Source organism: Eubacterium sp. An3, assembly GCF_002159465.1.
GTDB lineage: Bacteria > Bacillota > Clostridia > Lachnospirales > Lachnospiraceae > Anaerobutyricum > Anaerobutyricum stercoris.
This window is the reverse complement of sequence record NZ_NFIR01000011.1, coordinates 57,672-102,945: the sequence shown is the minus strand read 5'-3', so window position 1 is coordinate 102,945 and position 45,274 is coordinate 57,672. Positions and strand designations below refer to the sequence as shown.

49 protein-coding genes, 9 tRNA genes and 1 pseudogene (1 of these 59 running past the window's edge) are annotated in these 45,274 nt (G+C 48.2%); 4 read left to right on the top strand and 55 right to left on the bottom strand.

The window, feature by feature from the left end:
- Positions 1-448: 448 nt before the first annotated feature.
- On the top strand, positions 449-1,957 hold the full coding sequence (locus B5F87_RS10885; RefSeq protein ID WP_242964405.1) for a leucine-rich repeat protein: 1,509 nt from the start codon (positions 449-451) through the stop codon (positions 1,955-1,957).
- A gap of 188 nt (positions 1,958-2,145) precedes the next feature.
- Here the strand turns inward: B5F87_RS10885 and B5F87_RS10875 are convergent, their stop codons facing one another.
- The 14 genes and pseudogenes from B5F87_RS10875 to B5F87_RS10810 all read right to left on the bottom strand — a co-directional run bounded on the left by B5F87_RS10875 (position 2,146) and on the right by B5F87_RS10810 (position 13,631).
- On the bottom strand, positions 2,146-2,904 hold the full coding sequence (locus tag B5F87_RS10875; protein WP_087280913.1) for a nucleoside phosphorylase: 759 nt from the start codon (positions 2,902-2,904) through the stop codon (positions 2,146-2,148).
- Between the two features lie 28 nt (positions 2,905-2,932).
- Positions 2,933-3,157, bottom strand: a pseudogene (locus B5F87_RS10870) (flavodoxin family protein); the annotation flags it as partial.
- A 174-nt stretch (positions 3,158-3,331) separates the two neighbouring features.
- The gene (locus B5F87_RS10865) at positions 3,332-3,787 is read right to left on the bottom strand and encodes a GNAT family N-acetyltransferase (protein WP_087280911.1); all 456 of its coding nucleotides are present in this window, start codon (positions 3,785-3,787) and stop codon (positions 3,332-3,334) included.
- A 19-nt stretch (positions 3,788-3,806) separates the two neighbouring features.
- Complete coding sequence (locus B5F87_RS10860) at positions 3,807-4,352, bottom strand: GNAT family N-acetyltransferase (protein ID WP_087280909.1); 546 nt, start codon at positions 4,350-4,352, stop codon at positions 3,807-3,809.
- Positions 4,353-4,357: 5 nt separating this feature from the next.
- Positions 4,358-5,680: a hemolysin family protein gene (locus tag B5F87_RS10855; RefSeq protein WP_087280907.1), complete on the bottom strand. Its 1,323-nt coding sequence runs from the start codon at positions 5,678-5,680 to the stop codon at positions 4,358-4,360.
- Between the two features lie 152 nt (positions 5,681-5,832).
- Entirely contained in the window at positions 5,833-6,468 is a 636-nt protein-coding gene (locus B5F87_RS10850; protein ID WP_087280905.1) for an N-acetyltransferase, read from the bottom strand.
- A 40-nt stretch (positions 6,469-6,508) separates the two neighbouring features.
- Positions 6,509-7,300, bottom strand: a complete 792-nt coding sequence (locus B5F87_RS10845; protein WP_087280935.1) for an ElyC/SanA/YdcF family protein — start codon at positions 7,298-7,300, stop codon at positions 6,509-6,511.
- Between the two features lie 85 nt (positions 7,301-7,385).
- Positions 7,386-7,835: a hypothetical protein gene (locus tag B5F87_RS10840; protein ID WP_087280903.1), complete on the bottom strand. Its 450-nt coding sequence runs from the start codon at positions 7,833-7,835 to the stop codon at positions 7,386-7,388.
- Between the two features lie 75 nt (positions 7,836-7,910).
- The gene (locus B5F87_RS10835) at positions 7,911-8,582 is read right to left on the bottom strand and encodes a nitroreductase family protein (RefSeq protein ID WP_087280900.1); all 672 of its coding nucleotides are present in this window, start codon (positions 8,580-8,582) and stop codon (positions 7,911-7,913) included.
- Between the two features lie 90 nt (positions 8,583-8,672).
- Positions 8,673-9,404, bottom strand: a complete 732-nt coding sequence (locus tag B5F87_RS10830; RefSeq protein ID WP_087280898.1) for a YebC/PmpR family DNA-binding transcriptional regulator — start codon at positions 9,402-9,404, stop codon at positions 8,673-8,675.
- A gap of 212 nt (positions 9,405-9,616) precedes the next feature.
- Entirely contained in the window at positions 9,617-10,786 is a 1,170-nt protein-coding gene (locus tag B5F87_RS10825) for an aminotransferase class I/II-fold pyridoxal phosphate-dependent enzyme (RefSeq protein ID WP_087280896.1), read from the bottom strand.
- Positions 10,787-10,837: 51 nt separating this feature from the next.
- Positions 10,838-11,185, bottom strand: coding sequence for a type II toxin-antitoxin system PemK/MazF family toxin (locus B5F87_RS10820; RefSeq protein ID WP_087280894.1), 348 nt, complete (start codon positions 11,183-11,185; stop codon positions 10,838-10,840).
- A 178-nt stretch (positions 11,186-11,363) separates the two neighbouring features.
- Positions 11,364-12,857: an NAD(P)H-hydrate dehydratase gene (locus tag B5F87_RS10815; RefSeq protein ID WP_087280892.1), complete on the bottom strand. Its 1,494-nt coding sequence runs from the start codon at positions 12,855-12,857 to the stop codon at positions 11,364-11,366.
- Between the two features lie 111 nt (positions 12,858-12,968).
- The gene (locus B5F87_RS10810; protein ID WP_087280891.1) at positions 12,969-13,631 is read right to left on the bottom strand and encodes a redox-sensing transcriptional repressor Rex; all 663 of its coding nucleotides are present in this window, start codon (positions 13,629-13,631) and stop codon (positions 12,969-12,971) included.
- A 286-nt stretch (positions 13,632-13,917) separates the two neighbouring features.
- Here B5F87_RS10810 and B5F87_RS10805 point away from each other — a divergent pair, with 286 nt between their 5' ends.
- Positions 13,918-15,846 carry an ABC-F family ATP-binding cassette domain-containing protein gene (locus B5F87_RS10805; protein WP_087280889.1) on the top strand — a complete coding sequence of 643 codons (1,929 nt, stop codon included), beginning with the start codon at positions 13,918-13,920 and terminating at the stop codon, positions 15,844-15,846.
- A 477-nt stretch (positions 15,847-16,323) separates the two neighbouring features.
- Here the strand turns inward: B5F87_RS10805 and plsY are convergent, their stop codons facing one another.
- From plsY to B5F87_RS10685, 24 genes are all read right to left on the bottom strand, one after another.
- A complete protein-coding gene (gene plsY, locus B5F87_RS10800) occupies positions 16,324-16,962 on the bottom strand; it encodes a glycerol-3-phosphate 1-O-acyltransferase PlsY (RefSeq protein ID WP_087280887.1) in 639 nt (212 codons plus the stop codon).
- Positions 16,962-18,284, bottom strand: coding sequence for a ribosome biogenesis GTPase Der (gene der / locus B5F87_RS10795; protein WP_087280885.1), 1,323 nt, complete (start codon positions 18,282-18,284; stop codon positions 16,962-16,964). Before der ends, plsY begins: the two co-directional genes overlap by 1 nt.
- A 43-nt stretch (positions 18,285-18,327) precedes the next feature.
- Positions 18,328-19,641, bottom strand: a complete 1,314-nt coding sequence (locus B5F87_RS10790; protein ID WP_087280883.1) for a DUF512 domain-containing protein — start codon at positions 19,639-19,641, stop codon at positions 18,328-18,330.
- A gap of 19 nt (positions 19,642-19,660) precedes the next feature.
- Entirely contained in the window at positions 19,661-20,512 is an 852-nt protein-coding gene (gene pgeF / locus B5F87_RS10785; protein WP_087280881.1) for a peptidoglycan editing factor PgeF, read from the bottom strand.
- 51 nt (positions 20,513-20,563) lie between these two features.
- The gene (locus B5F87_RS10780; RefSeq protein ID WP_087280879.1) at positions 20,564-20,935 is read right to left on the bottom strand and encodes a YraN family protein; all 372 of its coding nucleotides are present in this window, start codon (positions 20,933-20,935) and stop codon (positions 20,564-20,566) included.
- 61 nt (positions 20,936-20,996) lie between these two features.
- Positions 20,997-21,758 carry a ribonuclease HII gene (locus B5F87_RS10775; RefSeq protein ID WP_087280878.1) on the bottom strand — a complete coding sequence of 254 codons (762 nt, stop codon included), beginning with the start codon at positions 21,756-21,758 and terminating at the stop codon, positions 20,997-20,999.
- 37 nt (positions 21,759-21,795) lie between these two features.
- The gene (gene lepB / locus B5F87_RS10770; protein ID WP_087280876.1) at positions 21,796-22,401 is read right to left on the bottom strand and encodes a signal peptidase I; all 606 of its coding nucleotides are present in this window, start codon (positions 22,399-22,401) and stop codon (positions 21,796-21,798) included.
- 15 nt (positions 22,402-22,416) lie between these two features.
- Positions 22,417-23,277, bottom strand: coding sequence for a ribosome biogenesis GTPase YlqF (ylqF, locus tag B5F87_RS10765; RefSeq protein WP_087280874.1), 861 nt, complete (start codon positions 23,275-23,277; stop codon positions 22,417-22,419).
- 62 nt (positions 23,278-23,339) lie between these two features.
- Positions 23,340-23,885 carry a signal peptidase I gene (lepB, locus tag B5F87_RS10760; protein ID WP_242964403.1) on the bottom strand — a complete coding sequence of 182 codons (546 nt, stop codon included), beginning with the start codon at positions 23,883-23,885 and terminating at the stop codon, positions 23,340-23,342.
- Between the two features lie 65 nt (positions 23,886-23,950).
- Positions 23,951-24,298: a 50S ribosomal protein L19 gene (rplS, locus tag B5F87_RS10755; RefSeq protein WP_087280872.1), complete on the bottom strand. Its 348-nt coding sequence runs from the start codon at positions 24,296-24,298 to the stop codon at positions 23,951-23,953.
- 202 nt (positions 24,299-24,500) lie between these two features.
- A complete protein-coding gene (gene trmD, locus B5F87_RS10750; protein ID WP_087280870.1) occupies positions 24,501-25,241 on the bottom strand; it encodes a tRNA (guanosine(37)-N1)-methyltransferase TrmD in 741 nt (246 codons plus the stop codon).
- Positions 25,241-25,750: a ribosome maturation factor RimM gene (gene rimM, locus B5F87_RS10745; protein WP_087280868.1), complete on the bottom strand. Its 510-nt coding sequence runs from the start codon at positions 25,748-25,750 to the stop codon at positions 25,241-25,243. Before rimM ends, trmD begins: the two co-directional genes overlap by 1 nt.
- A 138-nt stretch (positions 25,751-25,888) precedes the next feature.
- Positions 25,889-26,119: a KH domain-containing protein gene (locus B5F87_RS10740; RefSeq protein WP_087280866.1), complete on the bottom strand. Its 231-nt coding sequence runs from the start codon at positions 26,117-26,119 to the stop codon at positions 25,889-25,891.
- An 18-nt stretch (positions 26,120-26,137) separates the two neighbouring features.
- On the bottom strand, positions 26,138-26,383 hold the full coding sequence (rpsP, locus tag B5F87_RS10735) for a 30S ribosomal protein S16 (protein ID WP_087280864.1): 246 nt from the start codon (positions 26,381-26,383) through the stop codon (positions 26,138-26,140).
- Positions 26,384-26,451: 68 nt separating this feature from the next.
- Entirely contained in the window at positions 26,452-27,807 is a 1,356-nt protein-coding gene (gene ffh, locus B5F87_RS10730) for a signal recognition particle protein (RefSeq protein WP_087280862.1), read from the bottom strand.
- Between the two features lie 29 nt (positions 27,808-27,836).
- Complete coding sequence (gene ylxM / locus B5F87_RS10725) at positions 27,837-28,193, bottom strand: YlxM family DNA-binding protein (RefSeq protein ID WP_087280861.1); 357 nt, start codon at positions 28,191-28,193, stop codon at positions 27,837-27,839.
- Positions 28,194-28,451: 258 nt separating this feature from the next.
- Entirely contained in the window at positions 28,452-28,994 is a 543-nt protein-coding gene (gene rbr / locus B5F87_RS10720; protein WP_087280859.1) for a rubrerythrin, read from the bottom strand.
- Positions 28,995-29,142: 148 nt separating this feature from the next.
- Positions 29,143-29,364 (bottom strand): hypothetical protein, encoded by a 222-nt coding sequence (locus B5F87_RS10715; protein WP_087280857.1) that lies wholly within the window; start codon positions 29,362-29,364, stop codon positions 29,143-29,145.
- Positions 29,357-30,694: a replication-associated recombination protein A gene (locus B5F87_RS10710; protein WP_087280855.1), complete on the bottom strand. Its 1,338-nt coding sequence runs from the start codon at positions 30,692-30,694 to the stop codon at positions 29,357-29,359. The genes B5F87_RS10715 and B5F87_RS10710 overlap by 8 nt, the downstream gene beginning before the upstream one ends.
- A 67-nt stretch (positions 30,695-30,761) precedes the next feature.
- Positions 30,762-31,391 carry an alpha-ribazole phosphatase gene (gene cobC, locus B5F87_RS10705; RefSeq protein WP_087280853.1) on the bottom strand — a complete coding sequence of 210 codons (630 nt, stop codon included), beginning with the start codon at positions 31,389-31,391 and terminating at the stop codon, positions 30,762-30,764.
- Between the two features lie 78 nt (positions 31,392-31,469).
- Positions 31,470-31,673 (bottom strand): cold shock domain-containing protein, encoded by a 204-nt coding sequence (locus B5F87_RS10700; RefSeq protein WP_343215757.1) that lies wholly within the window; start codon positions 31,671-31,673, stop codon positions 31,470-31,472.
- A gap of 129 nt (positions 31,674-31,802) precedes the next feature.
- Positions 31,803-32,963: a sporulation integral membrane protein YtvI gene (ytvI, locus tag B5F87_RS10695; RefSeq protein ID WP_087280849.1), complete on the bottom strand. Its 1,161-nt coding sequence runs from the start codon at positions 32,961-32,963 to the stop codon at positions 31,803-31,805.
- A 123-nt stretch (positions 32,964-33,086) separates the two neighbouring features.
- Positions 33,087-33,983, bottom strand: a complete 897-nt coding sequence (locus tag B5F87_RS10690) for a DUF5688 family protein (protein WP_087280847.1) — start codon at positions 33,981-33,983, stop codon at positions 33,087-33,089.
- A 189-nt stretch (positions 33,984-34,172) separates the two neighbouring features.
- A complete protein-coding gene (locus B5F87_RS10685) occupies positions 34,173-34,766 on the bottom strand; it encodes a hypothetical protein (RefSeq protein ID WP_087280845.1) in 594 nt (197 codons plus the stop codon).
- Between the two features lie 148 nt (positions 34,767-34,914).
- Here B5F87_RS10685 and B5F87_RS10680 point away from each other — a divergent pair, with 148 nt between their 5' ends.
- Positions 34,915-35,118, top strand: coding sequence for a DUF378 domain-containing protein (locus B5F87_RS10680; protein ID WP_162609371.1), 204 nt, complete (start codon positions 34,915-34,917; stop codon positions 35,116-35,118).
- Positions 35,119-35,234: 116 nt separating this feature from the next.
- Here the strand turns inward: B5F87_RS10680 and B5F87_RS10675 are convergent, their stop codons facing one another.
- From B5F87_RS10675 to B5F87_RS10615, 13 genes are all read right to left on the bottom strand, one after another.
- Positions 35,235-36,245, bottom strand: a complete 1,011-nt coding sequence (locus B5F87_RS10675; RefSeq protein WP_087280842.1) for an acyltransferase family protein — start codon at positions 36,243-36,245, stop codon at positions 35,235-35,237.
- Positions 36,246-36,317: 72 nt separating this feature from the next.
- Positions 36,318-36,398, bottom strand: a tRNA-Leu gene (locus tag B5F87_RS10670).
- 58 nt (positions 36,399-36,456) lie between these two features.
- Positions 36,457-36,527, bottom strand: a tRNA-Gly gene (locus B5F87_RS10665).
- Between the two features lie 6 nt (positions 36,528-36,533).
- A tRNA-Pro gene (locus tag B5F87_RS10660) sits at positions 36,534-36,608 on the bottom strand.
- Between the two features lie 54 nt (positions 36,609-36,662).
- Positions 36,663-36,735: transfer RNA gene (locus tag B5F87_RS10655), tRNA-Lys, on the bottom strand.
- An 87-nt stretch (positions 36,736-36,822) separates the two neighbouring features.
- Positions 36,823-36,894: transfer RNA gene (locus B5F87_RS10650), tRNA-Gln, on the bottom strand.
- Between the two features lie 4 nt (positions 36,895-36,898).
- Positions 36,899-36,972 (bottom strand) — tRNA-His (locus tag B5F87_RS10645).
- A gap of 23 nt (positions 36,973-36,995) precedes the next feature.
- Positions 36,996-37,069 (bottom strand) — tRNA-Arg (locus tag B5F87_RS10640).
- 45 nt (positions 37,070-37,114) lie between these two features.
- A tRNA-Gly gene (locus B5F87_RS10635) sits at positions 37,115-37,185 on the bottom strand.
- A 7-nt stretch (positions 37,186-37,192) separates the two neighbouring features.
- Positions 37,193-37,267 (bottom strand) — tRNA-Pro (locus tag B5F87_RS10630).
- Between the two features lie 277 nt (positions 37,268-37,544).
- Complete coding sequence (locus B5F87_RS10625; RefSeq protein WP_087280840.1) at positions 37,545-37,823, bottom strand: DUF4366 domain-containing protein; 279 nt, start codon at positions 37,821-37,823, stop codon at positions 37,545-37,547.
- 63 nt (positions 37,824-37,886) lie between these two features.
- Entirely contained in the window at positions 37,887-40,112 is a 2,226-nt protein-coding gene (gene pcrA, locus B5F87_RS10620; RefSeq protein ID WP_087280838.1) for a DNA helicase PcrA, read from the bottom strand.
- A 22-nt stretch (positions 40,113-40,134) separates the two neighbouring features.
- Entirely contained in the window at positions 40,135-41,091 is a 957-nt protein-coding gene (locus B5F87_RS10615) for an SPFH domain-containing protein (protein WP_087280836.1), read from the bottom strand.
- A gap of 277 nt (positions 41,092-41,368) precedes the next feature.
- Between B5F87_RS10615 and B5F87_RS10610 the strand changes: the two genes are divergently transcribed.
- Positions 41,369-42,013 (top strand): DUF1836 domain-containing protein, encoded by a 645-nt coding sequence (locus B5F87_RS10610; protein WP_242964401.1) that lies wholly within the window; start codon positions 41,369-41,371, stop codon positions 42,011-42,013.
- 123 nt (positions 42,014-42,136) lie between these two features.
- On the opposite strand, the gene B5F87_RS10605 is transcribed toward B5F87_RS10610, so the two are convergent.
- The 4 genes from B5F87_RS10605 to B5F87_RS10590 all read right to left on the bottom strand — a co-directional run.
- Positions 42,137-42,445: a YerC/YecD family TrpR-related protein gene (locus tag B5F87_RS10605; protein WP_087280834.1), complete on the bottom strand. Its 309-nt coding sequence runs from the start codon at positions 42,443-42,445 to the stop codon at positions 42,137-42,139.
- A gap of 12 nt (positions 42,446-42,457) precedes the next feature.
- Positions 42,458-43,180 carry a phosphatase gene (locus B5F87_RS10600; RefSeq protein WP_087280929.1) on the bottom strand — a complete coding sequence of 241 codons (723 nt, stop codon included), beginning with the start codon at positions 43,178-43,180 and terminating at the stop codon, positions 42,458-42,460.
- A gap of 298 nt (positions 43,181-43,478) precedes the next feature.
- The gene (locus B5F87_RS10595) at positions 43,479-44,426 is read right to left on the bottom strand and encodes an L-lactate dehydrogenase (protein WP_087280832.1); all 948 of its coding nucleotides are present in this window, start codon (positions 44,424-44,426) and stop codon (positions 43,479-43,481) included.
- A gap of 1 nt (position 44,427) precedes the next feature.
- Positions 44,428-45,274, bottom strand: partial view of an FAD-dependent oxidoreductase gene (locus B5F87_RS10590; RefSeq protein WP_087280830.1) — the end only. The gene runs 1,007 nt beyond the window's last position; 847 of the gene's 1,854 nt are visible here — the last part of the coding sequence; its start codon lies off the right edge, out of view — the gene reads right to left on this strand; its stop codon occupies positions 44,428-44,430.

The window sequence follows — 45,274 nt, the reverse complement described above, 5'->3', positions numbered from 1 at the left end:
GGAGGGAAATACCCGGCATATATGCCAGAAATCCCAGCATAATACTACAAAATATGAATTTTTCAAGGTACTATAGGTACAGGGCACAACTAATTATATAGTTTCGACCCCAACATCATCTTATTTGCTTAATCCATTTGCGAAATCTCCAAACCGAACTCTCCCCCCTTCACACCGACAAAATTCATATAAAAATTTTTCAATTAAGGTGAGAGTTTTTTCTTTTTTGTGTACCTATATATATGAAGGACTCATTCCGAGCCAATCAATAGTAGGAAGGAGAAGACAAGGATGTACGTAGAACAATCCGTGCAAAACTGGTCAGGAAGAGTATTCGCCAGAAGCAAGACAAAGAAACCAAACACGAAACGAAACAACAATATACAGACAAGGAGGACAACACATAAAAAAACGATTTACAGCAATAGTACTTAGCCTGTGCCTGATATTGGCGCTGCTGCCGGCCACGGCCTTTGCTCAAACCGCAGCCCCGGAAGAAGAGGCATCGCCGCCTATCACAGTCGGAGGAGTAGACTTAGAAAGCACCGCTGCCAATCCGGTGGCATACGCCATCACGGACGAAAGCGGCAACGTTGCGACTGAGGGTGCCAATGACACGAATTATAACGTCAAATGGGACGGGGAGACTCTGACCCTGCGTAATGCGACTGTGATTGTCCAAGGAAACCTCACCGAATCAAAATATTACGCCATCGAGCGTCAAGCGCCATTTACGCTGAAACTGGAAGGCAGGAATACAGTAAACAACACAGTTGGCGTAGGCATTCTGGCAATGTGTGTTCCAACAATCGATGCATCCGGCAATATCGACCCGGATACTCTAGACGCCCTGACCATCTGCGGGGACGGCAGCCTTGATGTCACAGGCATCACTGAAGGGATAGCTCTCGCAGGTAATCTCATTATAAAAAGCGGCACGGTGACAGCAACAGCCACCACCGCCCAATCGACAAATCCAAGCTTCGGCATCGGCACAATGGAAGTAGGAAACATCTACATTGAGGGCGGCAAAGTGACTGCCATCGGAGGAGCATCTTCCACTTTCAGCGCCGGTTTTTACATCATGGTCATGTCTAACGAAAATACGGGACAGGTTCCCGGTGGTACCGTCCGGATTACCGGCGGTGAGGTGACTGCCGTCGGTGGGGAGATTACAGAAACTGATGAAGAGGAACCAGTTCCGATCTCACCAGGCAGTTTTGGTATCTTTACCATGATTACCTCTGATTCTGACAACGTTTCTCCTACCTTCACCAACGGCGCCATCTCTGTCTCCCCGATGGAAGGTGAGGCCATTGAAGTTCAGGCGGGTGCGGACGCGGACACGGCAACAGCCATCCCCGGTTCTCCGTTTGACAACGGAGACCATGATATCACGGACGCTGTTTCCGATGAGGCATACTTCCACAGCAAGGCATTCACTCCTGCCCCGGAAGAGCCGGAACCGGTTGTTCCAACTGACCCGAAGACGCCATCCTCCCCGGCGGACACTTCTCAGCCTGCACCGGAAGCTGCTCTGCAGCCTGGCAGTACCTATGCCGCAGGCGGGAACACATACCGGGCAGCTTCCGCCGACACCGTCACTGTACAGTCTGTCGCCAATAAGAAGACTGTGAAAATCCCGGCTTACGTCACCGTAAACGGTGTAAAGGCGAAGGTCACCGCCATCGACAAAAACGCCTTCAAAAAGGCGAAGAAAAAACTGACCAAAGTAGTGATTGGCGCCAACGTGACCACCATCGGCAAGAAAGCCTTTGCCGGCTGCAAGAAGCTGAAAAAAATCATCATCAAGAGCAAAAAACTCAGAAGTGTCGGCAAAAAAGCTTTCAAGGGTATCAGCAAAAACGCCGTCATCAAAGTGCCAAAGGCAAAAAAGAAAGCTTACACAAAGCTCCTGAAAAACAAAGGCCAGGCAAGAAGCGTGATCATCCGGTAAAGGGATACTTCGCCACCACTTTCTGCACGGTTCTCTTATGCCTCATAGGATGCGGGCAAAAGAAGACAATCATATCTAAATAATTTTTTTCATAATTAAGAAAAGGGGAAGTCTGTATATTGCACTTCCCCTCTTCTTTTCTATGTATTTTATTTAAATACTGGCACATCCTATATCATCTTTAATTTTTACAGACTCAAAGCAACGTCAATCACCTGTCTCAACATCTTCTGCCTCAGCTCTTTTGTCATCCCCCACTCCCAGGTTTCGTCAGCTTCACTAACAGGATGCCTGTCAGATACCATAGAGACGGATGCGACATGTAATTCCAGATACTTTCCAACACTGTACAAAGCAGATGTCTCCATGTCTACACCAACACAGCCTTTCTGGCGCCATAATGCTTCTTTATAGAAAGTCTGCCTGTATATAGCATCCATCGAAACAATGGGCGCAGTTTTGTGATTCGGAATATAGTCCGTCAATTGCTGAAATAATGCCGTATCCGGCTCGCTGTACTCAATGAACTCATAATAATGCAGCGAAGTTCCCTCTTCCACATAAGCACGATTCGGTATAATGACATCACCCACATGGATGTCTCTGGCAAATCCACCCATCAGTCCCGCGGAAACTACATTCCGGACGCCCAATGCGCGCAGAACCTCCAGAGTATCCGCTGCCATGGGCGCGCCGCGCCCTCCATCCAAAAGACAAATGTCCTTTTCTCCCTGTATCCTCCAGACCGGGCAGGCATTTAAAAATCTTGGAAAACGTTTTGTAATCAGCTCTATCTTATATTGTTCTCTGATATAATCCAGTCCGCTCATATAAAGAAGAACCGCCGTTTCCGGCAACTGAAAATCTTCTGTTCTTCCATGGGCAGATTGTATCTGCTTCTCTCCGGTTAGAACCGGTTTCGTTGTATCTTCTCTATGACGCCACATATCATAGCTCCTTATCCATTCTCATTTTTCATTGCCCAACAATCTGTCTTGCAAATGTCCTGGCTCGTTCTTCTTTATCATCGCTGGCAAATGTAGTTTTGTAACCCAAGTGCCGTTCCGCCAGCATTCCTTCGTAACCAAGTTGTGAGTGTTTACAATATCTTCGGATACTTTCTTCAAAAAGATCCGCTCCTTTTTCCGGGCGATATCCGCAAGTGGCTATGATTGCCACTTTTTTGCCATTCCAGAGTGATTGTATTACCGTGTTTACGCGGGCTCCCCATCAAAATTAAAACTTTCACTTGTCTCCCCCTCTTTTTCTTCTCTGTATATATTTCGTCTTTTAAGACTATTTCAGTTCTTATTTAATAAATTTCGTCTTCCAGCTTCTTTACTTTCTTTTCATAAAACCTTTCTTTCAGGATTATTATAGTTCCTTCTTAAAATAAATCACATCCTCCATGGGATTGTCATAATAAGGCTCACATTCCTGGAATCCGGCCTCCCGGTAGAGGTGGATGGCCGCCTGGAGCGGTTCAATGGTATCGAGTACCATCTCTTTATAGCCGGCACGGCTGGCGTGCTCGACTATCTCCCGGACGAGTGTTCTTCCCAGATGGGCTTCCCGGCATTCCGGCCTGACGTAAAGGCGCTTCATCTCGCAGCGGTCGGCGGAATGTCTGTGATACGCCACCATGCCGACGACCGTATCTCCGTCAAATGCCACCAGCAACTCGCCTTCCGGCGCGGTATATTTTTTCGCCGGGTCCGCCAGCTCTTCCTCCAGATTCTGGAAGGTCAGGTCCCGGCCCAGACGCTTTGTGTATTCTTCGATCAGCCCTTTGATCTGATCAATGTATGGTTTTCCATCTACGATTTTCATTCTGATTCCTGCTCCCCTGTCATTCTGATTTCTGCTCCAGTTTCTCATACCGAGAATGTACTGTATCATAGTTCTGTATTTTCTGCCGCAGTATGATCATATCCACCAGCTGTTTCCCGTCTTCATAGATGGGATGATCGTAATTATCAATAAAAAAATTTTTGATCACATGGAATCTGCGAAAACCGCATTTTTCATAAAAAGGTATCGTCAGAGGGCTGTCTCCGGTGCCCACCTGAAGGATGGAAAAGAAATCTCTGTACATTTCCTTTATAAAATGCAGCATCGCCCTGCCGTATCCTTTTCTCTGGCTTTTCGGCTCTACTGCCAGATTTTTGACTTCCAGCACGCCTTCGCCCTCGTCTGTAACGACGCAGACCGCCTTCACATTTTCTGTTCTATCTTCCTCATCTCTGGCAGCATCGGAAGCTTTTTCATCTTCATCTTCCAGCACATAAAGTGTTCCTCTGTCCAGATATCTGTCGATCATACTTTCCTGTTCGTCCGCCAGTAAAAGAAGAGGAAGATATTTCCTTTTATCTTCCTCAATTAAATAAATCTTCATCCTGTTTATTCTCTTTTCTCCGCTTTGTCGGTGGAATCTGCAGATTTCCCGTGATCGTCCGTATCTTCTCCAAGATTCTCCGGAAGGTATATATGCACACTCTCCACACGATTCTTATCCAGCTTCTCCACCACCAGACGGATACCGTCCTCCGTGCAAACCTCGTCGCCCAGCTCCGGCAGTCTGTTCAGATGCTCGATCAGAAAACCTCCCAACGAATCATAATCTTCGGAATCCAGGTTGGTATGAAGATCGTCATTGACATCGTCAAGGCTGGTGGAACCTTCGATGATATACTCCCTTTCTCCAACCTGACGCACGCGCTCGTCTTCCTGCTCATCATACTCATCATGAATCTCCCCTACAATCTCCTCGAGGATATCCTCAAGCGTGATAAGACCGGCCATATCGCCATACTCGTCCAAAACAATGGCAATATTAAATGTGGATTCGCGCATCTCCACCAGAAGCTCGGAAATACTTTTATATTCATAGGTAAAATGAGGCTTCCGCATGATATCTCTGATCTGGAAATTCTCATTGCGGTCATAAAGAAGCAGATCCTTCATGTTAATGATACCGACAATGTTATCCTGGCTGTCCTCATAAACCGGAAGACGGGTAAACTTGTCCTCCCGAAATATCTCGATCAGTTCCTCGTATGTATTATTGATTTCCGCAAATGTAACATGAACCATGGGAACCATAATATCTTTCGCCTTGGCGTCACCCAGATCGAACACATTATAGATCATTTCCTTTTCTTCCGTCTCAATAATACCGTCCTCATGACTCACATCAACAATCGTTCGAAGCTCATCTTCAGTCATAGTCTTGTTCACCGCCGTCGGGTCCACGCGCAGCAAAAACATGATTGCTCTGCAAAAAAGATTAAGAATAAAAATCACGGGAGTCATTACTGTCATAAAAGCCCGGATGATCACAATATACCGAAGTGCGATCTTCTCGGCATTGATCGTGGCATAATTCTTTGGCGTAACCTCGCCGAATACAAGAATTGCGAGGGTAAGAACCGCTGTAGCAATACTCACCATATAGCTGCCAAACACATATGCCAGCGACGCAGAGATGGCAGATGCAGAAAGATTCACGATATTGTTACCGATAAGAATAGCGCTTAACATCTTCGCCGTATGGTTCTCCGTTGTGTCGAGAACGAGCGCTGCTCTTTTGTTTCCCGCATCCGCGAGAGAACGAAGGCGAATCTTGCTCACAGACATGAGCGCTGTCTCATTGGATGAAAAAAATGCGGAAAGCATCAATAAAATTACAAGTACGATAAATTGAAAACTGTCACTTATATCCAAAGTTTTGTGTTCACTCCTTTAAATCATGCGCATCGGTTTCCAAAAACGATGCCTCATTTCTGAATAAAATTATACTAAAATATAGCATAAAAAATAATATAGATACGCAAACAGTATACTATTTTTTGACATTCGATGCAACAGTTTTCATCTCATCCTAAAAACGCCTGGCTGATAATATAGAATTCATCCTGGCTCGGCCGGTACTCTTTTGCCATCGGCGGAAGAGCGTCGTCAAAACGGATTGCCTCCTGTTCGTCCACATCCATGACCGGACTGCCGGAGTAGATCCACTTTCTTCCGTCAAAGGCTCCTTCTTTCAACTCTTTCGCCAGCATGCCTGCCGGATATCCGCCGCCTTCCACGCAAAGGTTATACTTTTTGCAGCTTTTAAAACCGCGGCTCACATAATTGGCCGGACTGCCAAAAATGACGATGGCGTCATAGCCAAGCTCCACCGCCCGCTTAAAGGAATGTTCCATGAGCAGTTTTCCGTAGCCCATCCGCTGGTATTTCGGCAGAATACTGACCGGCCCAAAGGTGATAATCTCCTTCTCTTCTCCGTTTTCATCCGTCAGTTTAGCTTTGGTGTACATGATGTTACCAATAACCTTGCCGTCAAGCTCCAGCACAAAATCAAGCTCCGGTATAAAGTCTTCATGTCCGCGCATGATGTGAACAAGATAATGTTCCATGCAGCCTGGCACATACATATTATAAAAGGCCTCTCTTGTAATATCTTCTACGATTTGATAATCGCTTTTTTGTTCGTTTCTGATCTGTATCATTGAAATTACTCCTTCTTATGTTGTTTTTTTGATGGAATTTTCATTTCGAAGCATAGAGCGGATTCGCCTCGCGCACCGCATCCCCGTATACTTCTTTCAGCTCTTCGAACGCTTCTCTCACTTCTTCCGGGATATCCACATGAGCGATAAAATCCTTTCCTGTCGGGCCGTAACCGCCGGCGTCGTCTGTCAGCCGCGGAATCTCTCCCATCAGGAGCTGCACATACCGCTCCATCTCCCACATGCCGTGAATGTCATCCGTATACGTCAGTCTGCCGTCCCGCAGCGCGACTTCTGCCCGGTAGGCGGCGTAGCTGACGGGCAGCACATCCTCCGGCATATATTTTCTGAGACCTGCTTCCATGCGAAGCTGCATGGTGGCGTCCTGACATAAAATAATACTCTTCCAGGCAAACTTTTTCGCTTTGAGCAGCTCAAGCAGATACGTGATATTATTGCCGCAGTTGGTGGACTCTGTTTCCAGCCAGTCCGCTTCCCTCCCATACTTTTCCTTCAGGTACGCCTGAAACAGCTCTGCCTCGGAGAGCCCGTCTGTCCGCAAGCCCGGAATCTCCCTTTCCATCTGCCGGCACAGGGTTTCTGTAGTGTGCCCTCTGCCGCCCACGATCACATACCGGCGGGCGATCTTTTCTTCCATGGCGCAGGCCAGCACATCTCCTCCCGCTAGGATGCTGCCGCCAAAGAGCACCATCACGTCTGCCTGTTCAATTCCAAAAGCTCGTTTTAATGCTGCCGGCGTCAGCTCCTCCACATCTCTTTTTCCGCAGAAACAGCCAAGGGTGTTGATGGCCTCTGCGGTTTTTTCCTCAATATGCATAATTATATTCTACCCTCCTGCTATTTGTCACAGCATTTCTGTCCTGCATTTATTCCATTATCAGGTTTATATTCCAGACTCACTCCACATCCCATATCTTCCGCACGAACAGTCCCTCTGCCGCCGCCAGCTTTTCCAGCAGAGCAAGCAGCGTTTCATTCGGATTGTAGACGCTCAATATGGTATCGTCTTCGTTTAAAATAATCATGGCTTCTCCATCGTTCAAAAGGATGTTCATGTAGTCTTTTTTGCCGGAGACACATTTTCGTATCCAGCTCTGCATTTTCTTCGGTGAAGGGTTCTTCGTACATTTTCCTTTAAATTTGACATCCATGTCATAGTAGCAGTTGAGTTTCAGGATGATTCTCTCAAATTTGCGGCAGATTTTTTCTGCTTCGCCGCTCTCGTGCCAGAAATATTCCACCTCGAAATACTGCCCTCTGCTTTTTTTCGGAACTTTTTCCGGAAGAGGATCAACGACATATACGGTTTTCTTAATCAGCTTTTCTATCATTTTATCCGCTTTCATATTCATTCTCCTCGCTTTTCCATACAGTCTTCTCTGTATGGCTATGTCTGTTGCTTTTCCTTTATATTCTTTGCTCTACTTCCACTGGAAGTTCTCTGTGCCTGCGCCGATCTCAAAATGGCATTTTACGATACCAAGATCGACCTTGGAATAAAAACCGCCGGTGGATCGTGCGGACACGGTGCTGCCGTTTCTGGTGAATTCGAACTTCTGCTGGTTCATGGCTGTCGGAGCCAGAAGGGCACATTCCAGTCCTTTTTTGTACCACTGCGGCATCTCCGTCTCATTTTTGCAGACTTCACTGATTCTCTTTATCTTATGGAACTCTCCCTGAGTCTCGCCGTAGCCGAGGGCCAGCACGCACACCAGCTTCTCGCCGTTTCTGATGTCACATTTCTTCTTGGCGGCGCCTTTTCCGAAGGTCAGCGCCACCCAGCAGGTGTTAAGGCCGAGCATCTGCGCCTGCAGGGCGATCTTTTCGCCGTAATAGCCGATTCTCTCGTCCAGATCAGCGGCTTTCGGGCCAACGAGAGCGATATAATTCTGCACATTATGAAACTTTCCGTAGTGGGCAAGAAATGTATTGAATGCGTCGGCGTCGTCTGTGACAAGCTGCATATGCAGCCCGCCTTCTTTGTTGCAGGCGTCGATGGCCGCCGACAGTTCCTGCCGGATGTCCTCCGGAATCTTCCTGGAAATGTAGCTTCGCACAGAATGTCTTTTTTTCACTGCTTCTAATATTGTCATCCCGATTATCCCTCCTTAAATCCGGACCAGTGATACAAAAATCGGACAGACTGATACTTGCAGCCTGCCCGGTCGTTCTTTCAGATTATCTTACTCTTCTTCCCAGTTGTGGTATACTGCCTGCACGTCGTCGTCCTCGTCCAGCAGGTCAAGGATATGGTTCAGGTTCTTGATATCGTCTTCGCTGGTCAGTTTCACGTAGTTATCCGGAATCATGGTAACTTCCGCGGAAGCCATCGGAACGTTCTCTTTCTCGAGAGCTTCACGGACTTCACCGAAGGAATCCGGATCGGTTGTGATCTCGTAGCTGTCCTCTTCTTCCACGAAGTCTTCTGCTCCGGCGTCAAGGGCCAGCATCATGAACTCATCGGCATCGGTCTCGTATTCTTCTTTGGACACGATAATCTGTCCCTTTTTCTGGAACATGAAGGACACGCAGCCGCTGGTTCCGATATTGCCTTTTCCTTTGGAGAAAGCGGCGCGGACGTTGGCAGCAGTACGGTTCTTGTTGTCAGTCAGTGTCTCCACGATAATGGCGATACCGCTCGGACCGTAGCCTTCGTAGGTATTCTGCACGTAGTTGACGGATTCAGCGTCGCCGGCTGCCTTTTTGATACCACGCTCGATGGTGTCGTTCGGCATGTTGTTGGATTTTGCCTTGGCGATAACGTCACGGAGCTTGCTGTTGTTGGCCGGGTCCGGTCCGCCCTCTTTTACTGCTACCGCAATCTCACGACCGATGACGGTAAAAATCTTACCCTTAGCCGCATCGTTCTTCTCTTTTTTATGCTTAATATTAGCAAATTTGGAATGTCCAGACATTTTTTATCTCCTCGCTTCTCTATAATATGTATCTTTCTCACATTTTCCCCAGAACATGGGAAATGTGTCACTTCCCTGCCTTTTCCTCTCATCCGCCTGATATATGCGGCACTCCCGGAAAACGGCATACTTTATAAAGTGTATCACCGTTTCACCCAAGCGTCAAGCGTTTGGCCCAATGAAATTCAGCCCCAATATTGGCCCGATGAAATTCAGCCAAGAATTCCCGACTGCCGGATGCTCTCGATAGCTTCCTTAATCTGCTCCGGCGGCAGCACCAGGGCAAAACGGACATGGCCCTCGCCGAGGCTTCCGAAGCTGCTGCCCGGCGTACAGATGACGCCTGTCCGCTCCATCAGTTCCATCACAAATGCATTGGAATCGGTGTAGCCTTCCGGCAGCGGTCCCCAGGCAAACATGGTTCCCTCACTGTCCGGGATATTCCAGCCGATGGCACGCAGACCTCCGCAGAGTGCGTCTCTTCTCTCCTGATATTTCCGGCACTGCTCCTTAACAACGGCGTCGTCGGTGGAGAGCGCCGCGATGGCTCCCATCTGTACCGGCAGGAAAATGCCGTAATCAATCTGAGAGCGGAACCGTTTAAACAGAGCGATCACGTCGGGATTTCCGATCACGAAGGACATTCTCGCCCCGGTATAATTATAGCTTTTGGACAGAGAATAAAATTCCACGCCCACTTCCTTTGCTCCCGGGAAAGACAGGAAAGACTTTCCTTCTCTTCCGTCATAAATGATATCGGAATACGCGTTGTCATGAATGATCAGGATTTCATTTTCTCTGGCAAATGTAATCAGCTCCTCATAGAAGGAATCCGGCGCGGTCTTGCAGATCGGGTTGGCCGGGTAGGACACGACCATGACCTTGGCCGCCCTGCACACGTCTTCCGGAATCGCCGCCAGATCCGGCAGATAATCATTCTCCTCCGTCAGCGGATAGAGCCACTGACTGGCCTGTGCCACAAATGCTCCCGTATTAAAAATCGGATATCCCGGATTCGGCAGAAGCACCACGTCTCCCGGATTGATCAGCGGCAGGAAAATATGCGTCATTCCCTCCTGGGAACCGTAAACAGACATGATCTCATTCTTTGCAATATCTGTGTGATATCTGTGTTTATACCGGCGGATCACCGCTTCCAGAAGCTCGTCCCGGTCGCTCAGTGCATACCGGTAATTTTCCGGATGAAGACAGGCTTCGGAAACCGCCTTCATGATGTGCTCCTCCGGCTCAAAATCCGGAGTGCCCACGGAAAAATTATAGATTTTCCGTCCCTGGCTCTCCAGCTCTTTTCTTTTATCGTCAAGAATATTGAAGATTCCCTCCTCAAAATTCTTCATTTTATCGGCCGCTTCAAAAATCATATGTATCTCCTCTCCTTCCTCTTTGTGTGACAGTAAACCATAGGTCGTTCCCTATGTAATCAGCTCCAGGCTGATCTTAAGCGCTCGGTCCACCCGGTGCAGCGTCTTTGCATCCAGATGACAGACCTTTTCTTTCAGCCGCTGTTTGTCAATGGTACGGATCTGTTCCAGCAGGATCACCGAATCCTTGCTGATGTCACATTCCGCAGCGGAAAGCTCCACATGAGTGGGCAGCTTCGCCTTGTTCATGCGGCTGGTGATGGCCGCGCAGATGACCGTCGGACTGTGACGGTTGCCGGCGTCATTCTGAATAATGAGCACCGGACGAACACCGCCCTGCTCGGAACCGACCACCGGCCGAAGATCCGCATAATAAATATCGCCTCTTTTTATCATCAATTCTACTCACTCCATTTTTACTTCTTCAATCTGTATTTCATGCATCGTTCCAAAAATATTTATCACGTTGACATCTGTTCTCTCTGATAAATCCTTCCCGTATGCTAATTGAAGTATTTCCCAAAAATGTCATGAGTATTCTGTTTTCGTGAGTATTCTTTAACTCCTGCGTCCTCCGTTACCGGATGACCGCATTCAGATGCCGGATCAGATCCCCGGCCATGAGTCCGTAGTATCCTTTCTCCCGGGCCGCTTCATCTCCCGCCAGTCCATGACAGTATACGCCCAGCCGGGCTGCCTCCAGGGCGGAAAGTCCTCCTGCCAGCAGACCGCAGATGATGCCGGTGAGCACGTCTCCGCTGCCTCCCGTCGACATACCGTTGTTACCGCTCATATTAATATATGTGGGAGCGCTGCCGTCAGACACAATGGTCCGGGCATCTTTCAGCACAAAAATATGACGCTGGTCAGCGTCTTCCTTCGCTGTTCCCATAAGATCATTCTTGATGTCCGCCACCGTCCTGCCCGTGAGCCGCTCCATTTCCTTAAGATGCGGCGTAAGAATCATCGGCGCGCCATAAGAATGGTAAAGCTCTCGTTCCTCTTTTTGCAATGCCGCCAATGTATTGATGCCGTCGGCGTCAATGACCAGCGGACAGCACCCCTGCGCCAGCACCGCAGACAGCAGCCGTCCGGTCAGTGCATTCTGCCCAAGTCCCGGCCCGATGCCCACCACACTGGCCCAGGCGAGGGCCTCCGGCAGCTTTTCCAAAGCTTCCTCTTCTGTCCGGTAGGTGGTCATAATGGCCTCAGGCACCCGGCTCTGGAGAATCTCCCGGTTCTCTTCACAGGTAAAGATCCGTACCAGGCCGCTGCCTGTCCGGTAAGCGGCAGACGCCGACAGACAGGCGGCTCCCGCCATGTTCTTCGCCCCCACAATGAGGAGCACCTTTCCGTATGTGCCTTTATTAGACCACGGGTGCCTCTTCGGAAGCCGGCACAGATCTTCCCGTGTATATGTCACAGTCTCCGGGCTGACGGCGTCCACCGCCTGTATCGGAAAGCCGATGTCCTTCACCACCACTTCCCCTGCCAGTGAAGCGCCGGGGTAAAGCGCCAGGCCTACTTTATTCAGGCCAAAAGTGATAGTCATATCTGCCTGAAAGCCATATCCCAGGATTCGTCCGCTGGATGCGTCCACGCCGGAAGGAATATCCACCGCGATCTTATATCCGTTCCGGCGGTTCACTTCTTCCAGCACTTCCCGCTGGATACCTGCCACCTCCCGCTTCACTCCCACGCCGAACACCGCGTCTACCCACAGGTCGCTGTCGGTCTCCGGCAAAGCTTCCAGGAAACATACGCCCAGATTCTCGAGAATCTTTCGCTGAATCTGATAAGATTCCGACGCCCGGCGGACACCGCCGATCTCAAAAATGCACACGTCATAGCCTATAGCGAGAAGCAGCCGTCCCAGCGCCAGCCCGTCTCCTCCGTTATTGCCCCGCTCCGCGATAATGGTGACGGACGCCGGAGCCGGAAAGCGTCGGACGATCTCTTCTTCCATGGCAAGAGCCGCCCTCTCCATAAGCACAATGCCCGGAATCCCCATGGTTTCAATACTATATGCGTCGATGCGCTGCATCTCATCTCCTGAACCTATATACTGCATAGTTTCCCTCCTCACACTATTGCCGCGGCGCACAAGCCGCTCTTATCCACATCCTTCATCTGCCTATAAAAAAGAAAGATGAAAAACCTCAGTCCTTCATCTTTCTGCCTGCTATTCATTTATGCTATGAATACGATAGGAAAGTGTCATAATACTTTCTGACAAATGCACATTTTCGACGATGACGTCCTCTGGTAAATTCAAATCCACCGGCGCAAAATTCCAAAACGCCTTCACACCCAGCTCAACCAGTTCTCTGGCTATCTTCGGCGCTTTGCTCCTTGGCAGAGTCAGTGCGGCGATCCGTACTTCATGTTTCGAAAGGAAATCCTCCAGCATGTCAATATCATAGACTTCCACGCCGCGCACGGTCATTCCCACCAGGCGGGGATTCACATCAAAAAGACCGATAATCTTAAAACTATTCTCTTCAAATTCCTGATTATTAGCCAGAGCTTGTCCTAAATTACCGGCACCCAGAATAATTACATTATTCGTTTTGTCAAGGCCAAGTATTTTCCCCATCTCATTATAGAGAAATTCCACATTATATCCATATCCCTGCTGACCAAATCCTCCAAAATTATTCAGGTCCTGTCGAATCTGTGAAGCGGTCACATTCATCTTCTGGCTCAGTTCTTTTGAGGAAATACGGACAACATCATTTTTCAATAAATCGCCGAGATACCGGTAATACCTTGGCAACCTCTTGATAACAGCAGGTGAAATCACTTTTTCATTGGCTGATCTCGCATTCACTTTCTTGTCTTCCATAGAATCCTTCCTTTGACAAAACTTTCGCATTCTATTTATTACACAGCAAATCAATTATACTCAGATTTTATTCATTTGTCAAACCAGTTTTTTCCCTTCCCTTATTTTTTCTTTCATGATAAAATAGCCAATGTTTGGTTTTTCGCCTTTTTCGCAGATTATAATAAGGAAGAGTTTTATCCTTTTTTCTGCGCGGACTGCACTTTTGTAAAAGATAAATATTTCACATTTTCTCTGAAAATTACGCTTTTAAAAATAAAACACACTGCATATACGGAGGTTTTTTATGATTTTAGCATGTCAAAAGATAACAAAAGCCTTTGGCGGCGATACAATTTTGAATAATATAAATTTTCTGATCAACGAGGGAGAAAAGGCCGCCCTGATCGGCATCAACGGCGCCGGAAAAACAACTCTTCTTAAAATCATCACCGGTGAGTATGAGGCGGACGGCGGCGAAGTGGTGCTGCAAAAGGGCGCTACCATGGGGTATCTGTCCCAGGTCATCGACGTGACTTCCCGCCGCACCATCTACGAAGAGATGCTGGACGCCAAAAAAGAGATCATCGACATGGAACAGAATATCCGCACTCTGGAACAGTCCATCAGCCGGCTTTCCGGAGAGGAACTGGAAAATGCCATGGAAAACTATTCCCGCCTGACAGAGCGTTTTGAAAAGGCTAACGGCTACGCCTGGAAAAGCGAGATCAACGGCGTCCTTAAAGGTCTCGGTTTCACCGAAGAAGAGTTCGATACTCCCATCCATACACTTTCCGGAGGACAGAAAACCCGTGTGGCTCTGAGCCGGATTCTTCTGACTCAGCCGGATATCATTCTTCTGGACGAGCCAACCAACCACCTGGACATGGACGCTATCCGCTGGCTGGAGACTTTCCTTGGCAACTACCGGGGCGCTGTACTCATCGTCTCCCACGACCGTTATTTTCTGGACCGGGTAGTTTCCAAGGTCATCGAGATCGAGGCCGGCGACAGCCAGACTTTCCTCGGCAATTACAGCCAGTATGCGGAGAAAAAGAAGGCGCAGCGGGACGCCCAGATGAAGCTTTACCTGAACCAGCAGCAGGAGATCAAACACCAGGAGGAAGTTATCACCAAACTGCGCTCCTTCAACCGTGAGAAATCCATCCGCCGCGCCGAGAGCCGGGAAAAAATGCTCGACAAAATGGAGCGGGTTGACAAGCCGGTGGTACTCAACAGCCGGATGCGCATTGCCCTGGAGCCGGAAGTGATGAGCGGCAACGATGTGCTCACCATCGAAAATCTCTCCAAATCCTTCGAGAACAAGCCGCTCTTCCGCAACCTGAATCTCTCCATCCAGCGTGGCGAGGTCGTCGGACTTCTGGGCGCCAACGGCACTGGAAAGACCACGCTCCTAAAGATCATCAACCGACACCTGCGTCCGGACGGCGGTAAGATTCATTACGGTGCGAAAGTATCCATCGGCTACTATGACCAGGAACAGCACGTGTTAAATGACGAGAAAACGATCTTCGACGAGATTTCCGACGCCTACCCGAAACTGACCAACACCCGCATCCGAAATGTGCTGGCTGCCTTCCTCTTTACCGGAGACCGGGTATTTCAGCAGATTGGGACGCTGAGCGGCGGCGAGAAGGGCCGGGTCTCTCTGGCTAAGCTGATGCTGTCAAACGCCAACTTCCTGATCCTCGACGAGCCGACCAACCACCTGGACATCCAGTCAAGAGAGATCCTGGAGGACGCCATCAACGCCTATGAGGGCACGGTTTTCTACGTGTCCCATGACCGGTACTTTATCAATCAGACTGCCACCCGAATCCTTGACCTGTCACCAGAGGGCATCGTCAACTACAAAGGTAATTACACCTACTATCTGGAACAGAAGGAAGCGGGAAACATTGCCGCGGACAGCGAGTCTGTGGCCAATCTGTCCACGGCAGAGACCACACCTGCCACATCCTCTTCCTCCAAAGAAGACTGGAAGAAATCCCGTGAGGAAGCTGCCAGACAGCGGAAGCGCGCCAACGAACTGAAAAAAACTGAGGCGGAAATCAGCCGCCTGGAAGAAGAAAATGAAGAGATCAAAAATGAGATGAACAATCCGGAGATTGCCAGCAACGTAAGCCGCCTCATGGAACTCTCCACCAAATACGAGGAGAACGAAGCAGCATTGCTGGAACTATATGATAAGTGGGAAGAATTGTCGGAAGACTAATGGGGATTTGTGAATCTTCAAGTATACCACACAGGCTATTTCAGAGAAGGCTGTGTTCAGATACCTGGAAATTCACAAATATACAACGTGATAAAATAAATGTTTCTGGAAAAACAGATGATGTTCTGACTGTTCACAGATGAATTCGCCTGATTTGGCCTTCAGCCGAAGAGTCAGCCACAAGGGTACAGATGCTGTCGATCTGGAACAGGCATTTTTTGTAATCTGAGTGATGCAGTCAGACAGAGATTTGCGGCATGATATCTCAATAGAAAAACACAGCGGGAAAGGTCGGCGACGACTGTGAGCGCAGGCGTCATGGAAAAGTTATCATGTATATTTCCGTAATCAGCCTGCCGAGGTGGAGGAGAAGAGCTTCCCGTCTGCGTTTTTTTATGGTGTGTACAGCATCGCAAATCTCGTCTGCTCATACATCCTCTGATAATCTCAAAACTCACAGTTCCAATCGACAAATCACTATTTCTTTACTTCCACCTTCTGTCCCAGCTTGCTTTCGGTGCCAGCCAGCAGGCGCTTGATATTGGCCCGGTGGCGGTAGATGGCAAATCCGGCGTAAAGAACGATCAGCACAAATAAATCCCATCGTCCCGGATAGAAGATAAGAATTTCTGCGATGAGCGCTGCCGAGAGCAGCGTGGACGCCAGAGAAACGTATCTTGTAGCAGCCACGACCACCACAAAAATCACCAGACAGCAAAGTCCCATTCTCCAGTCAAATCCCATCATGACTGCCGCTGAAGTGGCGATTCCCTTTCCTCCTTTAAAATGAAGGAAGAACGGGAAATCATGACCGAGAACCACTGCAAATCCCAGAACAAGCTGCAAAAGCTCTGAATTCAAATCCGGCACTGCCGGTCCGATGACCAGCTTCACGATGAGGACCGGAATCATACCCTTTAACGCATCCCCGAGAAATGTGATCAGCGCGCGGCTTTTGCCCAGAGTACGAAGCACATTGGTCGTCCCCGCGTTGCCGCTGCCGTACTGCCGGATATCCAGTCCGCAGATTCTGCCGACAAAATATCCGGTCTGGATACATCCCAAAAAATAACCCACAATAATAGCTGCTATAAAATACCCAATATGCCCTGTCATTATTTCTCCTTTCTTTCCCGGTAGATGAATTTGATTGGCGTTCCCCGGAAACCAAAAGTAGTACGAATCTGATTCTCAATGTACCTTGTATAGGAAAAATGCGTCAGATCCTTGTCGTTGATAAACATCACGAAGGTAGGCGGCTTCACCGAAACCTGCGTGATATAGTAAATACGGAGTCTCTTGCCCTTATCGGAAGGCGGCTGTTTCATGGCCATGGCCTCCGTGAGGATCTCATTTAACACGCCGGTCTGTACCCGAAGCGCACAGTTGGCGATAACCGCGTCAATGAGGTCAAAGAGCTTCGGAAGACGCTGCCCGGTCTTAGCCGACAGGAAAATAAGCTCCGCATACGGCATGTAGGAAAGCTTCTCCCAGATCTTCTCCGTAAACTCTTTCATGGTATGATTGTCCTTCTCGATCAGGTCCCATTTATTGACGGCAATGATCATACCTTTGCCGCGCTCGTGAGCGATACCTGCGATCTTCGCATCCTGCTCGGTGATGCCTTCCTCCGCGTCGATGATGAGCACTGCCACATCACAGCGCTCCACCGCGGTGACGGTACGGATGATACTGTATCGTTCCAGTTCTTCCTTTACCTTGCTCTTTCTGCGCAGACCCGCCGTGTCGATGAACACATACTCCTGTCCGTTTCTCGTCACGGTCGTGTCAATGGCATCTCTGGTTGTTCCGGCAATCGGGGAGACGATCACTCTGTCCTCGCCCAGCAGCTTGTTAATAATAGAAGACTTGCCGGCGTTCGGCTTACCAATAACGGCGATCTTCGGCCGCTCATCCTCTTCCTCCTCCGCTGCCGCGTCAGGAAAATGCTTCACCACCTCGTCAAGCATATCGCCAAGTCCCATTTTGCCCGCCGCAGAGATCGGAATCGGATCGCCGAGACCCAGGTTATAAAACTCATACACATCCGGCATGAACTTCTCAAAACTGTCCACTTTATTGACGATCAAAAGTACCGGACGTCCGGAACGCCGGAGCATATCCGCCACCTTGAAATCCGCATCCACAAGTCCCTGCCGTACATCGGTCAGGAACAAGATCACGTCGGCGGTCATAATAGCTGTCTCCGCCTGTTCCCGCATCTGGGAAAGAATGATATCTTTGGATTCCGGCTCAATGCCTCCCGTGTCGATCAGCGTAAACTGATAATTCAGCCAGGAAACATCAGCATAAATCCGGTCTCTGGTTACTCCGGGGGTATCTTCTACGATGGAAATCCTGCTTCCCGCCAGCGCATTGAATAATGTGGACTTGCCCACGTTGGGACGGCCCACCACTGCTACAACTGGTTTACTCATGTCTTACCTCCATTTTCCTATATTGGCCGTCTTCACAGCCCTTTTACATACTGATTATTTTATTTACAAAATCTTGTCCTTCTGATTGTATAATATTCACCGGCACTTGTAAAGCTTCGGAAAGCTCCGAAAGGCTCATATCATCAAGAAAAATGTCCTCATCGGCTTTCAGCACATTGCACGGAAGGAGAAGCTCGTCCCCCAGTTCCCGGCCGGCAAGCTGCTTTCTGATGTCCTGTCCGGTGAGAAGTCCCGTGACGGTGATCTGCTCGCCAAAAAATGTATTCTCAATGCAGTATACATGTATATGCACGTTCGGATACTTTTCCATCACCTGCGCGGCCAGCTTTTCGATGGTCGGATACGCAAGCTTCGCCGTGGCGACGGACACTGTTTTCTCCCGGTCATCTCCGGCAAGCTGCGTGAGGCTTTCCTCCACCTCGGAGATGAGCAGGCGCATCATGCCGACGCCGTTTTCCAGCTGCCCGAAGCCCTCGTAGTAATCCACAGGAGGAAACTCCTCCCCTGCCAGAATGAACCACTCATCGCTGGCGTGAACGAAGGACGTGCCGTTTTCTTCCAGAAAATGTTTCTGCCAGCCCTGGATCTGGGCAAGCACTTTTCCGGCGTCCTCCCGTGTGAAGGCGTCAAGCTTCGGAAGATCATCCCGGTACTTTGTCAGCCCCACCGGAACCACGGAAAGGCTCTCCATATATGGAAGAAACTCTCCCAGCTCCCGGATGGTCCTATCCAGTTCCTCTCCGTCGTTGATTCCTTTGCAGAGCACCACCTGGCTGTTCATGGGAATACCCGCCTCAGAAAAGCGGCGGATCTTTTCCAGCACATCTCCCGCAAAACGATTGTGAAGCATCCGGCAGCGAAGCTCCGGATTGGTGGTGTGAACAGAAATATTGATGGGAGCCAGATGATAGCGGATGACCCGCTCCACATCCTTTTCCTTCATGTTGGTGAGAGTGATATAATTGCCCTGCAGAAAGGACAGCCGCGAATCGTCGTCCTTAAAATACAGGGTATCTCTCATCCCCGGCGGCATCTGATCAATAAAGCAGAACATACATTTATTGCAGCAGGAATTATATTCATCCATCAGGAAGGATTCAAAGGCAAGACCCAGGTCTTCTTCTTCCTCTTTCTCTATCTCGAGCGTACATTCCTCATCGTCTCTGGTCAGAACTTCCACACTCAAAAATTCTTCTTCTATATAATATTGATAATCAAAAAAATCTTCTATCTCATGACCGTTGATGGCCCCGATCCGGTCCCCCGGCTCCAGTCCGCATTCCTCCGCAATGCTTCCCGGCTCCACCCCGGTGATAAGATGCCATTGTTTTTTCATAGTCGTTCTCCCTGCATTTTTATTCTGTTTCGGCGTCCAAACACATAAAACATCCCATATTTCCCCGCTTCCCGTGGCTGGCTCTGTGGGAAAAGAGCTTGTCATGGTTGCAGCAGGTGCAAAGATCGGTGACATCCAGATGTTCCGGCAGGATTCCCGCCTCCGTGAGAATGATCCGATTGGCTTCCCACAGATCAAGCTGATATTTACCCTGCCCTTTCTCATCAAAAAGCAGCGGAAACTGTTCCGGCCGGAATGCTTCCCGGAACGCCTGTGCCACATCCTCACTGACCTCATAACATTTCCTGCAGATGGACGGCCCGACAGCCGCGATGATATTCTCCGCCCGGCTGCCGTATTCCTTTTCCATGAAATGTACCATCTTCGCCCCGATGCGGGCGGCAGTTCCCCGCCATCCGGAATGAGCCATGGCTACAACTTTCTTTTGCGGATCATAAAATAACAGCGGCACACAGTCCGCGTAAGAGGTATAAAGCGGAACGTCCGCTTCATCGGTGGCAAGGCCGTCGATGCCAGGCGCCGTCTCCTTTGTAATACCCTCACCCCTGTTTGCCGCTGTCACTTTCCGAATCTTTGTCTCATGAACCTGCGCGGAAAACACAAGCTGTTCCTCCCGGAATCCGATGGCGTCCGCAATCCGGCGAAAGTTCTCCCGGACATTTTCTTCCCTGTCTCCTCTGGTAAAGGACAGATTCATAGTTCCCAGATACCCTTTGCTGACGCCTCCCATGCGGGTGGAAAATCCATGACGCACACCGGCGGCCGCCAGCTTTGGAAAGGTCAGATACACCACGCCATTTTTCTCGTTGATAATAGTTGAATGATTCTTATTGGCATAATTCCACTCCATGATTATCTCCTCATTCTTTTTCGCTATGTCTTCCGCTCCGTTACAGACTCTTCACATTCCCTGATACTCGAAGGCATTTTTTATCCAGCGGCAATAATATCCGCCGACAGTCTCCACGACCTCCACCACATCAAACCGCACCGGCTGACAGTCGTCCAGCCGGCGCTCCATGCGGAAATGATCGTACACCCGGCAGATTTTCCGCTGTTTCCTTACGTCCACAGCCTCGCAGGGATATCCCTGCCGGCCGCTTGTCCGTGTTTTTACTTCCACGATGAGCAGCGTATTTCCTGCTTGACCGATCAGGTCAATCTCACCCCACCGGCACTGATAATTATGTACCAGAATACGCACTCCCTGTTTTTTCAGAAAAGATGCCGCCGCGGTCTCTCCAGCGCGTCCCTGCTCTTTTCTGTTTTTCATTTATGCTCCTTTTTTGCAGCGTCCCCTCGCATGCATACTGCTAAATATTTTTTCAATTTTCTTACAGGATCGACTTCAGAAAACTTCTCCGATGCAGTGGGCAAGGTCCCATCCGGTGCAGCGCTTCGATATGTTCCTTTGAGCCGTAACCTTTATTGGACGCAAATCCGTAACCCGGATACATTTTATCATATTCTTCCATCATCCTGTCTCTATATACCTTTGCCACGATACTGGCCGCGCCGATGGAAATACTTCTGGCGTCGCCCTTTACAATGGCCACCTGCGGAATATCCACAGCCGGGATGGTCACCGCATCGTTTAACAGAAGAGACGGTTCCACAGACAGCGAGGCGATGGCCTTTCGCATAGCCTCGTAAGTGGCCTGCAGGATATTGATCTCATCAATCCTGTCCTGAGTGGACAGCCCGATGCCGACGGCAAGGGCCTTCTCCTGAATCTCCGCGGAGAGCTCCTCCCGCTTTTTGGCGGAAAGTTTCTTGGAATCATTGATATAGAGAATCCGGCAGTCTTTCGGCAGGATGACTGCTCCTGCCACCACCGGTCCCGCGAGAGGTCCTCTTCCCACCTCGTCGACACCGCAGATATAGGAGTAATCGCTGTACTTTTTCTCGAAAGAGCAAAGCTCCTCAATACGCACAAGCTCCGCCTCATACTTTTTCATCCGATTCTCCTGCGTCTTCAGAAAGTCCTGCACGCCCTTTCGGCTGTCATCCCGGTACAGATCCATGTACTCCGGAAGCTTCTCCGGAGGAATCTGTTTGAATTCTTCTTTTATCTCTCGTATGCTTTTTACAGCCATGAATCTTCCTCTTTTTATACGTACTGTAAGCCGAACCCTAATCCACCGTCCCGAATTCAGATAGCGGCCAGATCCGTATCCAGACCTTTCCGATGATCTCGGAACGGTGCACTGTTCCTACCGCCTCGTAACGGCTGTCGTAGCTTACCGGCCGGTTATCTCCCAGACAGAAATACTCGTCTTCTCCCAGGGTCAGCGGCTCCTCAGCGATACCCGGCTCCTCAATGTAGTCCGTGATGCCGTATACGTCATCGGTCAGCTCCTCACCGTTTATATAAACCTTTCCGTCTATAATCTGCACAGTCTCTCCCGGCAGGCCGATCACTCTCTTGATAAAATACTGCTCGCCTTCTTCTTCCGGTCCCGGGAAAATCACAATATCAAATCTTTTCGGATCAGAAAAATGATAGGATATCTTATCCATGATCAGATTTTCACCGTGAGCCAGAGTTGGGTCCATAGAATGTCCGTTTACCACGGTTCTTTGTCCAACATACCGCAGAACCAGAAATACAACAAGACAAATCACCGCCACATAAGCGATCGTACCCAGAATGTCTTTCATGATATTTTTCTTTTTGCCCTCCACCGGGTCATGTTTCTTTCTTGTGTCTGAAACCTCACTCTGCTGCTTTTCTTCCATCTTTCATTCCTCCCATCAGACTGTTTCCGTAAAATCCGCCGGACGCTCCAAAGATATCTGCCCCAGCCGCAGGGAACGGTAGTCATCAAGAACAAGAAGTCCTGCTTTCTCCACATCCACCTGGCTGCCTTTCATAAGACAGCCCCGGATCTCCGCAATCTTTGAGAGAATCTCCACAACATCTCCTTCTTCCCCGACACCGTAGCGTTCTTTTATAACTCCCGGATACTGTGCGCATAAAAACTGCAGCAGTTCCGTCGTCAGTTCTGTGGTGTTTAATATCTCTTCCTTGATGGAACCAATCCACGCCAGACGGAGACCAACTGCCTGATCCTCAAACTTAGGCCATAAAATCCCCGGCGTATCCAGCAATTCTACGTTCTTATTAATTTTAATCCACTGCTTGCCTTTTGTCACGCCCGGCTTATTTCCGGTTTTTGCACAGGCTTTTCCCGCAAATGAATTGATGAAAGTGGATTTGCCCACGTTGGGAATTCCCGCAACCATGGCCCGTACCGGCCGATTAAGGATGCCCCTCTTTCTGTCCCGCTCTTTTTTCTCGCGGCACGCTTCTTCCACCAGCTTCTTCACTTCCTTGATTCCGGCGCCTTTCTGCGAATTAACCTTTGCCACAAAGAAACCTTTCTCTTTATAATACTCTTCCCATTCCTTTGTCACCTGAGCGTCCGCCATATCCACCTTATTTAAAATGATCAGTCTGGATTTATTTCTTGCCAGCTCATCAATATCCGGATTCTTACTGCTGTAAGGCACTCTGGCGTCCACCAGTTCCACCATCAGATCAATGAGCTTAATATTCTCCTGCATCATTCGCCGGGCCTTAGTCATATGTCCCGGATACCATTGAAAATGCATATCATCCTCCATTTTTCCCGGCTGGCTCTGCGCGAAACATTTGACCGAGCCGTTTTTTCAGATTATTTGCCGCTGCCAATTCTTCCTGCTATTTTACCGACAAATTGTGTTCTTTTTATATTTCCGATATTCGCCACCCTGGAATCCTCACTGTTATTGCAGTTGTCTCCCATGACAAAATATTCATCTTCACCAAGTTCCACTTCGTAAGCCGCCAGTCCCGCAGACAGAATCTCTTCCTCGAAGGAATAATCCAGCGCCTCACCGTCAATCAGTATCTCTCCCCCGGTGATCTGCACGGTCTCACCCGGCAGTCCGATCACTCTCTTTACCGTATAATGAACGGCAGTTCCGTTTTCAATCTCCAGCAGTACCGGATCATAGCGCCCCGGATCGCCGATGCGATAACTGAGCTTATTTACCAGCAGCGTATCCCCCTCATAATAGGTAGGCTGCATGGACTCACCATGTACCGTCACTGTCTGAAAACAGAACTGGATGATCACAAAGGCCAGCAGAATCACTGCCGCAATCTCACCGACCCACAGACCAATCCTGCGAATCATACGGTCTCTTCTTTCCTTGTATCGATAGTTTTTTACTGCCATAACAAAATCTCCATATGGTAAAACAGGGCAAGTATAAATACTCGCCCCTGTCTCATCCTCTGATACTATTTAACTAACTCTTTAACCTTAGCCTTCTTACCGATTCTGTCACGTAAGTAGTAAAGTTTTGCTCTTCTTACTTTACCTTTTCTGATTACTTCAATCTTTGTAACGATTGGAGAATGTACAGGCCAGGTCTTCTCAACACCGATGCCGTTAGAGAACTTTCTTACAGTAAATGTCTCTTTTGCTCCGCCGTTCTGTCTTTTGATAACAGTACCTTCGAATACCTGAATTCTTTCACGGGTTCCCTCAACTACCTTTGCGGAAACGCGTACAGTGTCTCCAACACGGAAGCTGTCTACTTCTGGTTTTAACTGTGCATCTTCAATGCTTTTGATAATGTCTTTCATGTGTGACCTCCTATATAATCTTGGTGTTCTTAATACCTTTGTGTAACAGCGGACCACCTTTTTTCACAACTATAAGATAATAGCATGAATTCATCCTTCATGCAAGAACTTTTTCGCGATCTTTTCGCTTTTCTTTTCATTTTGTAGTAATGATTCGGCCGTGCGCCCAAAGAAAGTTCCCGGAATATCATGGTGTGGCTTTCTACTTATCTTTTGTCCAGCCGAGAGTCCGCAGATATTCTACGTCTTTCTCTGTAAGTTCCGCCGTCTCAAGAAGATCCGGGCGGCGCTCCAGCGTCCGCTTCAGCGACTGTTCCCGCCGCCAGCGGTCTATATTGCCGTGATGGCCGGACAAAAGCACGTCCGGCACCCGACTTCCCCGGTACTCCACCGGACGGGTATAGTGAGGATGTTCCAGCAGATTGTCATGAAAAGATTCAAACTCCGCAGAATCCTCGTTATTGAGCACGCCCGGCACCAGACGGGAAATGGCGTCCATCATCACAAGAGCCGGAAGTTCTCCGCCGGTGAGCACATAATCACCGATGGAAACATAATCCGTTACGATTTCTTCGAGAATCCGCTCATCCACGCCTTCATAATGACCGCAGAGAAACACAAGTTCCTCTTCCTTTGCCAGTTCCTCCGCCATGGACTGATTAAAAACGCTGCCCTGCGGGGTAACATAAATCACCCGCGGTCGCTTTTCCATATCCTTCACGATGTCCTCGTAAGCAAGAGCGATAGGCTCCGGCTGCATGACCATGCCGGCTCCCCCGCCATAAGGATAATCGTCCACATGTTTGTGCTTGTCTTTGGAATAATCCCGGATATTCACCGCATTTAGCCGGATGCGGCCGCTCGCAAGAGCTCTTCCGGTGACACTGGTATTCAGTCCATCCCTGATCATATCCGGAAACAACGTAAGAACATGAAATATCATCAGTCTGCCAGCCCCTTCATCAAATGTACAAGAATGATGCCTTCCTCCATATCCACATCAAGGATACACTCTTTGATGGCCGGAAGAAGAATTCGGCCGCCGTCCTCAGTCAGTACCTCATACACATCATTGGCTCCTGTCTCAATGACATTTTCCAGCTTTCCGATGGTAACGCCGCTGTCATCGATAATGGTAAGTCCCAGCAGATCCGCCACGAAATACTCGTCCTCCTCCAGCTCCACGGCATTATCTCTGGTAACCAGAAGCGGGCAGCGCTTATATTTCTCTACTTCATTGATGTCATCAAGTCCTTCAAATTTAACAAAAACAAATTTTTTAAAAAATTTGCAATATTCCACCTTTAATTCCAGCAGCTCGTCTCCCGTATCCAGCAAAACTTCTTCTAAATCAAGAAAACGCTCTTTATCATCTGTCGTAGGGAAAACCTTCACTTCTCCCTTAAGTCCGTGGGTCCCTGTAATGACGCCCACCTGTAATAAGTCTTCCATTGAAAATACTCCTGTATGTCCTGCTCATCTTCTCGTTTTATGAAAAAACTGCTACCCGTCAGACAGGTAACAGTTTCATGCCAATTATGAATAACTGTGATTCGTTCTCCGCCATAAATAGCTGGAACTCCTCTTATTTTACTGAGCGATATCCACTATCACTTTTTTATCCTCCCGGGAAGCCGCCGCTTTCACAACAGTACGCATCGCTCTCGCAATCCGTCCCTGTTTTCCGATTACTTTACCCATATCATCCGGAGCCACATGAAGCTCAAGAATGATGGAATGGTCGGTTTCCTTTTCTGTGACAACGACCTCTTCCGGATGGTCCACCAGAGATACTGCAATTACTTTCACTAACTCTTTCATTACATAAGCCCCCAGTTATTATTTTTCAATACCGGCATTCTTTAATAATCTTGCAACTGTATCTGTTGGCTGAGCGCCTTTGTTAAGCCATGCCTTTGCAGCTTCCTCATCAAATTTAACTACTGCAGGCTCCTGGTTTGGGTCATAGAAACCGATTTCATCGATGTTTCTTCCATCTCTTGGAGATCTTGCGTCTGCAACAACAACTCTATAGATAGGATTTCTCTTTTTACCCATTCTTTTTAATCTCATTTTTACTGCCATGTGATTTCACCTCTTTCATCTTTCTTATTCATCTATATGGAACCGATAATTCGGTATCCTGCATTTGCCTAAAATGGAAGCTTCATGCCTCCCAGATTAAATCCGCCTTTGCGGCGGCCGCCCTTGCCCATCATACCGTTCATCTGCTTCATCATCTTGCGGGACTGCTCAAACTGCTTGCACAGCTTGTTAACTTCCTGCAGACTGACGCCGGCGCCGTTTGCTATTCTTTTCTTGCGGGATGGGTTCAGAAGATTCGGATTGGACCTCTCTTCCGGCGTCATTGAATAGATGATTGCCTCAATGCGGTCCATCGCTTTGTCATCAATATCAATATTCTTTATCTGACTGCCGACACCCGGAATCATGGAAAGCAGATCTGCGATGCCTCCCATATTCTTCACCTGCTGCATCTGCGCAAGGAAATCATCAAAGCCAAACTCAGCCTTGCGCAGCTTTTTCTCGAGTTCTCTGGCGGACTCTTCATCCACCGCGTTCTGTGCCTTCTCAATGAGAGTAAGCACATCTCCCATGCCCAAAATACGGCTGGTCATACGGTCCGGGTAGAACTGCTGCAAATCTTCCAGCTTCTCACCCATACCTATATATAAAATCGGCTTGCCGGTCACGGCACGGATGGAGAGCGCCGCTCCGCCTCTCGTGTCGCCGTCCAGCTTCGTCAGGATCACTCCGTCGATGCCGACCTTATCTTCAAATGTCTTTGCCACGTTGACCGCATCCTGCCCTGTCATGGCGTCAACCACCAGAACGGTCTGGGTCACATCCACATTATCCTTGATGTTCTGCAGCTCTTCCATCATGGACTCATCCACATGAAGACGTCCTGCGGTATCCAGGATAACGATATTTCTGTTGTTCTCCCTGGCATACTCAATGGATGCTCTGGCGATGTCCACCGGATTCTTCTTGTCTCCCATGGAAAATACCGGAACTCCCTGCTTCTCGCCGTTGATCTCCAGCTGCTTGATGGCTGCCGGACGGTAAACGTCGCAGGCTACCAGAAGCGGGTTCTTGCCTTTTTTCTTGAGCTGTCCGGCTATCTTCGCCGCCGTTGTGGTCTTACCGGCACCCTGAAGACCCGCCATCAGATATACGGTAATCTCGTTGCCCGGCTTGATCACAAGCTCTGTCATCTCAGAACCCATGAGAGCTTCCATCTCTTCTTTTACAATCTTAATGACCATCTGCCCCGGATTCAGTCCCGTAAGTACGTCCTGTCCGACAGCGCGGTCCGTCACAGTCTTGATAAATGTCTTGACCACGCGGAAATTAACGTCCGCTTCCAGCAGGGCACGCTTGACTTCCTTCATGGCCTCCTTGACGTCGGCCTCTGTCAATCGTCCTTTGCTTCTTAAGTTCTTAAAGACATTCTGCAATTTATCTGTAAGGCTTTCAAATGCCATAGCGGCCTCCTGTCAATGCTGAAATCTGCTTAGTACTGATCTAATATCTCACTGGCGATATTCTTGATATCCGCAATGCGCTCCTGCATCTTTTCTCTGTCTTCACAGGAAGAAATCTCCTCAGCATACTGGTGGATAATTCCCACCATCTTCTTAACCTTGAGGAAATGCTCCACCAGGTGAAGCCTCTGTTCATAATCCGCAAGAATCTTCTCACACCGGCGGATCATATCATGTACTCCCTGCCTGCTGATGCCCCGAAGATCTGCGATCTCGGAAACAGACAGGTCATTCTGAATATGCTCGCCATATACTTCCTTTTGACTCTCCGTTAAAAGTTCGCCATAGAAATCAAACAGCAGAGCCTTCTCCACAATTCTGTCCAATGATTATCACCTCATGTAAAGTGTTTTCCCTTTACCGAACATGATTATAGGAGAAAGCTTCTGATTTGTCAAGTATTTTTCCTTGCAAAATTTATTTTTTTCAGCACTGAAAACAGGCGCCTGCTTTTATCAAAGCAGACGCCTGTTAGAAAGGGGAGGATATAAGTTTTTTCCTGACGACTGTCATATCCGATGTCCCCATCGGATATTATCATTATTACCCGTTTAGAAAAAAATATACGCCTCTCTGAAAAAATCTTAGTAATTTTCCGGTTTAACCTGGAAGTAGGACTGTGGATGATCGCATACAGGACAGACTTCCGGAGCTTTCTTTCCAATGCAGATATGTCCGCAGTTTGCACACTGCCAGATCACATCGTTGTCTTTGGAGAATACAACTTCTTTCTTTACGTTGTCAAGAAGTTTTAAATATCTTGCTTCATGCTCTTTCTCTACTGCTGCAACGCCGTCGAACTTATCAGCAATCTCATAGAAGCCTTCTTCTCTTGCTTCTTTCGCGAACTGTGCGTACATATCTGTCCATTCATAGTTCTCGCCGTCTGCTGCTGCCTGCAGATTCTCCATGGTAGAACGGATTGCGCCGCCTTCTAATAATTTGAACCACATTTTTGCATGTTCTCTCTCGTTGGCTGCTGTCTCAGCAAAAATATTTGCAATCTGTACATATCCGTCTTTTTTCGCTTTGCTGGAAAAATATGTGTATTTATTAGTAGCCTGAGACTCTCCAGCGAATGCAGTCATTAAATTCTGTTCTGTTTTTGTACCTTTTAAACTTGGCATGATATACCTCTCTTTCCTACTCTTATCGAGCAATTAAAAAATAGTAATAACTACTGATATTTATATTATTCCATTCTGACCTGCTTGTCAATAGCCGGAGCCGGATTATTTTCCGTGCATCCGACAGGGTCATCTTCCTTTAAGATTTTTATTTCTCGTCCCCGTCAGCGGATTCTTCTTCCTGCCCATTTTTCTTCACAATCCGATATACCAGCATGTAGGCATACAGCAGCACCGGAAAAACCAGTGTGACCACCAGAGAAGCCATAAAATACCGGCTCCCTGTCACAGCAAAATACAGGGTCAGGAGAACCAGCGCCACCAGGATAACCACCAGCAGCAAAGCACCGATTTGTTTTAATTTATGCATTTTCCTCTTCCTCCCTGTTTCTTAAATGCTCCAGATGCATTTTTATCTTCTTCTCATATCCATTTTCTGTCGGAATATAAAACCTCTCATCTCGAATTGCATCCGGCAGATACTGCTGCTTCACATAATGCTCCGGATAATCATGGGCATACCGATAGCCAATGCCGTGACCCAAATCCCTGGCTCCCCCATAATGGGCGTCTCTCAGGTACGGCGGGACCTGTCCGGTATCCGCCCTCTTTACCATCTCCTGCGCTTTGTCAATCGCCATGATACAGGCATTGCTCTTCGGCGCGCTTGCCACATAAGAGGCTGCCTGTGAAAGAATAATCCGCCCCTCCGGCAGCCCCACCCGCTCTACGGCGAGGGAGGCCGCAACGGCAACCTGCAGTGCCTGAGGATCTGCATTTCCCACATCCTCTGAAGCGCAGATCATAATTCTCCGGGCAATAAACTTCGGGTCTTCTCCCGCATCAAGCATCCGGGCAAGATAGAACACCGCCGCATCCGGATCCGTTCCCCTCATACTCTTGATAAAGGCAGAGATAACATCATAATGATTATCCCCGTTCTTATCATAGTTTAACGCCTTCCTCTGGATACATTCCTGCGCCACGTTCAGATCAATGACAATCTTTCCGTCCTCTCCCGGCTCCGTGGTCATAACGCCCAGCTCGACAGCATTTAAGGCTGCCCTTGCATCGCCTCCCGCCATCTCTGCGATAAAAGAAACCGCCTCTTCGGTAATCTCAGCGCCATACGCCCCCATTCCTCTTTCGTCATCCGTCACAGCAATCCGTATAAGTCCGGCAATATCCTTTCCCGACAAAGGTTCCAGATGGAAAATCTTTGATCGTGATAAAAGCGCGCTGTTCACCTCAAAATATGGATTCTCCGTAGTAGCACCGATCAGCACGATCGTCCCGTCCTCCACATAAGGCAGCAGATAATCCTGCTGCGCTTTGTTAAAACGATGAATCTCATCAATAAAAAGAATTGTCCGGTTTCCGTACATGCCAAATATATCTTTTGCCTGGCGTACCGCCTGCTCCATATCTTTCTTGCCGGATGTGGTCGCGTTCATCTGCACAAACTGCGCGCTGGTCGTGTTGGCGATCACCTTTGCCAGGGTGGTTTTTCCGGTTCCCGGAGGCCCGTAAAAAATCAGCGAACTGATCTTATCAGCTTTGATTGCCCGGTACAAAAGCCGGTCCTTCCCTATAATATGAGACTGTCCCACCATTTCATCCAGAGTTCGCGGACGCATCCGCACCGCCAGCGGAGACTCCTGTTTTTTTCTCTCCATCCGCATATAGTCAAATAAATCCATGTATATCGTACCTTTCTTTTTGTACATTTATATATCAGGGCGTCGTTCGCAATCCCGGACACAGGCTCTAATCACCCAAATCGCCGTCCACACTCTGATTCAGGCAGCGGATGATCGCATAACCGTCCTCCAGATCCAGACGACTGTAGCAGCCCTGCTCAAAGACAAAATTCCAGTAGCCTTCCGGCGGAAGCCCAAGGCTTACGGCAAGCAGATGTCCCAGCGTTCCTTTGTGAGCAACCAGCAGCACAGAAAACTCCCTGTCTTCTTTTTCAGACATTTTTTTCAAATCGAAAAAAAAGCTTTCCGTCCGTTTTCTAACATCAAGAAAGCTTTCACCGCCCGGAATCCGGTAGCCGGAGAAATCTCTGTTCCAGTCTGCCCATTCCTGCGGATATTTTTTGGTCAGCTCCTGATATGTCTGCCCTTCAAAAATACCAAAATTCTGTTCTGCAAGCCGATCATCCCTGTATATTTTTATCTCTTTTGTATATTCTGCCATGATGATCTCAGCGGTCTCAGCCGCCCGTATTAAAGGACTGATCACACTGCTTTGCAGCGGTATGTCCCGAAAGAACCTTCCCAGCTTCCCCGCCTGCTGTCTGCCGCAGGCGGAAAGCGGGATATCTGTCTGTCCGTAATAACAGCCCTTCCGATTTAATTCTGTCTCGCCATGGCGCACCAGATATATTCTCATTGTTGTATTCCTCTATAATCTACAGCATTTAATCTGCGGTATTCTCCACAGGCCGACGCTTTCCCGCAAGCCTGAACATCAATCCTCTGTCTTTACCACATGGGAAGCCTGAAGCCCCTTTTCACCTTCCACAAGATCGAACTCCACCTTGTTTCCTTCATCCAGGGATCTAAAACCTTCCATATCAAGTCCGGTATAATGTACAAAAATATCCTTTCCATTCTCGTCCTGGATAAATCCATACCCCTTTTGATTATTGAACCATTTTACTGTTCCCTTCAACATCGGAATACCTCCATCTTATATACTTCCCGTCTGTTCTCCGACAGGCACCCACATCTTAGCACAAAGGATAATTCAAGTCAACACAAATTCCGACTATTGAATTATATCGACATAATTTTCTGAAAATTATCTCTTTTCGTCGCGTTTTTGCTTTTCTTCATAAACACAACGGTCATCATAATGGCGGTATGCATCAACCAGATAATGGAGTCTCTTTATCTTGGAATCAAAAAGTCCAAGCCGATACAGGGTGACAGCGATAGTCCCCAGCAGAAGCGCAAGTATCATCCCCGGCACTCCCTGCAGCTTAAATCCCGTATAAATCAAAAACAACGTAGTCAGCGTACCCATACCGATGCTGTCCCCGATGATCTTCGGCTGCAGAACCTGTCTCGTAATCAGACAGATGACATAGATTATCAGCAGAACCACTCCCTGGCGGAAATGCCCGCTGAAAAACACAATGACAGCCCAGGGTATCAGCACGGTTCCCGTTCCCAGTATGGGAAGAAGATCCAGAAAAGAGATCAGCAGGGCAAGAAACAGCGCATACGGGTTGCGCAGAATCAAAAGTCCTGCCAGCAGAATCAAAAAGATGATAAACATGATCTTAAACTGAGCCAGAAGGAATCCGCCCAGAGCGGATACCAGCCTGCTCTTAATATTTTTTACATGTTCTTCCATATCTGCTGGAACCAGCCGAATCATCTGCTGCGCAATTTTCTCCCTCTCGGCAATGAAGAAATAAGCGGCCACGATCATCACCAGCGTACCGACAAGCCCATTGGTGATATTGGCGGCAGCGCTGCCTAAAAACTCCACTCCCCTCGGAGCAAAGTTATTGACCATAGCTCCCGCCTGCAGGAGCAGATCATCAAAAGCCGTCTCTATCTGACTGCCGAAATCACCGGATATCGGAGCAACAATATTATTTATCTTGTCACTTATGATCTCAATAGTATTGCTGACATAGCGATAATAGGAAGGCGCATCGGAAAGAAAAGATATCATCTCTCTTCCCAGCTTGGTAATCAGCAGATAACCGCAGCCCGCCAAAATCAAAAGCACCAGTATGATGATGAGCGCCGACGCCCATTGTTTATTCAGGCGAATATGCTTCTCCAGAAAATTGCAGAGAGGCGCCGCCAGCATCGCCAGCAGCCAGCTTGCCACAAAGGGCCAGAAAAATCCAAGCAGCCGCGGAACGATCAATACCAGCAGCACTGCAGCGATTAAAAAAAATAATATCTCCCCTATGATGTTCAAACCTATCTGCCATCGTTTCATCAAAGCACCTTCCAATCTTTTCCATTTTATCCTTTTTGTATCAGTATAACAATATCCCTATGACATATCAAGTCCGCCTTGTTATTTTTTAAAAATCGAAAGAATTCTTCCGCCTTCTCTTCGCTATGCATCGGAAGCCGCCAGAGTCAGCTGATCTTTTCTTCTATTATAATAATAGACAGAGTCGGATAAATAGTCTACCGGCAATACAATGGTATCGTTCGCTTCTCTTACCATCTCAAAAAGTCGTCCCGCATCGGCAAACTGACTGGCCGGCACCAGGATCAGCTCATGGATACTGCTTGGCAGAACATAGAAATCCTCCTTTATTTTATCCGCAAACTGACGGAGAACGCCGTCGTAAACGAGCACGGTCGCTCCATTGATCTGCTGTTCGTTGGTCATGATATACATGATCTTTCCCGGCATCAGCGGAGGCTTGCCCCTGCCGGATTCCACGAGAAAGCTGTCCATATCCATAATACGCGGAGGAAACAGCCTCCGGGTATTCTCCCGGGCAACCAGCAGCAGCTCATGCAGAGAGATCCTCCACAACGCAAGCTCCCGGTTCGTGATCAGAGCTGTGGAAATTCCGATGGAATCTGTGTGCGCCACCCACCGGAAGGTCAATGCCAGATCATGCATCTGTATACAGGGACAGTCTTCAAGAATCTCCCTGTTCTTCTCATAATTAACCAGACGAAAAATGATTTTTTTACGGATGCGATCGTACTGCAGAACATTCATCTCATAAAGAGCAGAACGTTCCATGGCCCACTGATATTCCTGCCGGATCTTCTCCATTACCTCCTCCAGATCCCCGCTCCTTTGATATAAATCATAAAACTCTTCCAGATAAATACAGGGAGCTACCATTTCCTCCATCTCTCTGATGGACAACCCCTGATATGTAATCCCGTTATTCTTTTTTGTCTCCTGTATTCTGACTTCCGCATTTTCCTTCCATCCTTTTAAAATATGTTCCTCCACATAGCACAGGAACTCTTCAAAATTCATCATACCCCTTCCTCCTGTTATTATTTATTATTTACAAATACTATAATAACACATATTCCATATTTTTCCAGTAAAATATTATATTTTTTTACTTTTTTTTACATTTCCAGGGGTGGGCGATGTTTTAGAGCGCTCTGCGCCAGAGCAGACCGGAAACTGCCCGGTCTGCCCGCAGTATTTTCCATATTCCGGTCAATATGCCTCAATGGAATTCTTTCCCATATAACGATAAATTTTCCCAGTATCTTTATCTACATAATAAATGCCAATTTTTTCGTTTCCGTCTGTTTCATAAACAGAGAACTGATATCCTTCCGCTCCGGAATCATTGTTATTGTAGGCTGTGAGATCTTTTATTTCATCTCTGACTTCATAATTTGCGCCGGAATTGTCCTTCTTAAGTTTTTCAAGAAGGTAGGTTTTTGCATCATCATAACTGTCAAAGGAACCGCCGCCCAGATTATCTATGGCATCTCCGACGCCATCCGCCACATCATCGGCCGCTTCACCAGCCCCCTCCACGATATCTTTCGCAGCATCCCCTGCTCCGTCTGCGATATCTTTTGCAGCATCTCCAACATCGTCCGCAGCGTCTCCCACCGTATCTTTACCAACTTTATCTTCCGTTCCCGTCATATTTTCCGGGGAATTTTCATCGTTTTTTTGCTCCGTCGTCCCGGAAGCAGCTGTGCTTTCCTGCGTATCCGCATTATTTCCACAGCCGGAAACAGCAAAGGCGGCCGTCAAAAGAAACAGCATGATCATCACGCTTTTTTTCAGTCTCATTATAAAAATCTCCTTTCATTTTGATTCTTCCTTATTATCCACATTTTTTCTTTATCTATACCATTCAAATTTTATTTTTGTTTTGTCAGTGATTATTTTCCCGCCTTTTGGATATACTGGATAACAGAACACAGAAAGGAGAATATATATGAAATGGATTGACTATATCGCTTTGACACTCACTATCATAGGCGCTGTTGTCTGGGGATTAATCGGACTCTTTCAGTTCAATCTTGTCTCCGCTTTATTTGGAGATTCCAGCTTCTTCACCCGGCTTATCTATGATCTGGTCGGTATCTCCGGCATTTACATGCTCACTATGTACGGAAGAATACGTCAGAACAGGGAATAGGTTTTTATCTGTCGCTGAAACACTTTTATGTCAAAGAAAAACCCCCTCTGCGGCATTAGCATGCAGCGTGCACATTATGCCACCGAGGGGGAAATCTTTTTATAAAACAGTATTTATTACATAGCATCGCGAATCCGCATCTGCAGATCCTTGATTTTCCGGAGAGGCCACCCAAAAAAGTCCAAAGACAGAACAAAAGTCAGAAGCACCGCAATCAACAGATATACCGGAATCCAGTAGTTTCCGCATCCCGACCGGACGGCATCACAGAATCCCGAATACATCATGACATAGAGAATCAGACGGTGCCAGAAATAAATCTGAAGCGTCCGGCTGCCTACCGCTTCCGCCAGCCGGATTCTGCGTCCCGGCATCAGGCTGATAAGGGCCGTACTCACAAGCACTGTAATCACATAGCAAAGCAGACGGTGCTGCAGTCCGCAGCCGGCCACACGGATAAACGCATAGGCGTTTCTTCCCGTAAACATACGGATAATGGAAAAAATATCATCAATCCAGTAAAAACTGATAAAAAGGCCGGCAGCAAGCACTGCAACCGCGCACAGGCGAAGCCATTTCTTTCTTGTAAAGGCGAGAACAGTATCTGAATCCAGCAGATATCCCGCATAATAAAATGGAAAGAACACAAGAATCCTTGATATATACAGGAAGCTCCCGATTCCGTCCACATAGCCGGCTAAAAGGGCCAGAATCACAGAAACAGGCAGGCACACTTTGGGATTTTTCTTCCTGATCACATATGCGATCACCATGTAAGCCGCCATGGCAAACATATACCATGGGATTCCCGTATCTGTAAACAAAGAAAAAACAGCGTCTTTGCCAAAGGCAGTCTTGATGGCATAAATCAGTACTTTCAGCAGATAACCCAGGATAATATAATACACCGGTTTGTCCCACCGGAACGGTCGTTCCCTGGTCCATCTTTTCTGCAGCAGCCCCGCCACAAAAATAAAAAGAGGCATATGATAGGAATAAATAATAATGGACATACTCCTCATAAAGGAAGAATCCGGGTACTGATTTACAAAATGTCCAAGAACAACTGAAATCATCAAAAAACATTTCAGATTATCCCAGATATAAACTCTCTGCTTATCGCTCATATCGCTCTCCTTCTTTCCACAGCGCAAAAAACCCGAGAGCTGTCTGAACAAATCTCTCGGGCGCGTCAGAAATGCGGATAACAGGACTTGAACCTGCACGGGTGCCCCACCAGAACCTAAATCTGGCGCGTCTGCCAATTCCGCCATATCCGCATAATAATATTGCAGGGCAATCCCTTCCCGGCAGTAAAATCTATAAAAATAACAACAAAGCGGGTGATGGGAATCGAACCCACGTATCTAGCTTGGAAGGCTAGTGTTCTACCATTGAACTACACCCGCGAACAATCGGGGTGACAGGATTCGAACCTGCGGCCTCTTGATCCCAAATCAAGCGCTCTAGCCAAGCTGAGCCACACCCCGGCATATTCTGTTGTTGACAAAAAGAGAAATCGCTGCTGCGGCAACGATTTCCAATGAGACATCGGGGATTCGAACCCCGGACAACTTGATTAAAAGTCAAGTGCTCTACCAACTGAGCTAATATCCCACAATGAATTCTCCATATAACAAAAAAATGAGCACAGCGCCCGGGCCTTACTCATTGCAGCCGCAGAAATTCGAATCTGCGGTCCAACTGGACTAGCTGGATTCGAACCAGCGAATGCAGGAGTCAAAGTCCTGTGCCTTACCGCTTGGCGATAGCCCATTAAGGTGGGTAGAGGGATTCGAACCCTCGGCCTCCAGAGCCACAATCTGGCGCGCTAACCAACTGCGCCACACCCACCATAGTCAGGACAGCCTGACAAACGTGCCCGAAGGGATTCGAACCCCCGACCCACGGCTTAGAAGGCCGTTGCTCTATCCAGCTGAGCTACGGACACGTATTATGATGAAACAATATAAATTGTTCTTCTGCTCAAAGCAGAAGCGGGTGATGGGAATCGAACCCACGTATCTAGCTTGGAAGGCTAGTGTTCTACCATTGAACTACACCCGCAAGGGTATCGGGGTGACAGGATTCGAACCTGCGGCCTCTTGATCCCAAATCAAGCGCTCTAGCCAAGCTGAGCCACACCCCGATGCTGTTGTCTGTCAGCCGCTCTCGCGTTGACAAATAGCATTATATAACAGCCTCAAATAAATGTCAACAGTTTTTTTCATCTTTTTTCTAATTTTTTAATTATATATATTTTTCAGACAATTTAAACAAATAGAAGTTCCTTGTTGCAGAGAAGATTTCCCGCAATATATATGAAAACTCTTTGCGCAGACAAGCAAAACTGCCGTAACCCGCGCCCCGCATCTGTGATGCATCGGACAAACTGTTACGGCAGCTCATATCGCCAATATCAACACTTATTCTTCTGTTGCTTCCTCTGCATCATCGGCAGTATCTTCCGCTTCGTCCTCGTCATCGAAAAAATCGTCATCGAAATCATCGAAGTCTTCATCCACATCATCCAGATAATCCGGGGATAAATATTTATAAACCAGAGCTGCAATTCCTGCCACTGCGGCAACAGCCCCGATGATGGCAAGAACCCATAAAATCTTTCTGGATTCTTCCTCTTCCTTCCGGCTGTTCATCAGATTGGATAACTTTGCTACTCCAATTAATTCGTCGATATTTTTCATGTTCGTGTACCTCCTTGCTGTTTTCTTTTATTATATCACGCAAAAGGACTCTTTACCAATACATTATTTCACTTTTTTCAATTTTGCAAAAGATGCGAACATCTTCTTGCGGCCCACTCTGTCAAAATCCACGGATACCTCGAAGTCCTTCCCGCCATGGACGATATCCGCCACGGTGCCCTCGCCGAATTTGATATGTTTCACCCGGTCGCCCACGGCATAATCCAGGGAAGACAGAGGTTTGACTTTGAAATCATCCAGATAATACGGCTTCACGCCCTTCGTGCCGTAAGCATACTGATGCGAGGACGCCTGTTCCATAGCCTTGTCTCTCCTGTCCTCCGCAGGAGTCTTCTTAGCCCGGTCCAGATATTCCTCCGGAATCTCATCCACAAATCTTGATACCCGGTTATACTGCGCCTGCCCCCTCTGCATTCTCCGTCTGGCCGCGCTTAAATAAAGGCGCTCCTTTGCCCGGGTAATGCCCACATAGCAGAGACGCCGCTCTTCCTCGATCTCCGATTCATCGCCGGAGATCATGGCTCCGTATCCCGGAAAGACTCCTTCCTCCATACCTCCCAGGAATACATTGGCGAACTCCAGACCTTTGGCGTTATGGAGAGTCATGAGAAGCACCTTATTGGAACTCTCTTCCAGATTATCAATGCCTGCATTGAGGGTGTACATATCTTTTTCCACCAGAAAATCCGTGAGAGTCGGGTCTTCATTGTTCTCCTCAAAATATACGATATCATTGATGAGCTCATCGATGTCCTCGAGACGGCTTCTTGCCTCGTCTGTCCCTTCCATCTCCAGCTCATTTTTATAACCGGTCACGTCCAGTATGTAAAGCATCAGCTCGCTGATATCGTTTTCCATGGCGTAGTCCCGGAAATTCCGGATCATCTCGCCGAATTTTTTAATCTTGGAAGCGGCTCTTCCCAGCTCCTGAATGGAATCTGCCCGGAATACCGCCTCAAGGAAGCTGATCTGGTGCACGATGGCGTAATTCTGGATTCTGTCCACCGTGGTCTGGCCGATGCCCCGTTTCGGCACATTGATGATTCTCTTGACCGCCAGGTCGTCGTTTCCGTTGTCCACCACCTTCAGATAGGCCATCAGATCCTTGATCTCTTTCCGGTCATAGAAACTGATGCCCCGGACGATGGCGTAAGGGATTGCCCGCTGCTTAAGCTTCTCCTCGAAGATACGGGACTGGGCATTGGTCCGGTATAAAATCGCCATATCCTCGTAAGGCACGCCCCGCATGGCGAGGAAATTAATGTAGGATACCACACCCTCCGCCTCATCGTATTCGGAGTCATACTGCTTGAAATGCACCAGCTCGCCCGGTACATTTTCTGTCCAGAGTTTCTTCTCCTTCCGTCCTTTATTATTGACAATGACGCCGTTGGCGGCATTTAAAATGTTCTGGGTGGAACGGTAATTCTGTTCGAGACGGATCACATGGGCGTCCGGAAAATATTTCTCAAAATTCAGGATATTGAAAATATTGGCTCCCCGGAACCGGTAAATGGACTGGTCGTCGTCACCCACCACGCAGAGATTGCGGTATTTGGAGGCAAGGAGCTTCACCAGCATAAACTGCACCGTGTTGGTATCCTGATACTCGTCCACCATGATATAGCGGAACCGCTCCTGATAATAATCAAGAACATCCGGATACGACTGAAACAGCTCCACGGTCTTCACGAGAAGATCGTCAAAATCCATGGCGTCATTTTCTTTGAGACGCTTCTGGTATTCCTCGTAAATCTCACTGATTCGGATATCCCGGTAGTTATCTCCACAGTCATTCCGGTAGTCAAGAGGCGACTTGCACTCGTCCTTGGCCGCGGAGATGGCAGAAAGCACCGCCTTCTCCGGGAACTGCTTCGTGTCAACGTTCATGGACTTTAAGACTTCCTTCATCAGGGACTTCTGGTCGCTGGCGTCATAGATGGTAAAACTTCTGTTGTAGCCCAGCAGATCAGCGTGCCTTCTGAGAATCCGGCTGCATGTGGCATGAAATGTACTGATCCACAGATTCTCCGAGCCTGGTCCCACCAGACTTACCGCTCTCTCCCGCATCTCCTCCGCCGCCTTGTTGGTAAAGGTGATGGCAAGGATGTTCCAGGGGTTCACCCCCTCCTCCTCAATTAAATGTACGATGCGGTGGGTCAGTGACCGGGTCTTTCCGGTTCCTGCTCCCGCCAGCATCAAGAGAGGGCCTTCGGTACAGAATACCGCCTCCCTCTGTTCTTTATTTAAAGTATCATAAATGCTCATAGACTTCCTTTCTGTTGTGCTGTTACTTTAATTTCTGACCGCAGTTCGGGCAGAAGTTTGCTCCGCCCGCTTTCTGTCCGCAGTTCGGGCAGAAGTTAGGGCCGGAAACGTTCTGCGCGCCGCCTCCCTGCTGCGTCTGGGTCATCTGATTTACGATCTGCTGTCCCATCATCATTCCCATCTGCATAGACGCCATATCTGCCGCCATCTGCCCGCCCTGGGCGTTGCCGGCGGTCATGGAATCCAGTACCGCCATCTGCTGATACCGGTTCATATCGCCGACCATGCTCTGGCTGGCCACCTTATTGATCATCTCCTGCACCTCTTCCGGATAGCTCACAGAATTGATCTGAAAACCGGTCATAGAAAGACCGATATCTGACAATTCCCGGTCCAGATCCGCCATAATGCCATCTGAAATCTCAGCGGCGTTGGCCTGGAGATTAAACATATCCTTTCCTTCCTTCACCATCCACTGCAAAAGAAGCTGATCGAGGTGGGACAGCACCCGGTCTCTGACCTCTTCCGTTGTAAACTGCTTTTTGATTCCGGCAACCTTCTCGATGAGCACCTCATAATCGCCCACCTTGAACTGGAAGGTTCCGTTGGCGCGGACCGGCATGCCTCCCGGAAGGGACGGATGCGGCAGATTCACCGCCTGCTTCGTCCCCCAGCGCATATTAAATTCCTTCGTATTGATGAAAAGGACTTCTGCCCGCAGTCCGCTGTTGAATCCAAAACGAAATCCTTTCAATGTGGAAAGAAACGGAATAATATCCGACTCAATATCATAGTTTCCTTCTTCCCGGAAAATCCCCTCCGTTCTTCCGTTATACATAAATATGGCGTCCTGCCCCGGGCGGATAATCAGCCGGGACCCCCTCTTGATCTCATCATTGTTCCATTTATAAAAAATCACGTCGTCTCTTGTTTCCTGCCATTCTACCACGTTGGCAAATTGTCCGCTGAAAAGACCCATAATCTCCTCCTGTCTGCTTTCTAAAAATACCAGTATCATGAGCTGTCAGAGCGGGAACACATCTTCCCGCAGTACAGTATCTCAATTATACAATACCAGACCGGGGATGTCACTCTAAAACCAGAAAGAAAAATTTCTCACAAAACCAGAAAGAAAAATTTCTCACTTTTCCTTGTCATCTGGTAATAAAAACAATATAATATAGATATCATGTCCCTGATGACTATTCACTGCCCCAGGCACATGACGGCATACTAATAATGACGGAGGCGATTTTTTGAATAAAAATACAAATGACTGGCTGCTTTCCCTGCTGCAGGTATCATCCGTCCCATCGGCGGATATTCCCAACATTGACCTGTACATGGATCAGATAACGACTTTCATGGATACACATCTGGCAGATTCCAGGAGATACCCTGAAGACAAAATCATGACAAAAACCATGATCAACAATTATACGAAGAATCATCTTCTTCCTCCTTCGGTGAAGAAAAAATATTCCAGAGAGCATATTTTTCTTCTGATTCTCATATACCGGCTGAAAAACATGTTGTCCATCACGGACATCCAGAGTATCCTGGAGCCGTTGACAAAGGAATATTTTCCGGCCAATACTGAAAATGGCCTGTCGCTGAAAGACATTTATGACAAGCTTTTATCTGAAACATCCGACAGGCATCCCGACATAGAAAAACAGATTCTTTCAGACTGGGAGAATTCCAGAAACTCTTTTGCTGCCTTTTCCCCTTCCGAAGAAGACGGCGAATATCTGGATGATCTCATTTTTATTTATAAGCTGTGCTATGACATTTATGTCAGGAAACAGGCCATTGAGAAGATCATCGACTGCCGCCGCCAGAAGAATAGCCCGGCGGAGAAAAAAGCCAAAAAAAGTTCCAAGAACAATAAAACAGAATAGATAAAAAAATACCGCTGCACGGCCGCAGGCAGATGTACCTTTTCCGTCTGCATGGCTGTATGAGCGGTATTTTTCTTTTTGCCGACAATACATTTCTTCTGCATTGATTGTTTGATTTTGAAATCAATCTTCCTGCTGCTCTTCTCTCTCCTTCAGCCGCCGGATCACCAGATCATATCCGTCAGTGCCATAATTTAAACACCTGTTGACACGGCTGATGGTCGCTGTGGATGCCCCCGTTTCTTCCGCCACCTCATTATAAGTGCGGTGATTTCTCAGCATATTTGCCACCTCAAATCTCTGTCCGAGAGAAAGCAGCTCATTGATCGTACAAAGATCCTCAAAAAAGGCGTAACATTCTTCCACATTTTCCAGGCAGAGGATTCCCTTTAACAGCTTCTCTACCTCCGGTGTATGTACATTTTTTCCCATATCGCTTTCCCCCTATTTCTGATATTTCTTATTTATATAATCTTTAAACACGCCCACGGAACGATTCACGATCAGTTCTTCAGGAAAATCCAGATCCCGGATCAGCTCTTCTGAAAAATCCCGGCGCCCCACATCAGCGAATACATGCGCATCGCTGTTCATGATCACCGGCTGTTCATATTGTTTGCAAAGTTCCAGCATGGTAATCAGATTCCCCCGGGTATTCTTTCTGGCTCCCATGGGATTCAGAGAATTATTATTTACTTCCAGAAGAGTATTCGTCTCTCTGGCAGCTTCCACGATTGGCTCATAATCAAGCGGATAGATGCCGTCATCCGGATGACCGATGATATCGATCATAGGATTACGAATAGCTCCGAGCACCGCCCTGGTGTTCTCCTCTCTGGTTCCCGGCAGAATACACACACTGTGGAGGCTGGCAATCTTTATGTCAAGCTGCCGCAGCACATGGTCATCCAGATCCACATGTCCGTCATAATCCAGTATATTAAGCTCCGCACCAAGCATCACCTCAATGCCGCACAGGGATCTCGGCACAACTTTTAAATTGTGAAAATACATATTGCTGCAGCTTCCCGGCATCATCGGTGCGTGTTCTGTAATGCCCAGCAATTTTAGCCCTTTCTCAAATCCGGCTTTCGCCATCTCCATCATACTGTTATATGCATGTCCGCTGGCTATTGTATGAGTATGTACATCCAGTAAATAATCCATGTTGACTCCTTCCATACTTATTATAGACTTATTTTTATAGACTAATTTCCTCTTTACAGGCTTCCTCCCCCATGCGGTAATTCATCACTGCATATGTATGCAGTGATGAATGATTCGCAATACAGTGCGCTGACACATTCCTTCACTAAAATATAAATATGTCAGTAACCTAGTATAGCACAAAACGAAAAAGTTTGCCTGCTTTTGTAAAAAAAATTCATGCAGATGCTCCCGCGGAAGAAAATACATCCTGAAACCATACTAAAATCATACCGAGACAGCTTTGCCAGAAGCTGCCCTACGCCAGATCCTGATAAGTCTCATTAAGCGTTTCGCAGGATAAATGCAGTCTCTGTTTTTCCTCCGCACTTAAAGTGAGTTCCACAATCCGGCTGACTCCCATTCGGTTCACCACGCAGGGGATTCCGATAAAAACGCCATGTTCCCCGTATTCTCCCTGCAGCAGAGCCGATACCGTAAGCACGCTGTACTCATTTCCCAGAATGGCTTTTGTGATCCGCGCCATTGCCATTCCTATACCATAATAGGTGGCACGCTTTGCTTCGATAATCTTATAGGCGGCCATGCGCACCTCCTCCTCAATCTCCAGCAACTCCTGAAAATGACAGCCTTCTGTCTCGCTGCACAGGTCAAAAATAGGTTTCGTCGCCATCATCGCCTGACTCCACGGCACAAATTCGCTGTCTCCATGTTCTCCCATCACGTAAGCGTGCATATTTCTCGGGTCAATGATAAATTTTTCACCCAACAGGTAACGGAGTCTTGCGGTGTCCAGGGCCGTTCCGGTTCCCACCACCTGTCCCGGAGGGAAGCCGCTGATCTCATAGACGATCCTCGCCATGATGTCCACCGGGTTGGTAGCCACCAGAAAGATGCCGTGAAAGCCGCTGTCAAGCACCGGCTCCAGAATAGACTGGAATACTTTCCGGTTTTCTTTCAGCAGATCCAGACGGCTCTGCCCCTCCTTCTGAGGCAGCCCCGCTGTCAATACCACCAGATCCGCGTCCCCGCAGTCCTTGTACTGTCCAGCGTAGATTTCCATATTGCCGCCGCTGAAAGCCACGCCATGATTCAAATCCATGGCTTCACCTTCCGCTCTTTTTTTGTCGATATCAATGAGCACCAGCTCGTCACAGAGATTCTGATTGAGCAGCGCATAGGCGTAACTCATACCCACCATGCCGGTTCCCACCAGAACAATTTTTCTTTTATCATCCCTTTTCACACTATACGACCTCCTTTCCGATGGCGTCCCCAATGATCTTCATCAGCTCCTCCACACTTTTCTTTCCATAATAAGCCTTTTCGCCGTTAACCATAAGAAATGGAACACTGTAGACCTGATGCTTCTCCTTGAACTCCGGAAACTGCGCCAGATTCACGATATGCACCTCCACCTTCGGGCTGTGGGCGGCGACCATCATGGCGCTGCTCACCAGCTCCGGACATTTGGTACAGGAAAGGGTCACTCCCACATCCAGCCGCACCGGCGTCCGTATCGACTTGACCTGCGTGAGAATGTCATCCATCAGCGGCTTTCCCGGTCCCGCCGCCTGATAGAGTGCCGACAGAAAGCTGGAAAATTCGTGACCGCCCGGCGTTCCATGAAAGAACATCCCCGTTCGCTCGCCGTTCTTTGAAGAAATGCTGATGGCGGGCACAATGGGGCCGCCGGCAGCTTCGGCTTCTCCCCCGGCGCTTTTCTCGCGGCTCCCTGACACACCTGTCTCCTCATAATAAATATGCACCTTCGGCATAGCCTCCTCCAGCTCCTCCATAAAGGCGCGCACCTGCTCCGAAGTCCCGGAATCATCCAGCGACACCCGACACTCCGGAATAGTCTCAAAGCGGCTTTCCACCTCTTTGATCTCCGAGTAAATGTCTTTAAACCGGGAATCCGGACGAAGAACACCTTCCATCTGTTCGGACAAATGCATAGCTGCCTGCTGTACCGATGATCGCATCTCCTTGTGTCTGTCCATGACTGCCGGTTCTTCCTGCCCGGTATAAAGCTTTTTCTCCTCCTGGCCCTGAATCTGGCTGCGCACATTAGCGATCAGGGTGTCCTGTCCG

Coding starts and splice junctions, on each gene's coding strand:
- B5F87_RS10680 (WP_162609371.1), top strand. CDS start 34,915: ATGAAATGGATTGACTATATCGCTTTGACACTCACTATCATAGGCGCT.
- B5F87_RS10715 (WP_087280857.1), bottom strand. CDS start 29,364: ATGCATAAATTAAAACAAATCGGTGCTTTGCTGCTGGTGGTTATCCTG.
- rplS (WP_087280872.1), bottom strand. CDS start 24,298: ATGAAAGACATTATCAAAAGCATTGAAGATGCACAGTTAAAACCAGAA.
- B5F87_RS10675 (WP_087280842.1), bottom strand. CDS start 36,245: ATGAGCGATAAGCAGAGAGTTTATATCTGGGATAATCTGAAATGTTTT.
- B5F87_RS10625 (WP_087280840.1), bottom strand. CDS start 37,823: ATGAAAAATATCGACGAATTAATTGGAGTAGCAAAGTTATCCAATCTG.
- B5F87_RS10860 (WP_087280909.1), bottom strand. CDS start 4,352: ATGAAGATTTATTTAATTGAGGAAGATAAAAGGAAATATCTTCCTCTT.
- B5F87_RS10710 (WP_087280855.1), bottom strand. CDS start 30,694: ATGGATTTATTTGACTATATGCGGATGGAGAGAAAAAAACAGGAGTCT.
- B5F87_RS10835 (WP_087280900.1), bottom strand. CDS start 8,582: ATGACAATATTAGAAGCAGTGAAAAAAAGACATTCTGTGCGAAGCTAC.
- B5F87_RS10600 (WP_087280929.1), bottom strand. CDS start 43,180: ATGGATTATTTACTGGATGTACATACTCATACAATAGCCAGCGGACAT.
- ytvI (WP_087280849.1), bottom strand. CDS start 32,963: ATGAAACGATGGCAGATAGGTTTGAACATCATAGGGGAGATATTATTT.
- rbr (WP_087280859.1), bottom strand. CDS start 28,994: ATGCCAAGTTTAAAAGGTACAAAAACAGAACAGAATTTAATGACTGCA.
- rpsP (WP_087280864.1), bottom strand. CDS start 26,383: ATGGCAGTAAAAATGAGATTAAAAAGAATGGGTAAAAAGAGAAATCCT.
- rimM (WP_087280868.1), bottom strand. CDS start 25,750: ATGGAAGACTTATTACAGGTGGGCGTCATTACAGGGACCCACGGACTT.
- B5F87_RS10840 (WP_087280903.1), bottom strand. CDS start 7,835: ATGAAAGCGGATAAAATGATAGAAAAGCTGATTAAGAAAACCGTATAT.
- B5F87_RS10615 (WP_087280836.1), bottom strand. CDS start 41,091: ATGGGTCTTTTCAGCGGACAATTTGCCAACGTGGTAGAATGGCAGGAA.
- ffh (WP_087280862.1), bottom strand. CDS start 27,807: ATGGCATTTGAAAGCCTTACAGATAAATTGCAGAATGTCTTTAAGAAC.
- B5F87_RS10875 (WP_087280913.1), bottom strand. CDS start 2,904: ATGTGGCGTCATAGAGAAGATACAACGAAACCGGTTCTAACCGGAGAG.
- lepB (WP_087280876.1), bottom strand. CDS start 22,401: ATGGAAGAAAAGCAGCAGAGTGAGGTTTCAGACACAAGAAAGAAACAT.
- ylqF (WP_087280874.1), bottom strand. CDS start 23,277: ATGCATTTTCAATGGTATCCGGGACATATGACTAAGGCCCGGCGAATG.
- B5F87_RS10865 (WP_087280911.1), bottom strand. CDS start 3,787: ATGAAAATCGTAGATGGAAAACCATACATTGATCAGATCAAAGGGCTG.
- lepB (WP_242964403.1), bottom strand. CDS start 23,885: ATGGCAGTAAAAAACTATCGATACAAGGAAAGAAGAGACCGTATGATT.
- B5F87_RS10685 (WP_087280845.1), bottom strand. CDS start 34,766: ATGAGACTGAAAAAAAGCGTGATGATCATGCTGTTTCTTTTGACGGCC.
- der (WP_087280885.1), bottom strand. CDS start 18,284: ATGAGTAAACCAGTTGTAGCAGTGGTGGGCCGTCCCAACGTGGGCAAG.
- B5F87_RS10775 (WP_087280878.1), bottom strand. CDS start 21,758: ATGGCTGTAAAAAGCATACGAGAGATAAAAGAAGAATTCAAACAGATT.
- pgeF (WP_087280881.1), bottom strand. CDS start 20,512: ATGGAGTGGAATTATGCCAATAAGAATCATTCAACTATTATCAACGAG.
- B5F87_RS10815 (WP_087280892.1), bottom strand. CDS start 12,857: ATGCAGTATATAGGTTCAGGAGATGAGATGCAGCGCATCGACGCATAT.
- B5F87_RS10830 (WP_087280898.1), bottom strand. CDS start 9,404: ATGTCTGGACATTCCAAATTTGCTAATATTAAGCATAAAAAAGAGAAG.
- B5F87_RS10740 (WP_087280866.1), bottom strand. CDS start 26,119: ATGAAAGAGTTAGTGAAAGTAATTGCAGTATCTCTGGTGGACCATCCG.
- B5F87_RS10690 (WP_087280847.1), bottom strand. CDS start 33,983: ATGATGAATTTTGAAGAGTTCCTGTGCTATGTGGAGGAACATATTTTA.
- B5F87_RS10790 (WP_087280883.1), bottom strand. CDS start 19,641: ATGAAAAAACAATGGCATCTTATCACCGGGGTGGAGCCGGGAAGCATT.
- pcrA (WP_087280838.1), bottom strand. CDS start 40,112: ATGAGCATTTATGATACTTTAAATAAAGAACAGAGGGAGGCGGTATTC.
- B5F87_RS10850 (WP_087280905.1), bottom strand. CDS start 6,468: ATGATACAGATCAGAAACGAACAAAAAAGCGATTATCAAATCGTAGAA.
- plsY (WP_087280887.1), bottom strand. CDS start 16,962: ATGACAGGGCATATTGGGTATTTTATAGCAGCTATTATTGTGGGTTAT.
- B5F87_RS10810 (WP_087280891.1), bottom strand. CDS start 13,631: ATGGAAGACAAGAAAGTGAATGCGAGATCAGCCAATGAAAAAGTGATT.
- B5F87_RS10780 (WP_087280879.1), bottom strand. CDS start 20,935: ATGAAAAACAGAAAAGAGCAGGGACGCGCTGGAGAGACCGCGGCGGCA.
- trmD (WP_087280870.1), bottom strand. CDS start 25,241: ATGATATTTCATGTTCTTACGTTGTTTCCGGATATGATCAGGGATGGA.
- B5F87_RS10605 (WP_087280834.1), bottom strand. CDS start 42,445: ATGGGAAAAAATGTACATACACCGGAGGTAGAGAAGCTGTTAAAGGGA.
- B5F87_RS10825 (WP_087280896.1), bottom strand. CDS start 10,786: ATGATTTTTGAAGCGGCCGATAAAATGAAGAATTTTGAGGAGGGAATC.
- B5F87_RS10805 (WP_087280889.1), top strand. CDS start 13,918: ATGATTTTAGCATGTCAAAAGATAACAAAAGCCTTTGGCGGCGATACA.
- cobC (WP_087280853.1), bottom strand. CDS start 31,391: ATGAGAATATATCTGGTGCGCCATGGCGAGACAGAATTAAATCGGAAG.